Raw genomic sequence first — 57,671 nt, forward strand, 5'->3', positions numbered from 1 at the left:
TAACTTAAAATGCCAGGGGACCAAGCGAAGACATTCGCGCGGTAGCCGAAAAAGCGTACAACTATAGAGTGCCGGAAATACTGGGGTGAAGAGGGTACCGAGAAAAGCTTGACACAAACGCTTTAACCACAGGGGTTGTCAGTTAAATGAGAACGAGATATAGTGTATACTAGATATATATTATAGAAGAAACGGGATGATCAGTTATCATGCTGTTTTTCTTATGTATAAACAAAGAGGATTGGAGGGGTAACTTTCGGCGAGAAAATAAAAAGGGCGATAATGGCGAACGCTTCTGTCCGTTGGATTTAAGCGCTTATATACAATCTTATTGCAAATAGACCGAATGGGTTGATAATTAATTTGAAATGCTTTAAGATTGTAATGAGAATAGATTGAGAATGAATATCAAGTTCATCTCGGAAAACTAGAATAAGCATTTGGAGGTATTGATTATGTCAGGATCAGTTTTAGAAATCAAAAATCTTCATGTTTCCATTGAGGATAAACAAATATTAAAAGGTGTAGACCTTACAATTAAGGGCGGGGAATTCCATGCAATCATGGGACCGAACGGAACAGGTAAATCTACATTAGCATCAGCAATTATGGGGCATCCCCTTTATGAAATAACAGAAGGAAGCATTACGTTTAATGGTGAAGACGTATTAGAAATGGAAGTAGATGAGCGCGCAAGAGCAGGTCTTTTCCTAGCAATGCAATATCCAAGTGAAATCAGCGGTGTAACAACTTCTGACTTTTTACGCAGTGCAATTAATGCAAAACGTGAAGAAGGCGATGAGATTCCATTAATGGAATTCATTAAAGAACTTGATGAAACACTTGATTTCCTTGAAATTGATAAGAGCATGGCTACACGTTACTTGAACGAAGGATTCTCTGGTGGGGAGAAGAAACGTAACGAAATCCTTCAATTAATGCTACTAAAACCGGAAATCGGTATTTTAGATGAAATTGACTCAGGACTTGACATCGACGCGTTAAAAATAGTTTCTAAAGGTATTAACAAACTACGTGATGAGAACTTCGGAACATTAATCATTACTCACTACCAACGTTTATTAAACTACATCACACCGGATTATGTACATGTCATGATGCAAGGCCGTGTCGTAAAATCTGGTGGTCCAGAGTTAGCTAAGCGTCTAGAAGCGGAAGGCTACGAATGGATTAAAGAAGAGTTAGGTATCGAAGACGAAACAATCGAACAAAATGCATAAACGTTAGGAGGAGTATCATGACTGTGGAAACAAAACTGTCATTTGATAAGGCTTATGTTGAACAGTTTTCAAAGAAAAGAAATGAGCCAGAGTGGATGCAGAAATTCCGCCTGGATGCGATAGAGCAGGCTGAAAGCTTGGAAATGCCAAAGCCTGATAAAACAACAATTAGAAATTGGAACTTTACAGAGTTCAATCATGATTTCAAAACTGGTGAATCAGTATCTTCCATTCAAGACCTTCCGGAAGAATTACGTGATTTCTTTGATGAAAAGCAAGCACCGGAAAACTTGATCATTCAGCGTAATCATTCTGTTGCTTACGCTGCATTGAATAATGAATTAAAAGAAAAAGGTGTCATCTTCACTGACATCCATACTGCTATCCGTGAACATGCGGATCTCGTTCAAAAGTATTTCATGACGGAAGATGGTGTTGCTGTTAGCGAGCATAAGCTGACTGCACTTCATGCCGCCCTTGTTAATGGTGGTGTATTCCTTTATATACCTGAAAACTTGCAAATTGAAACACCAATTCAATCCATTTTCTGGCAAGAAGACCCAGAAATCACACTCGTGAACCATGTACTTGTTGTTGTGGATAAAAACAGTTCCATCACATATGTGGAAAACTATCTTTCCCATAATGAAGAATATGAAACGGTTGCCAACATCGTAACGGAAGTATATGCACTCGACGGTGCTAAAGTTGCATACGGCGCAGTTGATAACTTTGCAGCTGCAACTACAACATATGTGAACCGCCGTGGTATCGCAAGCCGTGACGCAACAATTGATTGGGCATTAGGACAAATGAACGACGGAAATACCGTTTCAGAAAACGTCACTCGCCTAGTCGGTGATAACTCCACTTCCCAAGCGAAAGCTGTATCGGTTGGCCGTGGAAAACAGACACAAAACTTTACTTCTGTTATGCACCATGACGGAAAAGCTTCCGATGGTTTCATTTTACAACGTGGTGTAATGACGGAAGGTTCTACAGCAATCCTTAACGCGATTGGTAAGATTGAGCATGGTGGAACGAAAGCAAACTCTGAACAGGAGTCTCGCGTACTTATGTTAAGTGAAAAAGCTCGAGGTGACGCTAACCCTATTTTGCTTATCGATGAGGATGACGTTACAGCAGGACACGCAGCTTCAGTAGGTCGTGTTGATCCATTGCAAGTATACTACTTGAAGAGCCGTGGGTTGACTGAAGAGGAAGCGCAACGTCTGTTAATTCATGGATTCCTTGATCCTGTTGTTTCCCAGCTTCCGATTGAATCTGTGAAAAAACAATTAACACAAGTGATCGAAAGGAAAATCAACTAATGGACGTAAGCGCCATTAAAGAACAGTTTCCGATTCTGGGTCAAGAGGTGAATGGACACCCGCTCGTATACCTGGATTCCTCAGCTACTTCACAGAAGCCCGTTTCTGTGATAGAAGCTGTGGCCAAGTACTACCGGGAGACGAACTCTAACGTTCACCGCGGCGTGCATACTCTAGGAACACGTGCTACCGATCAGTACGAAGGAGCACGTGAAAAGGTAAGAGCTTTCATTAATGCTAAAAGTACTGCCGAAGTTATTTTTACCCGCGGAACTACAACCGCTATTAACACAATAGCTTGGAGCTATGCGCGTGCCAATTTAAAGGAAGGCGATGAAATTGTTATCACGCCGATGGAGCATCATAGTAACATTATTCCTTGGCAACAGGCAGCTAAAGCTACTGGTGCAACTTTGAAATATATTCCGTTACAAGAGGACGGCACCGTGTCACTGGAAGACGCTCGGGAAACAATTACTCCAAACACAAAAGTTGTCGCTATCGCTCATGTTTCGAATGTTCTTGGAACAATCAATCCGATCAAAGAGATTACAAAGATTGCACATGAAAATAATGCAGTTATTGTCGTTGACGGAGCCCAGGGTGCGCCACATATGCAAGTGGATGTACAAGATCTCGATGTAGATTTTTATGCATTTTCTGGGCATAAAATGTGCGCCCCAACTGGAATTGGTGTATTATATGGGAAACGCGAACTTCTAGTGAACATGGAACCGGTAGAATTCGGTGGGGAAATGATTGATTTCGTTAACCTTTATGATTCTACTTGGAAAGAACTGCCATGGAAATTCGAAGCTGGTACTCCAATCATTGCTGGTGCAATTGGTCTCGGAGCCGCAATCGATTTTCTAAATGAAGTTGGTTTAGATAATATTTTAGAACATGAGAAAAAATTGGCGGCATACGCAATAGATAAGTTGCGTGAAGTGAATGGGATTACAATTTATGGTCCAAAAGAGCGTGCTGCCCTTGTAACCTTTAATTTAGGAGAGGTTCATCCGCATGATACGGCAACCGTACTCGATGCGGAAGGAATTGCAGTTCGTGCAGGTCACCACTGCGCACAGCCGCTGATGAAATGGTTAGACGTTACGGCAACAGCTAGAGCAAGTTTCTATCTGTATAATACAGAGGAAGATGTAGACCGTCTCGTCGAAGGACTGTTAAAAGCGAAGGAGTATTTTGGTGATGTCTTATAATTTAGATACGCTTTACAGACAAGTAATCATGGATCACTATAAAAATCCGAAGAACCGCGGATTAATTGAGGGTGATTCTCTTACCGTTGATATGAACAATCCTACTTGTGGAGACCGGATTGAACTGCAACTGCAGCTTGAAGATGGCATTGTAAAAGATGCCCGCTTTGAAGGAGAAGGCTGCTCCATCAGCATGTCATCCGCATCGATGATGACCCAGGCAATTAAAGGGAAAAAGGTTGACGAAGCACTTGCGATGTCTGAACTTTTCTCTGATATGATGCTTGGAAAAGAAATCGATACTGATGGCTTTGAATTAGGGGATATTCAAGCCCTTCAAGGTGTATCCAAATTCCCGGCCCGGATTAAATGTGCAACATTGGCCTGGAAAGCTCTTGAAAAAGGTGTCCATGATCAGGGATAAGGTGTTTTGAAATATCTGAAGGAGGGTTACAACTATGGCTAGGAATATGCCTGAAATAGGAGATTATAGATATGGTTTCCGTGACAAAGACGTATCGGTTTTCCGTACGGAGAGAGGATTAACTCGAAAAGTCGTTGAGGAAATCTCCAAAATGAAAGAAGAACCACAATGGATGCTAGATTACCGCTTGAAAGCGTTGGAGCATTTCTATGCACGTCCAATGCCGCAATGGGGCGGTGACTTATCAGGACTTGATTTTGATGAGATCATCTATTATGTAAAACCATCGGAGAAACAAGGTAGAACTTGGGATGAGGTTCCAACAGAAATTAAACAGACATTTGACAGACTTGGAATTCCTGAAGCAGAGCAGAAGTATCTTGCTGGTGTATCTGCTCAGTATGAGTCTGAAGTAGTTTATCAGAGTCTGAAGGAAGATCTTCAAGAATTAGGAATCATTTTCACAGATACAGATACTGCTTTGCAGGAGAATGAAGAATTATTTAAAGAGTATTTCGGTACAGTAGTGCCATATTCCGATAACAAGTTTGCCGCTCTGAACTCTGCAGTATGGTCCGGCGGTTCCTTCATTTATGTTCCAAAAGGAGTCAAAAGCTCAACGCCGTTGCAAGCATATTTCCGTATTAACACGGAAAATATGGGACAGTTTGAACGTACGCTAATCATTGTTGATGAAGATGCATCTGTTCACTATGTGGAAGGATGTACAGCACCAACTTATTCATCAGCATCCTTGCATAGTGCAGTAGTTGAAATCATCGTTAAGAAAGATGCATACTGTCGTTATACTACAATCCAGAACTGGTCCAGCAACGTTTATAACCTTGTTACGAAACGTGCAACTGTAGATGCGAACGGAACAATGGAATGGATTGATGGTAACTTAGGATCGAAATTAACGATGAAATATCCTTCTATTCTCTTGAAAGGTGAAGGAGCAAGAGGTAATACACTATCGATTGCGCTAGCTGGTAAAGGACAATTACAGCATGCTGGTGCAAAAATGCATCACTTAGCACCGAATACATCTTCAACGATTGTATCGAAGTCCATTTCCCGTAATGGTGGTAAAGTTTCTTATCTTGGACTTGTTCACTTCGGACGTAAAGCGGACGGAGCACGTGCGAATATCGAGTGCGATACATTGATTATGGACAATGAGTCTACATCTGACACAATTCCATACAATGAAATCTTAAATGACAATATCTCACTTGAGCATGAAGCGAAAGTATCCAAAGTTTCCGAAGAACAATTATTCTATTTAATGAGTCGTGGCTTAGATGAATTCGAAGCAACAGAAATGATTGTTATGGGCTTCATCGAACCATTCACAAAAGAACTTCCAATGGAATATGCAGTTGAAATGAATAGACTGATCAAATTCGAAATGGAAGGCTCTATCGGATAATTTTAAATAAAACATCCCCGTCACAGATATGTGGCGGGTTTTTTGTGCGTTTGGCAGCACATCGAACTAATCGCTGATAGCCTCTAACACGTCGTTGTGGCGAAAGTGTCTAGCTGAAAAGCAGCAGTGCGTGGTCGTGGGGCAATGTCGGAGGGTTTGAAGGGACAGGCGACATCAAAACCAAACCCATGCTGGTAGAAGCGGATAACCTTGCACAAGAAGGGAATATCCCATAATGGATACGGATTCCATTAGTTATGAAGGCTGGTTTCGGGGGAAAGTTCGGTGGCATGACCCGAGGAGGTCTTACTGTCTCTACTCCGTGGTAAACCTTAGGTAAGTCTGTGATGGACAAGCCAAGCTTATGGATAGTAAGAAGTAGAGCAGGGAATAGTAATGAAAAGGCCCACTGGAAAAGTTGCAAAAGTGAGTGACTCCGTATGATAAGTAGAAAATGGTGTGCTTACTCTATTGTTGTACGGGAAATTATAAATAAAAAGATGATAATAACTTGAGTTACTTGTAATGGCATGTTCTGAATAAGCTTTTTTTGTACTGTACCCGCTAAAATTGTGGAGTTTTTCAAGTAAATAGTGTATTTTAGTATGATGGAGAATGTCGAAGGAAATTACACTATTAGGATGATGATTAAGTTATGAAGAATATATGGGATATTTTTAAAACAGATTTAAATAATATACGGAAGAAACGTGCTGCAATCATCGTGATTGTAGCTCTAATGATTTTACCTTCCATGTATGCGTGGTTCAACATTTTACCTTCGTGGGATCCATATGCCAACACGGAGAATGTTGCGGTAGCAGTTGTGAACCTGGATGAGGGCGCGGAGGTAGAAGGAGAAACGGTCAATGTCGGGGATGAGGTTGTTACAAACTTAAAGGATAATAAGAAGCTAGGCTGGCAATTTGTTGATGAAAAGGAAGCGAAAGAAGGTCTTGAAAAAGCGGATTATTATGCGTCTATTACGATTCCGTCTAATTTCTCCGAGAAATTAACGAGCGTTCTGGATGATAAACCCGAAAAGCCTGTATTGGATTATTATATTAATGAGAAAGTGAACGCCATTGCTCCGAAAATTACGAATGCAGGGGCAACTGGTATTGTGGAAAGTGTCCATCAAGGATTTATTAAAGTTGCCAATGAAGCGATTTTTACAGCATTCAATGAAGCCGGAATTGAACTGGAAGCGAACAAAGAAAGCATTGAACGCTTAAGGGATGCCATCTATCAGTTAGAAGAAGACATGCCTGAAATTGAGCGACTTTTAGGTGTTGCGGGAGATGATTTAGACAAAGCGGAAGATGCGAGCGAAAAAGCGCATGAAGGTGTTAAGAAAGCAGAAGAAGTGAGTGTACAAGTTCAGGCACTTAGTGAAAGAGCTAAGGAGATTCTTAATGAAACTGATAAGTATGTAGACGAATATGTTCCCATTGTTAAAAATGATTTAACAACAGCACAAAAAGTTATCAAAGAAGTTCCAGGGGTAATTAGTCAAATATCCGAGAAAGAAGATTCTTTTGATGAAGTTGTAACAAAAATAGAAAATAGCACAGGAAAAATCGATCAAGGAATCGAAGTCCTGCAGTTATTGGAAGAAGCGTTGAAAAATGCGGATGAAGAAGCAACCAACGGCAACCAAATCGCCAATCTTGTTGCCCAATTAGAAGAAGACAATGAACGGCTCGAAAAAGCGAAACAAGATCTGCTGGCTACGATTGATGTCATCGAAAATGCACCAGATAACGGGGAAGATGCACCAAGTGAAGATGAGAAGTCTTTAGAGCAGTTAAAAGCGATGGTAGAAATTATCGAAGCTAGACAAGCAGCAATTCAGCATGCAATCGAGGCAAGTAAACAAGTTGAAGAATCTATTGCAGATGGTATTTTCCTTGACGGAGTTGATAAGGTTGCGGGTTATGAAGAAGATCTAAGACAATTCAAAGATGAAGTGCTTGCAAAAATTACTGCAGCTAAGGAAGGGAAAGCAAAACTAGCCGACGTATTAGATTATATAGAGGAACACGCTTTACGAATTAATACAACCATTAATGATTTATTAACATTTATCGATCAAGATTTAATGCCAACCTACAATAAAGAAATGAACACGGCCCGAAATGCAATTCATGAAGCAGATAAAAAAATAGAAAAAGTCACTTCCTACTTTCCGAAAGTAGAGGAAATTTTAAATAAAGTTGATGCAGGAATCGGTACAGGAAAAAAAGAGTTGGACAAAATTCAATCTGTTTTTCCTGAAGCGAAAGAGAAATTATTTAGTTTAGCGAAGAAAACGAGGGAATTAGAAGCTAAAGGAGATCTCGAAGAACTGATTGACTTTCTACGGAATGATCCGAACGCAAAGGAAGAATTCTTCGCAGATCCAATCATTCTTCAGGAACACAAATTATTCCCAATTCCGAACTATGGATCAGGCATGGCTCCGTTCTTTACGACACTCTCCCTCTGGGTTGGGGGGCTGATCCTCGTTTCTACTTTGATTGTTGACGTACCGAATAAGCATAAATACAAGGGCTATGAAGCATATTTCGGCAGATTTATAACATTTTGGTTGATTGGACTGGTACAGGCTTTAGTTGTCACTTGCGGTAATTTGTTCTTGCTTGAAACATTCGTTGTACACAAATTCCTATACGTTCTATTTGCTTTTCTGATCAGTACAGTGTTTATGGTGATTATTTATACATTTGTCTCCGTCTTTGGAAATACGGGCAAAGTGATTGCGATTATCTTGCTCGTTATGCAACTCGGAGCGTCGGGGGGTACCTTCCCAATCCAGACAACACCGCAATTCTTCCAAACAATCCACAAGTTTATGCCGTTTACGCATGGATTGGGCTTGTTAAGGGAAGCGACAGGTGGAATTGTTTGGTCCGTCGTGCTCACCCATATCGCTTGGCTTGTCGGTTTTATGATCATCTTCTTGTTTATCGGTATTAAACTAAAAGAAACAATAAATAAACGAAGCGATAAGTTCTTAGAAGAAGCACGTGAAAGTAAAGTTATTTTATAATGAAAAACCCGCCATTTTTAGTGGCGGGTTTTTCCTCATTGCATAGCGTCCTATAAAATATAAATGTTGTGCATAACTTAGATATCCAGGGCTAGCCACGTCCGCTCTGCGCCCAGCAACTATCAAACTTCACACTCCTCCAATCGATAAAGAAGACTTGCCGAGCGGTCTTTGTGAGGCTTAGTCGCCCTTATACCCTTGTGGTGAAAGCGGGCATCAACTCAAAGAGAAAAGGAAGGCCGACTAAGAACGGGCCAAGGCCCAACTCACGTCTACCCTAAAGGGGCATGTTTCCTTTATCTCATTCCGTAAAGGGGAAGTTCGATTAAGTTCGCTCACGTATGGGGCAACATCGAACTACCTCCCGTCCTGGGAGGCACAGTTTGTACGTTGCTACGACGCACAGGATGTGCTAGTGCAGGTGTTGCGACAGGACGTCGCGTTTTTAACCTGCAAGGGCGCTTACGCCTTTGTTTTTTCGGGCAGAATAGGAGTAACAAATTGATTAGCTATAAGGATGGAGGTGAAAATCATTCTTGAATTACGCAAGGGTATCTGGGTAATGACGCAAACATGGAATGATCTTTTGTTCATGCACCTACCTGTTCCAGCAGACATTCTACGCGAACAAATTCCGCAGGGCTTAGAACTTGATACCTATAATGGAAAGGCTTGGATTTCGATTGTCCCATTTGCAATAACCGATATGCGTCTCCATTTTACTCCGCGACTTCCTTATTTCCATTCCTTATTGGAATTGAACGTACGCACATATGTAAAAAGAAATGGAGAAGCAGGAGTTTATTTTTTCAGCCTTGATGCGAATCAGTGGCTAACTGTTCTGGGAGGGCGGATATTTCATGCGCCATATCATTATGCGGGTATCCATATGAAGAAAGAACGGAACTGGATAAATTTTACAAGTAAGCGCAAGGGAAAATCATCGATCGGTTTTACTGGAAAGTATCGACCGGTTACTGGTGAATATAAACCGAGTGCATCGAGTCTTGCCTACTGGCTTGTGGAAAGGTATATATTCTGGTCGGAGCGAAACAGCTCTCTTTATAAAGGTGATATCTACCATGAACCATGGAAATTACAAGAAGCAGAAGTGATTCTTTCCAAACAGAATATGTTGCCCGATTTTCTAGGAATAGAAGAGGCTGGTAATCCGGTATTCCATTACGCCGCAAAGAAGAAGGTGTATTCCTGGTGCGTGAGGAAAATAGAAGAACTATAAAAAACTGCCCCTTTTTCATCATTGGACCTAAATAAGAATAAGCTATAGTACATGTCCAAATTCAAAGGAGGGGCAGCGTGAAAGAAATCTTTATAAAGAATACGCTTGTACTTGCCGGTGGGGCAATACAGGGCTTTGCTATGGGGCTGTTTCTCTTCCCGCAATATATTCCTTCAGGGGGAGCGGGCGGGATTACCGTTCTTTTTAATTATTTATTTGGAATGAGCATGGGAACTGCACTTTGGGTGATCAATTTTTCGCTCCTGTTACTCGGACTTTATATATTAGGGAAACGTTTTGCAAGCTGGACCGTGCTTGCAATTACAATGACTTCTATAACTGTAACCTTCTTTGAGCATGTTACAATTCCGAACCGATCGCTCTTCTTTGATCTTATTGTTGGTTCAATATTTTTAGGGATCGGGATTGGAATCCTGATGCGCCAAAATGTTTCCAATGGTGGTATTGGTGTCATTGCTCTAATCTTAGCAAGGAAATATGGTTTCCTGCCCGGCCGTTCTTTATTTTGGATCAATAGTTGTATCTTTTTATTCGCTGCTTTGTTGATCGACTGGAAAATAATCATCCTCGCCTTCATCAGTCAGTGGATTGCCACGAGGATTGTTAATATCATTGTTCAATTCCAGTTTACAATGAATGAGTCCTATTCGCTTGATTGGCGAAAGAAGTAGCTTATACATACGTATAGCGGAAAGCTTTCTTCGGATCCTTCTTCCCGTCTTTTCCTTTTACATGAATAAGAAAGAGAACGAGCAAAGCAACGAGGAAAGTGAAAGCAGCGATGGTTGTGAACATGCCAGTTCTGGACCAGTCCATTAACCGTGTGAATATGGGTGGTCCGAGAGCGACACCAAGAAAACGAACGGAACCGTACAAGGACGAAACGAAGCCTCTGCGTTCTTTACCGACTGCTCCAGTAATTAAACTGTTCACACACGGTAAAGTAAGTCCGGCTCCGATACTGCTTAAAGCAAGTCCTATTAAAAAGGGAACGAGACTCTCAAGCCAGATAAGCGAACTATAAGATACCGTCATAAACAGCAGTCCAATGACGGAAAAGCGCTTCATGCGGACCAAGTTATTTCCAATCTTACTCCCCGTCAGATAAGACGTACTCACCATGACGAGAAGTGGAATTGCTAAGATAAGTCCTTTTCGTACACCGTCAATTTGATACGTTGTCTCTAGAACATCCGATAAATAAAAGAGAATCCCAAATAGTGTAAATAAACAAGTGCCTCCCGCAAGATAAGCAGTGAACAGCCATCTACCTTCGTGTTTAAACACGCTGAGAAGCCCTCGTGCATACTTGCGAAATGGAGGAGGAGATTGGCGATTTTTCTTCTCTTTTACAAAAATCCAAACTAAAATTGCCGCTATGATGCTTAGAACCGGAAAAGCGAAGAACACGGCATACCAGACAATTAAAGCGAATAGCGAGCCAATTATCGGCGATAGTACTTTACCTAGCCCATTGGAAGCTTCGAATATTCCGAGAACCCGGCTGCGTTCGCCACCTTTGAATAAATCACCAATCAGCGCCATAGCTATCGGGGCACTGCCAGCTGCTCCAATACCTTGTATCGTCCGGCCGACAAGAATCCATCCATAGGAATCAAATAGTGCAGCTGCAAGTCCAGCAAGCAAAGCACCGCTTGCAAAGAGGATGAGCGATGGTAACATAATGATTTTCCGAGAATAGCGATCGGACAGATAACCGACAATCGGAATCATGATTGCTGCTGCAATTGAAAATACGGTAATTGTCAAACTAACTTGGAGCTGGGATAAGTCGAGCGAAGATTTCATCTCCGGAAGAATAGGAATTAACATGGAATTCCCAAGAGTCATCATGAGTGGAACAGATCCGACGGCTAGTATTGTCATTCCATTGTTCGTTTTTTTCAACGTTGTGCACTCCTTGCGCTTATTTGATATTGATTGGCGGAAGGACGAGCCATCCTTTTTCTCTTGCTATATCTATTATTTTCTGTTCATATTCCTCTTGTTGGCCATGGAAGTCACTGAACATGGAACGGATGTCTTCGTTTAAAGCGATTCCTGTCACATAACTGCTGTCAGCCCTCGTCGACACCAGTTCCCTCTGAATAAGGTTGAAGATTTCCGCATCATTAAATCTTGCACCGGCGGGAATATCTTCCACATCTACATTAGGTCTGTCCGGAGGTGCCGGTGGCAAGCGGATGCCAGCTTCTTTTAAAATCCCTTCGACTTGCTGTTCTTCCTGAATGAGACAGCTTTCAACAAAGTCTTCGCAATATGTTTTTAAATCATGATCTCCTGCATGATTAATAAGCACTTGCATCGTAACGAGCAGATGCTTCGTATGATATAAATAATTCCATAAATGGTACACCTCACCTGAATGGAATGGTTCATCTTGTTTCTTTGTAGTCATACTAACCCTCCTTTTAATCCTGTATAGTTTCTCTCTTCGCTTCGGATATTATCCAAGAAATGAACAAAATAGGCAGCCCCTGTTAGGCGTAGCGACATGTAATGAAGAATTGAAATAGACAGTAACCTAGATATTTTTTGTTCATAGGCTAACATCAGAAATATAATTATAAAGGATGGTAGCTATTGTGAGGAAATTGATGTTACTTGCTTTTTTTATCGTTTTACTTGTCATTGCAGGCTGCAACAGTACAGGGACGATTACCAGTTTGGATCAAGATGAAGAGATCGTTCGGATTGGATATCAGAAAAATGGTCCCCTGCTTTTATTAAAATCCTTAGGTACGTTAGATGAACGTCTGGAAAAACAAGGGTTTAAAGTTGAATGGAAGGAGTTTCAGGCGGGTCCGCTACTTGTTGAGGCGTTAAATGCGGAAGCAATCGATTTTGGCAGAACCGGAAATACACCCGTTATCTTTGCTCAAGCTGCTGACACTTCATTTACCTATGTTGCTGCAGGATTTTCCAAATATAAGGGAAGTGGTATTTTAGTACCTAACGATTCTGATATCACGAAACTTGAAGATTTAAAAGGGAAAAGAATAGGTTTTTCAAAAGGATCAAGTTCCCATTACCTGTTAATTAAAGCATTAGAAACAGCAGGTCTCACGTTGGATGATATAACATCGGCATATCTTACTCCAGGAGATGCCCGGGTTGCTTTTGAACAAGGTACGATTGATGCAATGGTTGTATGGGACCCGTACGTGGCATCGACTGAGCTTGAATCAAATGGCAGACTTCTTATTGATGGGGAAGGTTTAACAACAGATAGAGATTTTTTTGTAGCTACCGAAACCTTTAAGGAGAAGTATCCTGAAGTCATTGAAATAATTATAGAGGAAGTTGCCGCATCATCAAGATGGGCTAACGAAAATCCTGATGAGTTAGTTGATATGTTAGTACCTATATTGGGAATCGATGAAGCGGCTATTCGCATGATGATTGAACGGAGAACGTATGGTGTAGAAGATTTGTCAGAAGAGATCATGGAAGAACAACAGGAAATTGCAGGCATTTTTTACCAACTGGATATTATACCAAAGTCCATAAAGGTTAGGGAAACAACGGAGTAACGGAAGATGGGGGTATTGATATGAAAGGAAATAAGCGAACATCAACAAGAAGCCTATTGCCTTGGCTTATTCCATGCTCGTTAATCATTGTTTGGCAACTTATGTCCATTACAGGCATTCTTTCAGAAAGAATAATACCTGCCCCAACACAAATCATCGAAGCGGCAATTCTTCTACTAGGAAACGGGGAATTGTATGACCATATGTCCATTAGCTTAACAAGAGCAGCAGTTGGCTTTATCATCGGTGGATCAATCGGTTTTATGCTTGGTTTACTAAATGGCGTATTTCGCATTTCCGATTTACTGTTTGATACATCCATTCAAATGTTGCGGAACATCCCGCATTTGGCTTTGATTCCGCTTGTGATTTTTTGGTTTGGGATAGGGGAAACATCAAAAATATTTCTCGTAGCTTTGGGGGTGTTGTTTCCCGTTTATATTAATACGTATCACGGAATTAAATCGGTTGATAAGCGATTAATTGAAATGGGTGAGTCTTATGGATTAAAAGGCTACAAACTATTTTTTCATGTCATTTTACCAGGTGCACTATCTTCCATTTTAGTTGGAATTAGATTTTCCCTTGGAGTGATGTGGTTAACACTAATCGTCGCGGAAACAATCTCTGCTCAATCGGGGATTGGCTATATGGCTATGAATGCTAGAGAGTTTATGCAAATGGATATTATCGTCTTAAGTATTCTCATTTATGCAGTGTTTGGGAAGGTGTCTGATGTTATTGCGAGGTATCTCGAAGGAAGGTTATTAAAATGGAATACATGAAGAATATTAAAGGGGGGGAGTTGATTTGCTATCGTTACAACGAAATGGCGTAAACGTTCAAATCAATAGCCTTGAAAAAAGTTATGGTAAGCGCGAAGTATTAAATGGGGTAAACGTAAATATAAAGGCAGGAGAATTTGTTGCGATTGTAGGGAAAAGTGGTTGCGGGAAAAGTACATTCCTCCGCCTTGTTGCAGGCCTAGAAGATGCCAAGGCTGGTTCGATTCAATTGAATGAGGAGCGATTACAAGGTCTAAATAAAAAGGCCCGAATGATGTTTCAAGATGGCAGGTTGCTTCCGTGGAAGCGGGTAATTGATAATGTCTGTATCGGACTCCCTGGCGATCAGCAAAAGAAAGCTTTAGAATCCCTCACCCAAGTGGGGCTGGAAGATAGAGCAAATGACTTTCCTTCCATGCTTTCCGGTGGTCAAAAACAGCGGGTTGCTTTAGCAAGAGCATTGGTTCATGAGCCAAATTTACTTCTACTAGATGAACCTCTAGGCGCACTTGATGCGCTAACAAGGTTAGAAATGCAAGAACTGATTGAAACATTATGGACAGAAAAGAAATTTACAGCAATTCTTGTTACACATGATGTAGAAGAAGCAGTTGCAATAGCGGACAGGGTGATATTAATAGAGGATGGGAGGATAGCGTTAAACCAAAACATTGCGTTGGCACGGCCAAGAAAACGAACAAACCCGACCTTTGGTATGTATGTAGAAGAAATCCTTACAAGAATTATGAATAAAAGAACAGAAAAAGAATATACACAACCGTTTCATGAAAAATCACTATCCCTTCTTAATTCCGTAAATAATTAGAGCAACGCCAAGAAAAATCCACAGGAATTTACTAAAGGATATTTTTGTGGACATCCCGATTATCCCAATTGCAGTAGTGAGCAGGAGGATAAGGGGGCCGACAAAAGCGAGTGAACTATTAATGATTAAAGTTTTTTCTATCTCATTAAATTTAATCATTAAAAATGCCGCAAATATTTCGATCGAACCGGAAAAAATCCGTAATAAGGCTATAGACAGAACAGCCTTTTCCAATAGACTAAACATCGTACTCCCCCTGCAAAAATATGTTTATTTTTAAATATATGCCCGGCCAGTCCAAAAAAGGACTGTATGAAAAATTACAAGCTTAAAAAGGGAAGTATGTATGCAAAAGATGAAAGAAGGGGTTTATGCCTTTATATATGAAAGAGATCTGTATTCTTCCGATGACCTTACAACTCGCTGCAAAATAATATTAAAACTGCATTAAAAGCAATTTTTATTAATTTAAATACCTATCTTTTAAGGGGATTCTCTTAAAAGATAGGTATTTTCTGCAGATAAAGATAGGACCACTTCAAACAAACCTTCTTACCAGCTTCGACTATGCAGAGACTGCTGCAGAGGGAGAAATCTTAATGAGACACAGCGACCGATGCAGTCTCCAAACGCACTTAGTAAATTTCGGGAGCGTTATTATGATTTGTAGGGTTTATCTCTAGTGTTATATCCCACTTTCATTTATTTAATCCAAAAACAGTAGCTGCCTGGATTTTTTCAAAAACCGTATCAAGATCTAAAATGAGATCATCAATATGCTCAATTCCAACAGAAAAGCGTAAGAGGCGGTCATCGACCCCGCGACTTTCCCGCTCATCCAGCGGAATATCGGCATGGGTCTGTGTGGTCGGATATGTAATAAAGCTTTCGACACCACCTAGGCTTTCTGCAAAGGTGATCAGCTGCAGATTTTGTAAAAATGGATTAATTAAAGCTTCATCCTGTAAACGGAACGAAAGCATCCCGCCAACTCCTGGATATAGAACATTCTCGACTGCATCGTGCACATTTAAATATTCCACTATTTTCTTCGCATTCTCCTCATGACGTTTCATGCGCAGTCCAAGTGTCTTCATCCCTCGAACAATTAAAAAAGAATCGGCAGGGGAAAGCACTGCCCCAGAAGAATTATGATTCGTTGCAAGGAGTTCTGAAATATCTTCATCTTTTGCGACGACTAATCCCGCCAATACATCATTATGGCCGCCAATATATTTCGTTGCACTATGAATGACGATATCGGCACCGAGCTCTAGTGGCTGCTGTAAATAAGGTGTTAAAAAAGTGTTATCGACAATGAGTAATAAATCATGTTCTTTAGCGAGTTCGGCATATGTTGGGATATCAATTGTCTCCATGAGCGGGTTCGTCGGAGTCTCAATGAAGATAGCTTTTGTACTTTCCGTAATCAATGCCTCTACAGCAGCGACCGATGCGAACTCGGAATAGCATGCCTTTATATTGTATTTTTCCTCATATTGCTTTAATAAACGATAGGTTCCACCGTACACATCCGCTGAAAACAATAAGGAAGCCCCAGATTTAAACAAGGATAATACAAGTTGAATGGCAGCCATTCCGGAACTGCAGGCGAATCCTGCATAGCCATTTTCCAAATCGGCAATGCCCTTTTCCAGGATCTCTCGCGTCGGATTTTTCGTTCTGCTATAATCGTATCCGGTTGATTCACCGAGACCCTGATGTTCATAGGCAGTAGTTAAGTAAATCGGTGTACTTACTGCTCCCGTTTTTTTATCCGATCGATTTCCTAATTGGACTAAACGACTTTCAATCTTTTGTTTTGTCATCTTATCACCCTATTCTTCGTAATAAAAAAGAGACCTTCTATAAGAAGAAGGTCCCGGTATCTACACAAGTACGCTCTTCTTATCTTCAAGACGGCAGGCCGTCAATTGGAATTAGCACCGGGCTCACGTATTTAAGCTGGTTGCTGAGACTTCATTGGGCCAAATCCCTCCGTCTCTCTTGATAAGAAAAAATTATGAAGTTTTTAATGATTGAATATATAATAGTACAGCTATTCAGAAAATGCAAGAGAAATAAAGAATACATAATGAATATGCAAAATAGTTTGCATCAGGAAGAATCGCTGATATAGTTTCTTATAGGAATCCATTTGATTATGGACGGTTTAGGCTAAGGAGCAATATTTATGAAGGAAAAACTTTATTTTTATTATACAAATGATTTGCATAGTGATTTCAGCCAGTGGCCGCGGACAGCTGGCTATTTAAAGGATATGAAAAAGAATCGTATCGCTCGGGAGGAAGCCCATTATTTAGTTGATGTTGGTGACCATATGGACCGTGTTCATCCAATATCGGAGGCTTCGATGGGAAAGGCGAATGTGAAGCTTTTAAACGAGGTCGGTTATGATGTCATCACACTTGGGAACAACGAAGGGATTACACTATCCCATGATGATTTATATCATTTATACGACGGGGCGGAATTTGAAGTTGTCTGTGCGAACTTGAAGCATAAAGAACATAATCCACCTGCATGGCTGCACGATACTCGAATTATCCAGACGGAATCGGGACTAAGGATCGGAATGATCGGGCTTACTGCTCCGTTCAATGCTTTTTACGGGCTACTCGGCTGGTACCTAACTTCCCCCTTTGAAGAGTTGGAAAAACAGCTGGCCTCTTTAAAGAAAGAAGCGGATATTATCATTCTTCTATCCCATTTAGGAATTAGTGAAGATGAAGCGATTGCGCGGAAATTCCCGGATATCGACGTTATTATTGGAGGGCATACTCACCATCTGTTGCGGACCGGTGAATATGTGAACAACAGTCTTCTCACTGCTGCTGGCAAGCATTGTATGTATGTTGGCGAAGTTATCTTAACATATGATCATGATAAAAAGGAGCTCATCCATAAAGAGGCTTATACAACAGATGTATCAAGCTATCCCGAAGATGAAGATACGAGAGGGCTGCTTACTGAATTGGAAAAAGAAGCTTCTGGAATATTGGGAACAGAAGTTGTTTATCTAGAAGAAGGGTTTCAAGCGGATTGGTTTAGCGATGTGCCGATGATGCAAGATTTGACGGAAACAGTACGGAAATGGACGGATGCTGATGCATCTTTGTTGAATGCTGGACTTCTGCTTGACGGCTTGCCAAAAGGAATGGTCACTTACGGTGATATCCACCGGATTTGTCCGCATCCGATCAACCCAGTTGTCGTGCATTTGAGGGGAGATGAATTGATTGAAGTGATCCGTGCTTCCTTGAAGAAAGATTTCATGGAGATTCAATTGAAAGGATTCGGTTTCCGCGGGAAAGTCATTGGCAGAATGCTTTTTGCTGGGTTATCCATATCTACGACACTACGGGCGAACGGAACGGAAGCAGTGACAGGGGTAACGTTCCGTGATGGTTCAGCTGTGGAAAAGCAGAAAACATATCGCATTGCTACTGCCGATACATTTACTTTCGGTCGCCTTCTCCCTGAAATTGCCAAATCAGAAATGAAACAATACTTCCTACCTGAATTTTTAAGGGACTTATTACTCGATACGTTAAGAAATAAAACACCGCAGCCTTAAGATGCCGATTGTGACAGAGGAGCCTGCTTTTGCATACTTTATTATGTAACTAAAGGAGGCATCCGGAGATGATTACTGTTAATCCAATTGAAATTGAAGGGATGCAGTTCACAGCAGTAAGTGTCGAACTGCCAAAGACGACATTACTCACGGTTTCAAACGAAGTCGGCTATATTATGTGTGCTGCACTGGATGTGGATATTTTCAATGAGATTCCGAAGTTGCGGGAAAGGGAGGTAATTGCAGGGAGAGCGATAGGCGTGCGGACGATTGACCAATTACTCGCTGCTCCACTCGAGAAAATTACGGATGCATCGAAAGAATACGGCTGGAGAGAAGGAATGACGGGAAGGGAGGCTCTTCTTCTTATTTCATAAGTTTAGCACGTCTAACCCCTTGCATCGTTGCATAAGCATGATGTGAGGGGGTTTTTACATGCGGAAGAGACGTATCCCTAGAAAATTTGGCTCACCTCCAGCGCAAATCATATTGATACTTACAGTCATTATCTTTACGATATCGATTCTTGTGAGCATTATGGTTATCGATAAGGGAATTAAGCCAACGTTAATGGAGATTGCAACGGAAAAGACGAATGAGTTCGCTACCCGGGCAATTAATCGTGCAGTTAGTTTCACGGAGGACTATGATTTTTCCGATATAGCGAATATTACATATGATAAAAATGGGAATGTTGCTGCCTACTCCCCGGATGCAGCGACAATTGCTGAAATAAACCGAAATGCGACCAACCGGGTGGAGGAATATTTTCAGCGCTTAAATCGGGGAGACCCGATATTTTATGAAGACGAAGAACCTTTCGAGTTTGAGGAAGGGGCAACGGATCGTATCATGAATGATCCTACGTTGGTTGAAATTCCTTTAGGGCAAGTTACCGGAAACACCGTTTTAGCTAATCTCGGACCGAAAGTACCGATTAATTTGGAAGTGATTGGAACAGTACGAACGGATATTACAAGGGAGCAAACGGAATTCGGAATAAATGGAGTATGGATTTCCTTTTATTTGGATGTGGAAGCAGATGTACAAGTCATTATTCCATTCACTTCGGAAGTGACGACAGTAACTGCAGAAATCTATATTGATGGGGGTGCAATACTTGGAGATGTACCTGATTTTTATGGAGGCAATTCCGGTCCATCGATTGCCGTTCCAAGGAATGAAATCGGCCGGGACTTGCAGAATGCGGAATAATCTAGTATAGTAGGTTCAGAATTGAATAGTCGCCTTTTTGATCGGTGAGGTAGAGGTGCGAGTAATATGAGTAGCCAACAGGAGAATGACAACGTTGAATGTTAGTGAAAGGATTGTTTGCCGAAGCGTAATAAGCGTCAACTTATTATTTGCTGGTATGTCTTTGAATAAGGGGCATACTGTCATGCTAATACATTGCATGGAGAACTACTGATCGAAATGGAGGATAACGTATATTGTTAAAGAAACAATGATGGGTTATTTTCTATCATTGTTTTTTTATGTGAATATGTACCTTCCATTCGTTCAACTTGTACTCTATGCTATGAAATTTTTAAAATGGAGGAAAGACGAAATGGTAGGTACTTTTTATTCCCTTATTCCTGCACTTGTAATGCTCGTGCTCGTCATTGTCACGAAACGGATTCTGCTTTCTTTAGGGGCAGGAATTGTTTTGGGTGCTTTTTTCATACATGAATTCAACATACTAGATTCCTTGCAGGAGGTATGGCTCGTATTCTATGAAATATTTGTGGTAGATGGTTCCCTTAACGTTGATAATCTATTCTTACTTGCATTCCTGCTCTTATTGGGAATTATGACGGCCTTTCTTCAAGGATCCGGTGGTAGTCGGGCGTTTGGAGAATGGATGTTAAAACATGTAAAGACTCGTACAGGTGCAAAGTTAATGACAGGAGTTCTCGGTGTTATTATTTTTATCGATGATTACTTTGCCAGTTTAGCAGTTGGACAAATTGCCAGGCCGGTAACAGATCGGCACAACATATCCCGTGCGAAATTGGCCTATTTGATTGACTCTACTGCTGCTCCAATGACTGTGCTTTCGCCAATCTCCAGTTGGGGTGCATTTATTATTGGGTTGTTAAGCTCCATTTTTGTAGCAAATGGTATCACGGGTATTCAGCCAATGGAAGCTTTCATTAAAATGATTCCAATGAATTTATACGCCTTGTCAGCAATCTTACTTGTGTTCCTTGTTTCTTATTTGAAAATGGATATCGGAAAGATGCGGGTACATGAGAAGCGCGCAATGAAAACAGGCGAATTGATCGATCCAACTAATAGTAAGGTCCCTGGTGACTTAGGTGATACGGTTGAGGCCCATCCAAAAGGAAAAGTCTATCATCTGATTTTACCCATTGTTGTGCTTGTCGTAGCGACTGTATCAATGATGCTAATTACAGGTGCAATCGCAACAGAAGGTAAGGTAACCATCCTTTCTATGTTTGCTAATACTGACGTGAATCAGTCTCTCTTGATTGGGGGAGCAATTGCGGTCTTGCTTGGACTTATTCTACATGTGATGCATGATCCGCCAAAAGCAAACATTGGGAATATTTTTGTCCAAGGAATGAAATCGATGTTGCCTGCGATTTATATACTAATACTCGCATGGATGATCGGATCGATTATTTCATCCCTTGAAACGGGAACATATTTAGCAGAGTTGCTTCATGGAGCAAATGTTAGTTCGATGTACTTACCTGTGTTGTTCTTTATTATTTCCGGTTTAATGGCACTCGCAACCGGTACTTCTTGGGGAACATTTACCATTATGCTTGCTATTGGTGCTGAAGTTGTGATGGTGATTGACCCTGTTCTATTACTTCCAACACTTGGAGCTGTACTAGCTGGGTCCGTGTTTGGGGACCATTGTTCACCGATATCTGACACGACCATTCTTTCTGCAACAGGAGCGGGTGCAAATCATATTGATCACGTTTTAACGCAGCTGCCATATGCACTGCTTGCTGCTGGTGTGTCGGCGTTAGGATTCCTGTTGATGGGTGTGTTGGATATGATAGTTCTGCCACTAATCATTACATTAGGACTGATTGTAATTATCGGATTTATCATCCACCGCAATAATACAATGAGAGAAGCCTAATAAAGTGAAACTCATTCAGTGGGGGGATTACAGACCGTTAAAAAGCATATCCTTTTTCTATATGAAAAGGGATATGCTTTTTTAATTGAAAATACGTCTAAATAGGAAGGTATCGCAATATCTATAAGAATACATCATGTTGTATAAGAATGGAGGTGGGATATGGATATAAATGTGAGAATATTATAAAAATGATATACTAGCACTCATAATCGTAGTGAAAAAGGAGGGTACAAAAATGAAGGAACGTTCAGAGTGGGGAACAAGGGCTGGTTTTATTTTAGCGGCAGTTGGATCGGCGATTGGTTTGGGGAATATTTGGCGGTTTCCAGCAGTAGCGTATGAAAACGGTGGTGGTGCATTTTTCATCCCGTATTTATTTGCGCTGTTAACAGCTGGGATTCCCATTCTCATTATGGAGTTCACAATGGGGCACCGCTATCGGGGTTCTGCACCGTTAACGTTCAGGAGAATGAATAAGAAAACTGAATTTATCGGTTGGTGGGGCGTGCTTGTTGCATTTATCATTTCGACTTACTACTCTGTCATTATTGCATGGGCAATTTCTTACTCCTATTTCTCATTATCTCTTGCTTGGGGGGATGATACGGGAGGGTTTTTATTCGGTGAGTATTTAAAGCTCGCTGAAAGTCCAGGTCAGATAGGAAGTATGGTTCCAGGTGTACTATTCCCGCTGCTAATTGTTTGGGCGCTTGTCTTGTTCGTGTTGTACCGCGGAGTTAGTAAAGGTATTGAACTGGCTAATCGAATTTTTATTCCAGCACTTGTCATTGTGTTTCTCATCATTGTAGTACGTGCAGTGACATTGCCTGGAGCGTTAAGTGGATTGGATGCTTTTTTTAGACCTGATTTTAGTCAATTTTTTTCTCCTGATGTTTGGATTGCTGCATACGGACAAATTTTCTTCAGTTTATCCATCGCATTTGCTATAATGATCACTTATTCCAGTTATCTATCGAGAAAATCAGACATTACGAACAATGCATTCATTGTAGGATTTGGGAATTCCGGATTTGAATTATTAGCCGGGATTGGTGTATTCGGTATTCTTGGATTTATGGCAACACAGGCCGGGGTGTCCATTGATGAAGTTGTTGATGGTGGAGTTGGACTTGCGTTTGTTGCTTTTCCAGCGATTATTAATGAGTTTCCTGCCATGAATGAACTATTTGGACTCCTGTTTTTTATATCTTTGACATTGGCTGGTTTAACCTCACTCTTATCAATTACAGAAACCTATGTTGCGGGAATGGTGGATAAATTCAATGTATCCCGGAAGAAAGCTGTCCTCTTTGGTGGAGGGGTTGCAGCGATTGTTTCCTTGCTCTATGCTTCTCAAGGCGGTTTATTCTTCCTTGATGTTGTTGATTACTTCATTAACCAATTCGGTGTTGCTTTACTTGGATTAGTGGAAGTTGTCCTGATTGCATGGATTTTACGGAAGTTGAAAACGTTTAAAGACCATGCAAACCCTATTTCAGACATTCAGCTTGGTTCGTGGTGGACGATTAGTTTAGCGGTTATTACACCAATTGTGATGGGGTATATGATGTTTGGTTTATTCAAGCAAAATCTGCTGAAATTATTTGATAATCCTACCGGGAACTATGAAGGGTATACGGATACGTTCATATTCTTTGGAGGCTGGGTTGTTGCTGCAGCAGCACTGATAATTGGGATACTACTCTCCTTGAAGAAATGGAAGGCAAACGTTGAAATTAACAAAGATGAGAACTATTATGACGACGAGGAGGCAAGATAATGAGTGCTTCAGCAATCATAGTGATGATTATTGGAATTATTATTCTTTGGGGAGGATTAGTGGCAAGTATATGGCACGCATTCCGTGATAAAGGAAAAACGAATTAAAACTAAAGAGGTTGGAGAGCAAGCGCTCTTCCAACCTCTTTAGTTTTTCGCCATCTGTTCCCATCTTCTTAAATAAGGATAAGGGTCAAAGGACCATTCTTTATAGCCGTCGTCTTTGTACATGCCGTAATGCAAATGGGGCGGGAATTTACCGGACGTACCTGGTGGGCCATATCCACTTGACCCGACACTGCCAAGAACATCACCCGGCTGTACGACTGTTCCGATTTCAATGGCATCGTTAAAGCCACTCAAATGAGCGTAATAATGATAAATATTATAAATGTCGCGTATCCCTATCCGCCAGCCGCCAAATCGGTTCCAACCCATAATTTCTACAACTCCATATGTTGTGGACTTGATCGGCGTTCCATAGTCTGCGAAAATGTCTGTACCTTCATGAATCCGAAGCCCGCCGTATCCGCGCCTATCTCCCCACGTATTCCGGTAACTGTAATTATAATTTATATCCACGGGAAAATCCCGGTCTGTCAAATTGATTTCATTAAATGTTTGGAAAACTTTGGCGGTGTTCATAATTGATTTAACCGTTAAGTCACGTTCATAAAGCTTCCATAATCCAATTTTAATATCATCCCTTGTAGGACCTTCTTGAAGCAACAACATAGCAAGTGTATAGAGAACATCTTCTTCTTGTTCAGGACTTGCCAAGCCATCGCCGTTTCCATCCAATCCGATACCATTAAATAACTTGATAATATCTGGATTTGAATTTTTCGGATAGTTTCCTATCCCATACCAGCTGTCTTCATCAAATGTAATGGAAATAAGTGGCTCATCTTCAGTAGCCGTTTCCTTATTCCGTTCGTAATTGTCAATGGCAGCGAAATAATACCAAGGTATGTGCGAGATTGCTTCCGTCTTCCGGTATAGGGCCATTCGTTCTGTATGAATTGAAGCTTCCTCCGCCTGAATTACTGACCCACTTAAGCAAAATAGGAAGAAGATAAAGCTATATATCGTGAGTCGTTTGGAGAACAAGCTTATTACCTCCAATCTTGTTCGTCATGATCTGCTTTGATTTCCTCAATAACTCGTTCGATTACTTGGAGATCGTCTTTATTATTCATCTGCTCTCTATGCAGGCTATGGATAACATCCATATGATTAGGTTCATCGGTTGTATATATTTTATAGAAACTTGGAAGTAGTGAACGAGCAGTCTTACCTGCAATCTCTGCGGCTAGATTTGCATCGAGATTATCACTTTTCTCAAAGGCTATGATAACCTCCTTATCTGTAACGAGGGAAGCTGCTTCATTGAAATTGCCGCTTTGGAGGATTGTTCTCGTAATCATATCTGCTAATTGTTCTCGATCAAAGTTGATTTCGTTGTTATCATCTTGTACAGCGAGATCCTCTTTCGTATATCTGACATAGCCCAACTTGGCCCGACGCTCTTCATTCACCGCCTCCCCACGATTATTGGGATTCAGTATTTCCAATTGTTCATTAGTGTTTTCCGTTTGGCCGCAACCACCGAGATAGAGTACGATTCCAAGCAATGCATGGATTAGAATGAATTTCTTCATGGTTTCTCTCCTTAATTCTATTTGTGATTTAGTTTGGTTTAAAGATGGGAAAACATACATGCAAATATTTCACTTCTGATGTGCATATGGTAAACTAATGGAAGGTAAAACAGGGGGTGTAACAAGTGATTGAACTAGGTGGCAAGCATTATGAGTTAGTGAAAAATATAAAAGAGGGTTTTCAGGAAGATGCAATCCGGGATCGGTATGCGGAAATATTAGGGAAATATGACTATATTGTCGGTGACTGGGGCTATGAACAGTTACGGATGAAGGGATTTTACCATGATCGGAATGCAAAAGCGCCAATTGATTCCAAGTTCAGCGCTATAGAGGATTATTTATTGGAGCATTGTAATTTTGGATGTGCTTATTTTGTCCTGAAAAAAGTTACGAAATAAATAAATGGCACGTGAAAAACTCCTTTCTCATTCTAAGAAAGGAGTCGCTGACGTTTTAATCCAATCTTTTGCACCGTCTATACCCATGATATTTCTTTTCAATAATGGAACCGAGTCTAAAAATGGCTGCTTCGTTTCCAATAGAACTGATGATTTGAATACTTACAGGCATATCGTTTTCGTCTTTACCGACGGGCAATGTAAGGGATGGGAGACCCCATACATTTGCATAAGCGATATATGGCATATAGTCCAAAAACGTTTTACGAATGGAGAAAATCTCTTTAAATACTTGCCCATGTATTGGAGCAGCAGTATGATAAACAGGAAAAATAAGTAGTCGATTGTTTAAATAATCATTTAACCATTCATCACCGCGGAGAATAATATCGTTTATTTCCCGAGCTCGTTTTTTCGATGGTTTGAACATTTTCGAACCAAGTATTGCCCAGGATAGATAAGGGTGCATCTTTGTTCTGTTCGTCAATCGTTCTTTTAAATAGGAACGGATGAGAGGTGAACGGTCATTACTGAAAGCCTCCTTCTCGACAGCAGCACTTCCATCGATGGACATAATCTCCTGCCAAAGTTGCGCACTTTCATCAAATAGTGGTGGCGCACCACGTTTCGTCTGAATTAATTGAATGAGGAAATCCTCTATTCCCCGTATTATATTTTTGGTACTTTTCGCTAACGGGTAGGTCGTCTGTTCGACTAATATCTCAACTTTGTATTCATTTAGAAAGACTGGTTTCGGATTCGTGCCAGTTAGAATCCTGTTCATCAGTTCCATATCCCTCACAGATTTCCCCATTGGACCGATCCCGAGCATTCTTTGCTGCAATGGATGGGTTGGTTCTGGATAATGACCTTCGACAGTGACTTGGTGCATTCCAGGTTTAAAACCGACGACACCATTGAAATGGGATGGAAAACGGATCGACCCACCGATGTCAGAGGCGATTCCCACTGCAGCTCCACCTGCTGCAAGCAAAGCACCTTCACCGCCACTTGAACCTCCAGCAGTCCGGTTGATATCCCATGGGTTATTCGTCCGTCCATAAAGCTTATTATCGGTTTCCTGGCAATAGGAAAGGGCTGGGGTATTTGTTTTGCCTAAAATAATGGCACCTTCCTTGCGCAGTTTCGTAATCGCTTTCGCATCATCCCGAGAAATTAAATCTTGACGATGTTCAAGGCATCCCGTCGTTTTCATGTTGGTAACATGGAATGCTTCCTTCACACTGATCGGTACTCCAGCAAGCTTTCCGGTTATTCTTCCCCCCATGCTCTTTGTTTCATCAAATTGTTTTGCCTCAGCAATTGCTTTCTCGAAGCGATCTTCTACTAGTGCGTTAATGGGAGGGTTTACTTTTTTGATATGATTGATGTAAGTTGTTACGACCTCTTCACTTGTCCAAGTTCCATTTCTTAACATTTCGGCAAGTGCGGTCGCATCTAAATCCAATATCGCAGTAGATATTTTCATTTCCCCCTCTGTTAAGTATGTATTCCTCCACTTTCAGCAACCAATACCTTTTATCAAACATCAGAAAACCAGCGCCATTACTTTCATTCAGCGTAAGTATTTTGCGCATTCATTTTATTGGCGTTCTAATTACCGTTCAGTTGCCCGGCGGACGGATGCTTTCCACGGGCACGGCCTCAGCCTCCTCGGAAGAAAATCGCTTCCTGCGGGGTCTTCGGACTCGTGCTTTTCCCGTAGGAGTCACCGTCCGCCGGGCAACTGAACTCGTGCGGAAGATTATTCTTAATGGAAATTATTCCATCTTAGCGAATATTGCTCTATTGAAACGAAATTAGTGTTCCAAATTCGGTCTTCCCTGGGAGCAGTCCAGACACCTCGAGACTCCTGCGGGAGGATAGGCCTAGGTGAGACCCCGCAGCGGGCTTGCCCGCGAGGAGGCTCACCAGCCGCCCGCGGAAAGCGAGAGGTGTCTGGACTGCGGACCCCGGAAAGAGAGTTGAGGACTTACGCTGAATGAAAGTATTTGGTTGTTAAGGTGTGAAAGTTGAGTGTATTACATTAACTATAGCATTTTCCCTCCAAAATCCCAATTTATATGGTATGATTAAAGGGGAAGATAGATAATGGAGGGGCATAGCATGTATTTTGTCAACCGGAAAAAGATAAAAGAAAACTTAACATATATGGATCATTTACTTAATTTATTAGAAAATGAATCATTTGATTCACCAATCGAAAAACTTGGCAAAGAGCGAATTGTTCATATCTTAATTGAATCTACACTTGATGTTGGGAATATGATGATTGACGGATTTATTATGCGAGATCCGGGAAGTTACGAAGATATTATCGATATCCTTGTCGATGAAAAAGTAATTCCTGCCGAACACGAAGTAGCTTATAAAAATCTTATCTCGCTGAGAAAGAATCTCGTCACGGACTATGTGAATGTGAAACAAGTGCAGCTGGATGAAACGATTGCTGAGTGTCTTCCGATTCTTAACGGTTTTAGCTCACATATTCAGGCATATTTGAAGAATGAACTTGGTGTCGCAAATGCTTTCTTAAAAGAATAAGCAAAGGTGATGAAGATGAAAAAAACGACGAAGGAAAGACTCATTGTGATCTTAAAAAAGAATAAGGCAATCACGATGGATGAATTAATGAAGTTTTTCACAATTTCGGAATCCGCAGTGCGTAAACATCTTCATGAACTTGAAAACCAAGAGCTTGTTAAAAAGAAAAAGCAAAAACAAGAGATTGGTCGTCCTTATTATACATATGAGCTCACTGAAAAAGGACATGGTCAGTTTCCGAACCAATATGAACAATTACCGGTTGAATTATTACAGGATTTGGAGGAACTGCAAGGTCCTGAATCGGTGAAGGCATTGTTATATAAACGGATGGAAAGAGAACAGGGGCAATTGCTTGAGAAGCTAGATGGAAAGAGCTTTGATGAAAAGGCTCATGCCCTTGTTGAGATGCAGAACGATGCTGGCTATATGATAGAAATTGAGAAAACATCAGATGGGGATTATATATTGACGAACTATAATTGCCCAATTGTTAACATTGCTAAAGAGTACCGTCACGTCTGTTCCAATGAAAAAATAATGTATAATCATGTATTCGATGAAAGTGAAGTAAGGCCAGAAGGATATATTACAACTGGTGCCCATGTATGTAAGTGGGTTATAAAAGCACCAAAAAAAGATGATTGATCGCGCAATCATCTTTTTTATTGCAAAGAAACTAAAAATGCGGTGGTTCTAGTGATAGCCACATCCGCTCCGCACGTACTTAGCCTGTAACGGCGCTTGCGCCTTTGATTTTTCTAGTCAATTAAATTTTCGGGGTCGACGGTGGAGTGGGCGAGTCTGCTGGAGGCCGCTGCCGCGATTGCACCGACAATGTCATCAAGGAATGTGTTGACGCTGCCAGTTGAATGGTCATTCAGCTTTTTTAAAATACCTGGTTTCTGTTTGTCGATATAGCCGTAATTTGTAAGCCCGATTGATCCATAAACGTTTACAATCGAAAGGGCAATAATTTCATCAATGCCGTATAAGCTTTCGTCTGTAACGATTGTTTCAAGTAAAGGCTCGTCCAAAAGTTTTTTCTCCGCCAGAACGTCTAATTGAATACCAGTAATGACAGCATTTTGCACTTCTCGTTTGGAGAGGACACGGTTGACATTGAAGCGGCATTCATCCATCGTTAACTCGTTATGATAGCTTGACTGCAAATAATAAACGAGTTCCGCAATATCCTCGATTTTTACCCCACGTTTCTCAAGAAGCTCTCTGGCTTTCTTTTCTAAATCGCTTAACTTTACATGTTTATTCATTTTATCACCTTTTTCAAATAGTGGTTAAGTTAAGTTCTTCTTATTCATATAGTTTAAGTATACCCATATCATCATGAGGAGGATCTTAACTTGTCTTTGCGTGAGTTGTTAACTAATTATTATCAAATACATCCGGAAGAAAAATTGGTGATTGATGGAAGAACTGGCTATCTTGCGGACGGTTTCGTTTATTTTAACATGGAATCCCGGAATCTTGAAATGATTCAGATGGAACAAGCGGTACTTGCTTACTACTTAATGGAAAATGGTTTCCGACATATCGCGCTACCTGTTAAAAATATGAAAGAAGAATGGTTTACAGAATATAAAACGTCTACGTACTTAATTTATCAAGTGAGTGATCGAAATACGGTAAAAGAAAGCTTAGGCAGAAATTTAGCGTTATTTCATGAAACGGGTTCCGCGTATTATTATGAGCCCCAGTCCATTTCAAGTTATGGGGAATGGAAGCGCCTATGGACGGATAAGCTGAATTTATTTGAAGAACGGATAGCTCAGCTCACAACAGAGGAAACGGTATCTCCAACTATTTTTGATGTTCTACCCTATATTATAGGTATGAGTGAAAATGCTATTCAATACCTGCGGGAAACAGAAGAAAATGAAGCACGTTATACAGAAGTCGATCAAGGGACAATAGCCTTTCTCCGGTTCAATAATCAAGTGGAACGTGAAGTAATCTGGCCCGATGAGCTAGGCTTCGATCATCCTGCCAGGGATATAGCTGAGTATATCCGCAATTGTCTTTTAAGTGGACAGTCGGACAATGTATTGCATGAATTCTTTAGAGATTATCAGGCAATAAGGCCGCTATCCGTATTTAGCTGGCGACTAATTTATGCACGCTTACTTTTTCCCATTCATTTTTTTGATGCGGTGGAACCATTGATCAATGGGGAAAATAGTCAAACAGGAGAGGCTGCACTTTATAAAATGATTAAATTGCAGGAAGTATATGAGGAGCGCTTACGTAATTTTTACGAGAAAATGGAAATCGATAAGGAAGCATTTGAGCTTGTTGAGGTGGATTGGCTTTCATGAGGGTAATTATGATTTGGCATAAAAAGAAAAAAGGCAGCTGTAGTTCGCTGCCTCATTAGAATACTTGTTCAATTTCCTTAACGCCCGGAACTTCTGCCATTAAAGCACGCTCAATTCCGGCTTTTAATGTAATCGTGGAACTAGGGCAGTTACCACAAGCACCCATCAAACGGAGTAGGACAATACCGTCCTCATCCACATCTATTAATTCAACATCTCCACCATCACGGAGCAAAAATGGACGTAATTTGTTTAAAACTTCTTGTACTTGCTCATGCATGAATCACATCCCCCTTTCGTCATACTAGTAAAAAAATGGATTTGCTAATGAATCTATTGGTAATACTTAAAACTTCTATCAGTTAATTATATTGTACCTTTGCTTCTCTATTTTGTAAAATGAAAGAAACTCCCTTTTTATAAATCAAGGAGAGGTAGGAGGAGTGCCAATGAGTGAAAAAGTTAAAGTTACCATCTACGGGGCGGAACAGCTCTGTGCCAGTTGTGTAGGAGCACCAGGTTCAAAAGATACGTATGAATGGCTGCAAGCTGCAATCGGACGGAAATATGGAACAGATGCCATTTCTTATGAGTATGTCGATATAGATGAGACACAAACAGAAGAGAAGCACCAGGACTTTGTCCGTCGAATCGTTGAGGAAGATTTATTTTGGCCAATTGTATTTGTCGATGAGGACTTGGTCGCGGAGGGGATTCCCCGCTTGAAAACAATTTATCAATCATTGGAAGCAAAGGGACTCGTGCCGGTTGAGGAGATATAAACAGAACGATTGCTTAAATTATTTATCATTTGTATAATTAAAGGAAAATGAGACCGAAGGAGGTAATGCATATGTCAATTATAATAACGGATAAGGCGAGCGTTCAAATCAAAGAGATGATGCAGGATGAAGAGGAAGGGGTACGCCTTCGTTTTGGTGTGCAAGGTGGAGGCTGTAGCGGCCTTTCATACTCCTTAGGATTTGATGAAGAACTCAACGAAGAGTTAGACGTCGTGGAAGAAATAAATGGTATTCCTGTCGTCCTATTCAGCCAGGACATTCCTATTATTGAAGGGACGAAGATTGACTTTAAAGAAAACTTGATGGGTGGGGGATTCAGTATCGATAATCCCAATGCTGTACTGTCCTGTGGTTGCGGCTCATCTTTCCGTCCGAAAGAGTATGATGGACCAGTTGAAAAGTGTTAAAGGACACGAGTAGACTTTGTGTAGCGAAAGTTCCATTCTTCAACCATTTAACGCATGAAGAAATGGTTAAAATTGCTGAAAGAAGTACCCATAAGAACTATCGTAAAGGGGAAATTATTATCCATGATGGCGACCCATTGGATTACTTATACATCGTCCACCAGGGAAGAGTGAAGATTTACCAAGTTTTTGAATCTGGTAAAGAGCAATTATTACGTATCTTGGAACCTGGTGAGTTCATGGGGGAAATGGCGATTTTCACAAAGAAAGAAATGGACAGCTATGCAGAAGCGATCGAAAAGTCGGAGATCTGTGCAATCCATCGGGAAGAGATGCAGTTATTAATGAAGGAACACCCATCGATTGCACTGAAAATCTTAGAGCAATTTAGTAAGCGTTTGGACCAAACAGAGAAGCTTGTTGGAGAATTGAGTTCGAAAGATGTGGAAATGCGGATTGCTACGTATTTAGTAGAACTCGTGGAAAAAAATAAGCAGCTGGACATTGTGCTCCCAATGAGTAAAAAAGATCTTGCGTCCTATTTAGGAACAACGCAAGAAACAGTAAGCAGACGGCTGTCTACATTTCAGACAAACAATTGGATTGTGCAAGATGGTCATCGTAAAATAAAAATAATGGACTTAGAAGCACTGAAACAAGTTGCAGTACTAGAATAGAAAAAGGAGCCTACTTCATATAGGAATAGGCTCCGATTTTTATTTAGAAAATAGCCATGTCGGTGGAGTGTCTTGGTTGAACGCGTGCTTTTGGGTCCATATAGCGCATGGCGTTGTTGACTGCCGTAGGTCCCTCACCAAAGCCGGTCACAATCAATTTAACTTTACCATCGTAGGTTGTCACATCTCCAGCAGCATAAATGCCTGGAATATTTGTTTCCATTTTTGTGTTGACGACAATGCTATTCTTCTCGATTTCCAGTCCCCAGTCTTTAATTGGACCGAGGGAAGAAATGAACCCGTAATTACAAATGAGCTCATCCACATCAAGGGTGATTTTACTTTCTCCGCGCACTTCCTGAAGTGTTAGTGAATTGATCCGGTCAGTCGCTGTTATTTCTTGTGCTGCATATGGAGTAATGACTTCAACCGCTGAATTTTTTAGCTGTTCTACACTCGCTTCGTGGGCGCGGAATTGATCTCTGCGGTGGACGAGCGTTACGCTTTTTGCGGATTTCTCGAGCATCAGGCTCCAATCGAGGGCGGAGTCTCCACCACCAAGGATGACGACGTTTTTATCCTTGAAATGGTTCATATCGGTAACATGATAATGCAAGTTAATTCCTTCGAAGTCCTCACTATTATCAATATTTAAACGTCTCGGAGTAAATGCACCGTTTCCAGCTGTAATAATAATTGTTTTCGTATAGTGAACGTCACCGCCCTTACTGACGAGCTTGAAGCTATCATTTGCCAATCGTTCGACTGTTTCAATTTGCTGGTCAAGAATGATTGCTGGATCAAAGAATTTCGCTTGCTCTTCTAAATTATCGATGAGATCAACTGCCTTAATCTTTGGGAAACCAGCGACATCATATATATATTTCTCCGGATAAAGGGCTGCAAGCTGTCCACCGATTTGTGGTAAACTTTCAATAATCTTTACTTTCGCTTGACGCATTCCACCATAAAAAGCAGTAAACAAACCTGCTGGTCCGGCACCTATTATTGTTATATCATAAAGTTCTTCAGACAACAGAATTCCCTCTCTCTGTACTATAATTATCAACAATCTAATCCTACCATAAAACGAAACCGAATCGTTACTATCTAGCTCATGAACAAAAGGAAAAATGGTTTATTTCGCGGATGAATAATTCTATTGTAACAAACGTGTAACATTTATATTTTATTTTCATTACAATTGTGTTATAATCTTATGATGTAATTCGTATATACGTAGCCAATCTGTTAACAAGTTCTATACAGAAATTTTAAGTAAATCTAAGGCTGATGGAGTGTTTTAAAAAGATGTATAAACCACATATCGTAATTTTAGGAGCGGGATATAGTGGTCTTATGACCGCTACTAAATTACAGAAATTATTACGCCGGAATGAAGCGGATATTACGCTCGTGAATAAACATGATTACCATTATCAAACGACTTGGCTTCATGAAACGGCGGTAGGATCATTAAAGCCGGAGCGAACAATGATTCCAATTCGTGACATCATCAATCAAGATAAGATAAACTTTGTAATCGATGAAGTAACAATGATTGATGAGAAAAATAAGAAGGTGAAGCTTCTAAACCAGGAGCTTTCTTATGATATCCTCGTCGTTGGGCTGGGATTTGAAGCTGAAGCTATCACAAATCCGAATTTAAATGAAAATATTTTTCCGATTGGAAATTTAAATAATGCAAGAGTCTTGAGAGAACATTTGGAATATAACTTTGCCAAGTATGCGAACGAAGAAGAGAAGAATGCTGCACGGATTAATATTGTTATTGCAGGTGGAGGATTTACCGGAATTGAATATGCCGGTGAACTCGCTGACCGGATTCCAGAGCTCGGCAGTGAGTATGATGTGGAACGAACGCAGGTCCGCATCATTATAGTAGAATGTGAATCTACTATTCTACCAGGATGCAAGCAAGAATTTGTGAATTATGCAATGAACTCTCTTGAATCTCGTGGTGTCGAATTTATAATGGACGCTAAAATTGTCGAATCGAAACAAGATTGTGTTGTCTATGAAAAGGAAGGAAAGCGTGTCGAAATCCCAGCAAAGACAATCGTCTGGACTGCTGGTGTCCGTGGTAATTCATTGCTTGAAAAATCAAGTATCCCGACTGTTAATGGAAAAGTAGAGGTCAAAAGCGATTTACGCGTTCCGGGTTATGACGATGTCTATATCCTAGGTGACTGTGCACTGATTACGAATCCAGAAACAGGAAGGCCATACCCAGCGAATGCGGAAACGGCAATTGCTTCTGCTGGAATTGCAGCTCGGAATATTAAAGCGCAGATTAATAAAAAAGCATTATTACACTTTCGATCCAGAAAGAAGGCGATCATTGCTTCACTCGGCTCATCCGACGGTGTTGCCATATCATTAAACGGTCGGCAGCATTTCGGGTGGAGAGCGACAATTATGAAGAAACTTTCTTTAAATCGATATTTGCTCCAATTAGGAGGAATCCATCTATTAATGAAGAGAGGCAGATTTAATTTCTTCCATATGTAAAGCAAAGGCTATATGTCTTTGCTTTTCTTTCTATTTATTATAAAATAAGCGTGGGTGTTATCTAACGAAGCGAAGGGAGTTACATCATTGATACAGCTAGTAGTTTCCATTATGTTATATTTCGTCATTTTCTTTGGTATCGCTTTTATTTTAAATATGCTTTTAAGAAGAACTTGGCTTATGTCCATTCTATATCCAATTGTTGCCATAATGATTATAGATGGCATTTCTACTTTTGATTATTTTACGAACACTGCGGAATCTTTTAAACTATTAGGAGATACACTTGCTGCTTTAAAAATTGCTGACTATGTTATTATGGGAGCCGGTTTTCTCGGTACAATAGTTTCCGGATTTACAATTCGTATTTTAAGAAGAAGTGGATACCAAATGTTTTAATGATTATAACTGGATAAAAACCACAGTCCATGTGCACTGTGGTTTTTAGGATATTGTATAATGCAGTGCCTCATCCTAATTAGGGGCTGCAAAATGGGAAATGTGGAATGAACGGGAAATTCGCATCATGAGTTAGAAGATGTAAACAAAGAGCTACTGCATTTCTCTGAAAAAGAAATTTAGCTTTTTTAATATATCTTTTATTAGCCTTAGTTTGTATAATTTTTGTTATAATAAGATTAAGCTTTTAAAAAATATACCCTTGAATGAAAGTGCTTTCACTCATTAAGAGGTAAATACTTCATAGGGAAAGACAGACAAAGGAGAATGAACAATGGTTAACTTAACTCGAGACTTTTTCATTGCTTTATCGAACAATCAATTTCTGAATGACAATGCCAAAAGGTGGGGATTCCGACTAGGTGCAGAGAAATTTGTAGCTGGTACAGATTTGCCTCAGGCCGCTGAAAAGGTCAAGGAATTGAATGAGCGCGGTATTGCCGTGACGCTCGACAATCTAGGGGAGTTTGTTAATGATAGGACTGAAGCCGAAGCGGCAAAAAATCAAATCCTCGAAGTAATTGAATATATTCATGAGGAGAGACTTAACGGTCATTTATCCGTAAAATTAACCCAGGTCGGCCTTGATATTGATAAAGAATTTTGCATGGACAACATGCGGGAGATTCTTACTAAAGCGAGTGAATATGATATTTTTGTAAATATTGATATGGAGAAATATATTCATTACCAGCCGACATTAGATATTGTAAAGGAACTTCATAAAGACTATGAAAATGTCGGAACGGTCATGCAGACTTATTTATACCGCACAATGGATGATTTAAAGGATCTTGAAGATGTGCGGCTAAGGATTGTAAAGGGAGCTTATAAAGAGTCTGAAGAAGTAGCCTTCCAAGAAAAAGAAGATATTGATGCGAATTTCATGGAAGCGGTAAAAATAAGATTGCAAGGGAATGCGTTTACATCGATCGCGACGCATGATCATAATTTGATAGAAAACATCAAAAAATATGTGGAAGAGCATCAGATTGATAAGAGAAAATTTGAATTTCAAATGCTTTACGGCTTCCGTGTAGAGATGCAATATGCATTGGCCGAAGAAGGTTATAATTTCTGTACGTATATTCCGTTTGGTGATGATTGGTATGGTTATTTTATGCGCCGGCTAGCGGAGCGCCCGCAAAATATAAATCTCGTACTTAAAGATACCTTTTATACAGAAGATAACAGACTGAAGACAGGGGCGGTCGTTGCTGGGGCAGCTGGGATTGCAACACTTGGATTTATTGCCGGCAGAAAGAGTCGCAAAAACAAATAGAAATAACAATTTTTGTCTTTTTTTAGATAACTGGCTATAAAATGGGAGGAATACATTATAGTTTCATAAAAGGGGAGAGATGAATGTCTGATTATACGTATCAGCTATTAGCCATCATTATATATTTTATCGGGATGATTATGATTGGATTGATGGGTTTCCGAAAGACGAAAAACTTAGATGATTACATGCTTGGCGGCCGCCAGCTCGGTCCGTTAGCGTCAGCGCTTAGTGCTGGTGCTTCCGATATGTCCCAGTGGCTCTTGATGGGACTTCCTGGGGCACTTTATGTAGCCGGTCTTGTGGAAATCTGGATGCCAATTGGTTTAGCTGCAGGTACCTGGTTAAACTGGAAGATTGTCGCACCAAGACTACGGACTTACACGCAAGTGGCGAATAATTCGATAACCATTCCGAGTTTTCTGGACAACCGTTTCAAACGAAATGCGAAAGTTTTACGGGTTGTTTCTGGAATCGTGATTCTGCTCTATTTTACTTTTTATGTTTCTTCTGGGATGGTTGCCGGAGGAGTGTTTTTCCAGAGTGCATTCGGCTATGACTATACGACCGGATTATTGATTGTTGGCGGGGTCACCATTCTCTACACATTCATTGGCGGATTTCTAGCGGTAAGTTACACAGATGTTGTACAAGGAACGATGATGTTCTTAGCACTGCTTCTTGTTCCAATCTTTGGTATCTTTGCAACGGGCGGCTTAAGAGAAACAGCATCGAGTGCGATGGCGTTCAACCCGGATGTCTTTAATTTGTTTTCTACAGCTACCTTTGCCGGTGTCGTGTCCCTGCTGGCTTGGGGTCTCGGTTATTTCGGACAGCCACATATTATTATTAGGTTTATGGCAATTAAATCTGCGCAAGAAACAAGAACAGCGCGTCGAATAGGTTTTGGTTGGGTTGTTCTATCACTTGGCGGGGCAATAGCTACAGGTCTCGTCGGTGCTGCATACTTCCAGCAGAATGTAGATGTTACATTATCAAATTCGGAAGCCGTTTTTCTTATTTTAGGTCAAATCCTCTTCCATCCGTTTATTGCTGGAATGATGCTTGCTGCGGTGCTTGCAGCGATTATGAGTACCGTATCCTCGCAATTACTTGTATCTTCATCTGCACTTGTAGAGGATATATATAAGGTCGTATTCAAGAAGGAAGCAAGCCAAAAGTTCTATGTTAATTTAGGAAGAATTGCAGTGCTGTTTATAGCGCTTATCGCAATCTACTTTGCGTGGGAACAAAACGATACGATTCTAAGCTTGGTTGCCTTCGCATGGGCAGGGTTTGGATCATCCTTTGGACCGGTTATTCTTTTATCCTTGTATTGGAAGAAGTTCACTAGTGCTGGTGCGCTTTGGGCAATGGTCGTAGGGGCAATCACGGTCTTTGTCTGGGGTAATTCAAAAGTTTTATCCGGCTTTCTATATGAAATCGTTCCAGGATTCACCCTTGCTATGATTGTTGCGATAGTAGTAAGTCGAATAACATATAAGCATAATCCTGAAATTGAGGCGGAATTTGACGAAGCAGTGGCACTAGCTAAGCAATCAAATGATTAACAATCTAACTTTTACAGCCTAAAACAGCTAGGTAGGTTTGGAGTTCGATAAAATCGCGGATTCGTTCATTCAGCGTAAGTGTTTTGCTCGTTTATTTAATTTAGCGCTCTAATCGCCGTTCAGTTTCCCGGCGGACGGATGCTTTCCGCGGGCTCCGCGCTGAGCCTCCTCGGAAGAAAGGCACTTCCTGCGGGGTCTCATCGTCTCCGCTTTCCCGCAGGAGTCACCGTCCTCCGGGAAACTGAACTGGTAGGGATGATTATTATGAATGGAAACTATCACCCTAAGATCAGCGTTCTATTCCTAAAATGAAAAATAGTGTTCCAAATTTGGCTTTCCCCTCGGAGCAGTCCAGACACCTCGAGACTCCTGCGGGAGGCCGGCTAAGTACGGTCACGTCCTGTGACCAATGCCGGCATTAGAACCTCCTGTTCGTCGATAGGCCTGGCGAGACCCCACAGGGCGTTAGCCCGCGGAGGCTTGCCGGCCGCCCGCGGAAAGCGAGAGGTGTCTGGACTGCGAACCTCCAGATGAAAGTTGCACACACTTACGCTGAATGAAAGGAATTCGAGTCTCTATAAAAAAACATGATTATGTTTAAATATTTATGTTCTGGGATAAGATTAGACTGCTTTGATTTTTTTGATTCGTTAGTTAAGTTAATAATTAGTAAAGAGTGATTGTATGAGGAAGACGAATGTTCATCGTTTGCTTGATAAGGAAAAAATTGCTTATCAGATCCATGAGTATGCTTGGAAGGAAGATAGCCTTGATGCGGAAACTGCAGCAAGTCAAACGAATATTCCGCTTGATAAGGTGTTTAAAACACTCGTAACGGTCGGAGATAAAACTGGACCAGTCGTTGTTGTTATTCGTGCACAAGATGAACTGAACTTGAAAAAACTTGCCAAAGTAAGTGGTAATAAAAAGATTGACATGCTTCCAATGAAAGATTTGGAGAAGACGACAGGGTATATACGGGGCGGTTGTTCACCGATTGGTATGAAGAAAAGCTATCCGACATACATTGATTCCTATGCAGAAGGCTTAGAATATCTCGTCATTTCAGCGGGGAAACGCGGTTCCCAAGTCGAACTCTCTCCAGCAGATCTAAAAGAAATGACCAAAGCGGCGTATGCTGACCTACGAGCAGAATAATTTAGAAAAAACGGTCCCAAGATGAGGACCGTTTAATTATTTTTCCGTTCTTTTTGTAATGCAACTTTTACTGTAGTTAAGAATTCTTCGGCTTTTTCTTCTGGTGCTTTCGTAACGAAGCTGACACCGATGAAAATAATCGTGGATAAAATAATTCCCCATACCCCTGATGCGAGCCCAAGTGGCTTCCACTGAAATGCTTCTAAAAGGATGACAATAACCCCCGTAACCCCAACACTTGCTAATACTCCAGCAGCTGTACCCCGTTTCCAGAAAAACGTTCCGAATATAGCTGGAACCGCAATGATAAGACCAGCTGAAGAGGCAACGGAGAGGAGTACAATGATACTTAACTCCATTTCAGCAAATAGATAAGCAATAACAGCAATGACAGGAATGACGAATTTTCCAATCTGCAGCTGCATGCGGTCAGATGGTCGTTTCCTCATATTTCCGTACACATCTTTCGCAAATACGGACGCGAGGGTCAGTAAAATTGAATCAATCGTTGAAATTGCTGCTGCCATAATTCCTACCATCACAATGACCCCAAGAATTGGTGGAACGAGATCACTGGAAAGAATCAATGGTGTTGCCATATCAACATTGTCAAGGTTCGGGAACATAATTGTCGCCGAAAAGCCCCAAAAAATCGCAACAAGTGTATAAATGAGTCCAAAGATCATAAATCCGAGAATCATAATTTTTAAGTTCTGTAAAGATGACGGCATGAATAACCGTTGACTGACCTGTGGGTTGGAAAGGCTGAAAAACATCCATGGCAAGGTCATTCCAATAAATGTAAAAATATTAAAAAATCCGTTGCCAGGAACAGCTAATGAAGCTGGGTGTTCTGTTTCCAGCGTCTGGAAGAAACTACTGAACCCTCCTAGCCCGCTGATAAGAACAAGAACGACAACGGTTGATGTGATAATCATGAATACCGCTTGCAAGGAATCTGTCCAGGCAACGGAACGAATTCCCGCAATATAAGAAAATAAAATCGCCATGATCGTTGCAATCAACACACCGGTTGAAAAGGTGATTTCATTATTCGTAAGACCAGAAAGTAAGTAACCGACACCAGTTAGTTGTACTGCGCTATAGGGGATGAGGAAAAGACAGCTTGTTATTGCGACGATGACTGCCACCCTTTTATCTTGATAGCGATCACCAAGCATCTCAGATGGTGTAACATAGCCATATTTTTTACCGACAACCCAAAAACGCGGTCCAAAAAAAGCAATCAGTGAAACCCCCATCAGATAAATTAATTCAAATCCAAGCGCACCAACCCCGCCACTGTATGTAAGTCCGGCTAAACCAACAAGCATGAATGCACTATAAGTAGTTGCACTATAACTAAGTGCAGATACGATTCCGCCGAGTTTCCTATCGCCAAGGAAATAACTGACCATATCATTTTGCTTGCCAGATTGCGATAGAAACGCAATGAACAAAGAAATGATAATATAGATGGCAACAGCCCACCAAACGTACGACGTATTCATTGTTTTTTGCCCCACTCCCTAATTAATAAATAATTGACGCCAATTACAATTACAGTAAGTACCGTCCAAAATAAAAAGCTGCCATACCACTTTTCGACATCAGGAAGCAATGTGTACGGTACAACAAAAGCAATCAGAATCAAGCATGTAATAATAATGGCATAAACCCCTTCGTTCTCCTTCATTGTCGATATTTCCTCCTTTTTAATAGTATAAGAAACGATAAAGTGAAACTTCATTCAGTGGGGAATTCCTTACCTCCCCACTGAATGTTAGTTGAACAGAATCAGATATTTACGGACTGTATATCCCCACCTTCACATATTGGGCTTCCCTCATGTTTAGAGATGGGGGTATTACAGACCGTTAATGCGTGAAAAAATAAAAATGCTGTAATAACTTAGGTTTCTAGGGCTAGTTACGTCCGCTCTGCGACTTAGTTCAGGTTAATACGAAGTGAATTAGCGTCATTTTATGTGAAGAAAATCACATAGTTTTACGAAATTTTCATATTTTCGATGTAAAGTTACAAAACCTATCATACCAGATTGTGATAAAGAAGGCTACACAAAAAATCTTTTAATTAAGAAACTTTTGTATGTGACGGACGTCCAATGTAGTAAGCAGGAATAGAAAGGGGCTAAGTTCAAGTGAAGAAATATATAAGTATATTGGTGTTCAGTCTATTGCTTGTAGCTTGTACTGGGGAAGAGGTGGATGACACTGCCGAGGGGACGGCCGATATTGCTCATGATACAGAAAGCTACGGAGTGGAAGATAGTGAACTGCAATTTTCTAATGAGGAAGAGGGTCAAGATGCGGAAACGGAAAAATCAGTGGAAGATGTTGAAGTGGATAGTGCCGAATCAAATCGTAAAGTTATTTATACGGCAGATATAGATGTTGAAACGGATGATTTAAAAACATTTTCTAATCAAGTTCAAAAAGAAGCTGCAAGGATTGGCGGCTATGTGCTTGAGTCGACATTATATAATGAGAAAACAGAAAATTTGAAAAGCGGTCAGATGACCATTCGTATTCCACAAGAAGATTTCCATCCATTCCTAGATTTTATCGAGGAGGGAAGTACAAAGGTGCTGGATCATTATGTTTCTGGCGAGGATGTTACAGAGGAATTCGTTGACCTGGAGTCCCGTCTGAAATCGAAAGAAAAAGTGGAAGAAAGATTACTGGATTTTTTAGCTGGTGCGGAAGAAACAGAGGACTTATTAAAAATCTCAAATGATTTAGCACGGGTGCAAGAAGAGATTGAAATGATTGTCGGCCGGATGAATTATCTTCAGGATAAAACGGATTTTTCAACGATAACGATATCAATTCGTGAGCGTAATGTAACACTTTCAAATGTCAATAATGACTTGAACACATGGCAAGAAACGAAACAACAGTTTATGAAAAGTATTAATTCCATCATTACCATCCTATCTAAACTAAGCATACTCATCATCGGTAACTTGCCAGTATTAGCAATTATTGGAGTGCTTGCCCTGAGCGGTTTTTTCATCTGGAAAAAACAAAAGAAAATCAAATAAGTGGGACGCGGGTTCAGTCTGACCCTCTGTCCCAGTTTGCTTATCTGAGTATGGGTGATAAACTAGTAGTAAATAAGAGTAAGAGGGGGAAAAGGATGGAAAAATTACAGGTTGGCAGGGCGCAATTGACTTGGTTACGTGGTGGTGTGAATCATTTGGATGGCGGTGCCATGTTCGGTGTAGTGCCGAAAGCATTATGGGCAAGAAAGTACCCGGCTGATGAGAAGAACTTGATCGAATTAAGGACCGATCCAATTTTGCTCCAATTGGATGGGAGAAATTATCTCATAGATTCTGGCCTCGGAATAGATAAACTGTCAGAGAAGCAGATTCGTAACTTTGGAGCAAGTGAACTTTCTTTTGTAGAAGAATCATTAAGTGAACTTGGTGTGGAGCCAACTGCCATTGACGGTATATTAATGACTCATTTACATTTCGATCATGCGAGTGGCTTGTCAAAAAAAGGAAAAGAAGGGTATGAAACAATTTTTCCCAATGCGACTATTTATACGACGGCAATTGAATGGGAAGAAATGCGTCACCCCAATATTCGTTCTGTTAATACATACTGGGAGAGGAATTGGCGACCGATTGAACATCAAGTAGAGACTTTCGCAGATGAACTGGAAGTTGCAAAAGGACTGCGGATGATCCATACAGGAGGACACAGTGAAGGACATGCCATTATTGTTTTTGAAGATGGAGAAGACTGTTTCATTCATATGGGAGATTTAATGCCAACGAATGCACATGAAAATAAGCTTTGGGCGCTGGCCTATGACGATTACCCGGTGACATCGGTCCACGAAAAACAGGAGTGGATGGAATACGGATACAACAGACAGGCATGGTATACATTTTATCATGATGCTTACTACCGAGCGATCCGCTTTAATGAAAAAGCTGAACGGATTGACGCGGTTGAGAGGGCACAGGTATTGAAAGGAGAGCGCTTCAATTAAGAAGCGCTCTCCTTTAAGCGGTTTCAGTCGTCGCGATGATACCGCCTGTTTCTACATCAACATAGAATTCGTACTGTTTACTCTCCCCATCGATATTTCGCGTAATTCCCCCGCGATAGGCTTGATACACCAGGCCATTTTTCTCGACTTCTTCAGGTTTCATATAAATCCATGATCCGCTGATTGGCCCGTTTTGTTTAAAAGCTTCCTTCGCATTACTTAAAGCTTTCTCTGGCGTCACTTTCTGCTTCGTATCCAATTGGCTCTTCAATAGATAACCTACCGCGAACCCGATACTTGCAGCAAGTAAAAGATTTCTTTTTTTCAACTTGTTCCACCTCTCATTAAATGAAATAGACATTCATCTTCTTTTAATTATACCTTAGTTACTTGGAAATTTAAAATTCCATGGATGCAGTTACGAGGAGTGAAAATTCTTCGAGATAATCCTCCTCAAAATACGCTAAAAATGGCATAATATTTTTATATCGAAAGTCAGAGCATAGCATATTTAAGGAGGTTTTTATTCTTGTCCGATTATTTCCGGTTCTCTTAGCCTCATTGCTTTTTTGGCTTGGAATGCTCCGCTGCTTGAATACCTGTTTTTCATCAACACAAAAGACATGGGTGCCGTGTTCTTTCGCTGTAGTGCCGTTTGATAAACATCATAAACAGCTTGGGCTTGCTTTTGGTTTGTCCCATGGTTCTCAATCTTTGGATTCAGTCAAACTCGGTAATGATGTCGTTTAAATCAGCTTCCTTTAAATAGCGTGCAACACTGCGTGGAGAGATTTGTTCAACAATGTGCTCTTTTTTAGCCTGATCCGCCAATGTGCTTGACAAAATTCTCTCGAAATTTTGTAAGCGCTATGTTACGATAATTCCGATAAGGTATTGCGAATATAAAGAAAATGAACTTAAAGAAAGTACAAGAAATACTTTTTGATATATCTATATTAGAGGAAGATTTCTGGATAAGAGTAGATGTTTTATTTCCAAGCGCAGATATGGAACATAACAGGGAGGTTTATAATGGACTTTAGCTTTAAATACTTATTAATTGCATTTATTTTTTTCCCGATTTGCACGATGGTTCATGAATTAGGACATGCTTTTTTTATCAAACTGTGGGGATGGAAGGTTAAAAAGATTCAAATCGGTTGGGGAGATACACTAATAAGCATTGGCAGACTTTCTATAAATAAGATATTTTTTATCAGTGGTGCAACTTCATATGAACGACCAGACAAGGTAAGTAAGACCAAATGGGCTATTGTGCTACTAGGGGGAGTTATATTTAATGGATTTTTTATTGGAGTCTTATATTTGGTCTCATTGTTTTTTAAAACGGAATATATAGGAATTATGAACTTTTTAAGTTGCTTATACATCTTATGGTGTCTCATTCCATATACTGACTTGCAGGGACGTTCAAGTGATGGGAAACAATTGCTTAGTTTACTAAGAAGTGCAAAAACTAGTTAGGTTATCCTGTTTAAGTTTAATAAATACATAGAACGTACGATGCTTGTGAATAAAGACATGAGATAGAACCACCCTTTCCATCTTTTGGAGTCATCTATGACGAAACTTCGGGCTACTTCTCGTATGAATTGAACTTAATTGCAGCCCCAAAGTGCTCCAGAGTTTGTACGTTGCCACGACGCACAAGATGTGCTAGTACAAACACTCTGCGGTGGGACGAGTAATTGCAGTCCCAGGCGTTGCGAAACGAATCGCGTACTTAGTCTGTAAGGGCGCTTGTGCCTTTTCCTTTGCACTTCATTTAACAAACTCACATAAATTAATAATAGTGCAAAGGCGAACCATGAAGGGGGAGGAGCTATGGCGATAAAACCACCTATTTTACAACAAGGGGATACAATTGGAATTGTTACCTTGGGCAGTCCACTAGATGCAAGTATTATTAACGCTGGAATAGAAACGTTACAAAATATGGGATTTAATGTGATCCTAGGAAAATATGTCTATTCTCAAAATGGGTTTCTTGCAGGAACAGATCAACAACGTGCCTCGGACTTGATGAGCATGTTTGAGAATGACCAGGTAAAAATGATCCTTCCTACTAGAGGTGGCGTGGGAGTAGCAGGCATTCTTCCTTACCTTGACTATTCCGTGATCACAAGCCATCCGAAAATTATATCGGGTTATAGCGACATAACGATATTATTAAATGTCCTATACCAATATGCCGATTTGATCACATTCCAAAGTTTAATGCTCATTGATTTCGTATCGGGAGGTCCAGCCTACAACGTCAATCAATTTTTTACTGCTACGTCTACATTAACTTCACCAAGACAAATACAAAATTCGCCGGGCATTCCAACTGTCAGTACGGTCCAGGGTAATGTAACCGGTCCAATTGTCGGGGGCAACCTGACCTCTTTTGTTGGTAACCTTGGAACCCCTTACGAAATCGATACAAAAGAAAGCATACTCCTTATTGAAGAAACCCATGAACCAATTAATACGGTTTATAGATATTTGAATCATTTAAAGTTAGCCGGAAAATTTGATGATTGCATTGGCATCATCATGGGAGAATGTACAAATTGTCCCGCCTCATATAACACGACTTACAATGATTTGATTAATACCTTTATGACTTCCTTTGGCAAGCCACTTATGACCAACCTTACCACCGCACACGGAACGTATAAAGCAGCAATTCCAATTGGAGCTATAGCAAATTTAAATACAACGAATAATACATTAACGGTACTTGAACCGACCGTAAGTTGATTGGGACGTAGGAACGGTTCTTGTACCGACTCCTGTCGTCCCGTTCTTTCGTTCGGGTTTGTGTCTTTTCTCCCATCGGAATACTAAATGGAAAGGTTTCCGGATGGCGATTAATGCAAGGTGGCTGATAACTCTTCCAATATATGTTGCGGCGACAAGCAGTACAGTTATATGTCTATTGTTTCAGTTTTAAACCCGCCAATTAAATGTATAATGTCTTGGGACGGAAAAAGACAAGCTTTTGTTAGCACGCATTAACGGTCTGTATTCCCCACATTCCAAAACATGAAGGGAAGCCCAAGATGTGAAGGGTGGGGATATACAGTCCATAAATCCCTGATTCTGTTCAACTAACACTGAATGAAGTTTCACTTTATAAGATTTTTCATTCAATCCAACAATCCTTGCAAAAATCGCTGAAACAAATTCGAAAGGCTGTTCTGACCGGGATAGTGGAAAGTCATTTCCATTATCCGGTATACTGAAAAGACATAGAGAAATAGAATATATATAAAAGGAGTTTAAACATGAATCAGGAAACCTTAGAACTTTTTAAAAATTTAACAGAACTACAGGGGGCTCCGGGGAATGAACATGCTGTCCGGGCTTTCATGAAGAAGGAATTAGAGAAATATGTAGATGAGATTGTGCAAGATAATCTCGGAAGCATCTTCGGTGTAAAAAAAGGAGAAGGCCCCCGCATCATGATTGCCGGACATATGGATGAGGTTGGTTTTATGGTTACTCAAATAACGGATAACGGAATGATTCGCTTTCAGCCATTGGGCGGCTGGTGGAACCAAGTCATGTTAGCCCAGCGCGTTCAAGTAATGACAGAAAACGGTCCTGTTATTGGTGTTATTTCATCGATTCCGCCCCATTTGCTTACGGAAGCCCAGCGGAAGAAACCGATGGAAATTAAAAATATGCTGATTGATATTGGGGCAGATGACCGGGATGATGCAAAAAGAATTGGCGTGAAGCCAGGAGATTCAATCGTTCCTGTTACCCCATTCCAACCGATGGCAAATGAGAAGAAAATCCTTGCTAAAGCTTGGGACAACCGCTATGGCTGCGGGTTATCCATCGAGTTATTAAAAGAATTAAAGGATGAATCGTTACCGAACACGTTATATTCCGGAGCAACTGTTCAAGAGGAGGTTGGACTTCGCGGGGCTCAGACTGCATCTAATATGATTCAGCCGGATATCGCTTATGTTCTCGATGCCTCACCTGCGAATGATGCCTCAGGGGATAAAAAAGCATTTGGTCAGCTTGGGAAAGGGGCCTTGGTGCGAATATTCGACCGGACGATGATCACACATCGGGGCATGCGTGAATTTGTACTTGATACAGCAGAAACAAATGATATCCCGTATCAATATTTTATATCACAAGGTGGAACAGATGCAGGACGAATCCATCTATCGAATAACGGTGTACCAAGTGCGGTAATTGGTATATGCTCACGATACATTCATACGTCAGCTTCCATTATTCATGTTGATGATTATGCAGCGGCGAAAGAATTGCTCGTGAAATTGGTAAAAGCTACCGATCAAACGACAGTTGATACGATTAAAAATAATAGCTGAGGAGTAAGGAATGAAATTAATAATCGGTTCTAAAAACCCAACGAAAATCCGTGCATGTGAAGCGGTTTTCACAGATTACACTGTCCGGGGAGTGGAAGTTTCGTCTGGTGTTTCCCCGCAGCCGCGTACTGATGAAGAGACGAAACAAGGTGCAATCAATCGTGCACTTCAATCACTTAACATGAAAGAAGCGGATGTAGGTGTCGGTCTCGAGGGTGGAGTCATGCTCGTTGATGATTGTCTCTATGTAACGAATTGGGGCGCACTTGCTGTTTCAACAGATCTAATTTATACTGCAGCTGGAGCGCGAATCGCTTTGCCGAATGAATTTTTACCAGAGTTAGAAGAAGGGAAAGAGCTAGGAGACATCATGGAAGGGTATGCTAAAAGGGAAAATGTCCGCTCGAAAGAAGGGGCAATTGGCATCTTCACCAACAATCTAATCGACCGCGGTACGATGTTCACCCACATTACCCAAGCACTAAGAGGTCAATTGGAATATTGGTCAAAAAGTTAGAGAAGAACAACGGCGCAAGAAGATCACAGAAGCTAAGTCAAGAAGTAATTCATTTGGCATTCTTAGGTGCAGAGCGGACGTGGCTACCCGCTCGAAATTTCTCAAGAGTATTTTTATTTTATAGTTTCCTGGAGAAATGAAAAGAGGAGTGCCGCTTTGGGCGCTCCTCTTTTCATTCATAAATATAGGCTAAAACATCTAATGCTTGATCAATCGTTTCAACTGTAATATTCGCTTTGTTGGATAGCTCTTTCAATGGGTGAATAAACTCTTCCGGTCGAACAAGAATCGTCGGTTTATTCAATGTAATTGCCGCGGAGGCATCCATCGCCGTATTCCACTGTCTGTATTTCTCACCAAACAGCGCAATAACGACATCAGCTTTCTGCATAAGCACCTGTGTTCTTAAATTATTCACAGCAGAAGCTGCATCATCCCGGTAATAATTGCCAGGCTGCTTCCCTAGAATCTTTTCTCCGATATCATCTGAAAGGTCATGATTCGTCTGTGGTCCGACAAAGGTTAACGTTAAATTCTTTTCCTTTGCTTTTGCTTTTAATTGATCCCGCCAGTCTGAGTGAATTTCACCAGCTAGATAAACAGTTAGTTCCATTTCAGCACCTCCAAATAATATGACTCCACTTTCATACTAGCGAATTGTATAATAATTGCAAATCATTTACATGAGCATTTCAAAATTCGTTAAATCAGGGCGTGTGAATTGAAACAGACGGGAAGGAAAGCTATGATAGAAAGAAGGAGATGATTGAAAATGAGGCCATTGCAATCTGTAAAAGAATTTAACGAACTCAAAAATAATGAAAAAGCAATTTTTCTTTTCACAGCTGGCTGGTGTCCAGACTGTCGCTTCATTGAACCAATCTTACCAGAAATAGAAGATAAATACCCTGAGTACACTTTTGTTGAAGTGAATCGAGACGAATTTATGGAACTGGCACAAGAAAATGAAATTTACGGTATCCCTAGCTTTGTTGCTTATGAAAAAGGGTTAGAAGTAGGCCGATTTATCAGTAAAGACCGGAAGACAAAGGAAGAAATCATTTCGTTTATCGATGGCTTTGCGAAAGTGTAGATTAAGTTTGTAAGGAGGTACCATCGATGAAAATGACAAGTACCCGCATGCGGGACATATTGAAAGAGCGTCTGTCAAATGATAAATATCATTTTAGATTTAATCGTAAAGAGGACACACTCCGTATCGAGTGGAAGGAAACGAAGCAAGGCTTAACCTTGACGCTTCCAAATATCATTGTAAAATATAATACGCGCGGTGAAACGGTAATTGATGAAGTTGTTGAACATATTGAGGAAGCGCTAAGAATGATGAATGAACATGTTGAATTGACAGGAATGGAGAAGTATATCTATCCTGTGATTCGCTCGACATCATTCCCGACTAAAACAAAAGCTGAAAAAAAACTGATCCACAAAGATCATACCGCGGAAACGAGAATATTCTATGCACTTGATGAAGGGAAATCATACCGATTAATTGATGAAGATTTGCTTCAAGAGGCAGAGTGGACTGGGAAGCATCTAGAAGAAATCGCAATGTTTAATGCCCGCTCTCTTTCAACCGATTATAAAACGGATAAAGTAGCTGGGAATGATTTTTACTTTATTGCAACTCAAGATGGATATGATGCAACCAGAATATTGAATGAAGCATTTCTGGAAGAGATGAAAGCAAATATGAAAGGTGATATGACCGTTGCCACCCCGCATCAGGATGTATTGATTATTGCAGATATTCAGAATGAGACTGGTTATGATATTTTAGCTCAGCTTACAATGAAATATTTCTCGGAGGGGCGCATCCCTATTACTTCGTTACCGTTTATTTACGAAGATAAAAGATTAGAGCCAATCTTTATCCTCGCGAAAAACCGCCCAGAGAAATAGGGAAAGGACGAAATAGATGAACGTATTTTATAATCGAAATGGAATTGGGGATGTACTCCTCATCCCGCTAAAAGATGGCAATCGTTACGAATGGACATATGAAACAAACGGAGATATTGTCCGAGTACTTGGAAAAGATCAGGAAGTGCTCGGCTACAACATTTACCGTGCTTCGGAAAAATTTGCACTATCTGAAACAGGTGCAATTAAATTAACGGAAGCATTACTTGGAGAAATTAAAGACCTGTTTAAAGCTAATAATCTCGATGATGAGCTTGACTTTGATCTAAGCCCGAAATTTGTCGTCGGCTATGTCGAGGAAAAATTACCTCATGAGAATGCAGACAAGTTAAGTGTTTGTAAGGTTGATGTTGGTGGGGAGGTATTGCAAATCGTTTGTGGTGCACCAAATGTCGATGTTGGCCAAAAAGTTGTTGTTGCGAAAGTAGGAGCAACGATGCCAAGCGGTCTACGCATTAAACCATCTGAACTTCGTGGAGTTCCATCAAACGGAATGATATGTTCCCAGAAAGAATTGGCTATCCCCAATGCACCGGAAGAAAAAGGAATATACGTACTAGACGACAGCTATCAAATTGGTGAAGAATTTACCGTTTAAAAAAGAGGCACACGCTATTTTCTAATAGGGTGTGTTTTTAATTCCCTCAAAATATGAACTGCTAATTACTTTCATTCAGCGTGAGTAATGTGCACGTTCTCCAGACTTGCTCTCTAGTCGCCGTTCAGCTGCCCGGTGGACGGATGCTTTCCGCGGGCACAGCCGAAGCCTCCTCGGGCTACCGCCCTGCGGGGTCTCCGGACTCGTGCTATTCCCGCAGGAGTCACCGTCCACCGGGCAGCTGAACTGGTAAAGATGATTATTATGAAAAGAGATTATTCTATCACGATACAGGGTGTGCCTTTGGAATATTAAATAGCATTCCAAACGGGGCCTTTCCTCGGAGCAGTCCAGACACCTCGAGACTCCTGCGGGAGGCCGGCTAAGTACGGTCACGTCCTGTGACCAATGCCGGCATTAGAACCTCCTGTTCGTCGATAGGCCTAGGTGAGACCCCTTAGTGCTCAGCCCGAGGAGGCTCACCAGCCGCTCAGCAGGTGCGAGAGGTGTCTGGACTGCGGACCTCCAGAAGTAAGTTGCGCAGTTACGCTGAATGAAAGCAATCCGCGCTTCTCATGATAGAGGTACACTTAGCTGTTTCAGACGCTGAAAAGTGGAGTTATTTATAATATAATTTCAATAAAACTACATCCAACTCTAAAAAACTGGTAAAATGGAAAAGTAACATGGATTGAAAAGGAAATGAGTGAATGAAATGTTAAAGCATTGGTTAGATAAAATGAAAAACTTTTTCCTGACTGAAGTAGAGGAAGAAATTGAAATTGAGGATTCGGAACAACCTCAACAGAATCATCAGGAAATAAAAGCGAGAATGACTTATAAGTATCCAGAGAATAGACCTTTCCGGTTTCCAGTAATTCCAGATCCAATGGAAAATCGGGAGAAAAATGAATATAAACCAGCATATGTACGAAGAAATCAAGAATCGGTGCAACCGGCCCAGCCGAAAAAAGAAAAGAAAGCATCCAGTCCAACCCCAGTCAGAAAAGTATATAAAGATGAAAACGCACCGCCATTTCAAGCTTCAGATGTCCCTTCTCCAATATATGGTTTTCAAAAAAGGGATAACGAAGTCGAAAATGTGCCCGCTTATGCTCGAAAGAAAGCAAAAAAAGAAGAGCGATCGGAAGTCCAAATAGAAGAAATAGAAGAACAAATAAAAGAACAAAAACAAGAAGAACCACTGATTAGTGAAACGATTAAGCCGGAACAGGAAACGGCAGCAATATTCGAGCTAGCGACTGAAGAGACGGAGCAACCAATAGAGACAGAAGAAAAACTAGAAACAGAAGAAAGACCGGAAAAAGAAGAAATTAAAACAATCCAACAATTGGCGCAGGAAGAAACAGCAGAAAACCAGGTACATAAAAAAGCGCCTCAGCTTGAGAAGAACAGAAAGAGAAGCGAGAGAAAACAGGGGAATGAACGAGAAGTACCGTTTAACGTTGTAATGACACCACTCGATAAAGCGAAAATGGAGCGGAACGAGAGGGTGAGGATGCGGGGATTAGAGCGGCACAAAGAGCGCCCAGAAAGAAAACCGGAGAACGAGTCTGTAAAACCAGTGGCAATACAGTCGGAAGCGAATCAATCAGAGGTGGAACAACCAGCAAAAGATATTCATATTCCGCTACATCTTTTAAATGACCCGCAAGAAGAAGATTATGCAAATGACTCGTGGACTCGTGAACAGCAGAACTTGCTTGAACAGACACTAAAACATTTTAACGTTGGTGCACGGGTTGTTCACGCAACACAAGGCCCATCTGTTACAAGATTTGAAGTGCAACCAGAATTAGGTGTGAAGGTAAGTAAAATTAGAAACCTAAGCGATGATTTAAAATTAAATATGTCTGCTAAAGATATCCGGATTGAAGCACCGATTCCGGGGAAAAATACAGTTGGAATCGAAGTACCGAACCCAACAGCACAAATGGTTGGACTGCAAGAAATTGTGGAGACGGAAGAGTTTAAACAGAGCAAATCTCCACTTACAACTGCATTGGGTCTAACGATTGAAGGTAAACCTAAAATTACAAATATCCAAAAGATGCCGCATGGCCTAATAGCTGGTGCAACCGGATCAGGGAAGAGCGTGTGCATTAACACAATCCTTATCAGTGTTTTATATAAAGCGAGTCATGAAGATGTGAAATTGCTCTTGATCGACCCGAAAATGGTAGAGCTAGCGCCATATAACGGTGTGCCGCACCTTGTCTCACCAGTTATTACCGATGTAAAAGCAGCGACACAGAGCTTGAAGTGGGCAGTTAATGAAATGGAAGAACGTTATGAACGTTTCGTGGAAGAAGGCGTTAGAGACATTGAGCGGTTCAACCGGAAAGTAATGAGCGAACATAGAAAGAATGAAAAAATGCCATATATCCTCATCGTCATTGATGAATTGGCTGACTTAATGATGATGTCACCACAGGATGTGGAGAATGCCATCAGTAGAATTGCACAAAAAGCACGGGCTTGCGGAATTCATCTTTTACTTGCTACCCAGAGACCATCTGTTGATGTTATAACGGGACTCATTAAAGCAAATATACCAACTCGGATTGCCTTTAGTGTATCTTCGCAAGTGGACTCCCGTACAATCCTTGACGCGAGTGGGGCAGAGAAGCTCCTAGGTAAAGGTGATATGTTGTTCATGGAGAACGGAACAGGAAAAAGTGTCCGATTACAGGGACCATTTGTATCTGACGAAGAAATTGAAAGAGTTACAGCCTTTGCAAGAGATCTTGCCGAACCGGACTATTTGTTTGAGCAAGAAGAGCTACTGGAACAAATTCATATGGAAGAAGATGAGGACGAGCTGCTTGAAGATGCAATTCAGTTTGTCGTCCATCAACAATCAGCAAGCACCTCCATGTTCCAGCGCCATTTCAAAATCGGCTATAACCGGGCGGCAAGGTTAATTGATACGTTGGAAGCACGTGGTATTATATCTGGGCAAAATGGGAGTAAGCCGAGAGAGGTCCTCGTGTCGGAAGCCGCTGCCCGAATAAGCGATTAAATTTGTTTCAATTGCAATATTTTTATATCATATTGTTAATAGGATAAATAATAAGGAGAAAAATGATGAAAGAAATCGATCGAAAGCTTGCAGGTGAGATTGACCGTTTAACAAATAAAACATTTAAATTTGATGAACGTATTGGGGAAGGCTGGTTTTCTGCAGTATATTTTTTAAAAACGAAAAAGATTGCCGAAGAGAAAATCCCTAATAATCATGTAACGATGCAATTTTTTCAAAAAGATGATGCAGTTCTTTGCGGTACGGATGAAGTGATTGCTTTACTTCATTCGTTCGCGGATAATCCAGAAACATTGGAAATCAAATCATTGAAAGACGGAGACCGAATCAGTCCGTATGAGACGGTTCTTACGATATCAGGCGCTTATCAGCAATTCGGCTATTTAGAAGGAATTATTGATGGAATTCTTGCGAGAAGAACATCTGTCGCAACGAATGTATACAATGTGGTAAAAGCAGCGAGCATAACTGAAAAGCCAAAGCCTGTCATTTTCATGGGGGACAGGGATGACCATTATACGACTCAAGCAGGAGATGGATATGCAGCATTTATTGGCGGTTCCACTGCACAGGCAACCCATGCAATGAACGAATGGTGGGGAAAAGAAGGTATGGGGACAATGCCGCACGCACTCATTCAGATGTTCCGTGGTGATGTCGTGGCAGCGGCTGAAGCGTATCATGAAGTATTCCCTGGTGATGAATTATCTGCACTTGTCGACTATAATAATGATGTCATTACCGATTCATTAAAAGTAGCAAAGCGTTTCGGCGATAAATTGAGCTCTGTCCGCCTCGATACTTCCCGTACGTTAGTGGATAAATATTTCCTGAGAAATCATCATTTACTTGGAACATTCGACCCACGTGGGGTTAATCCAGAGCTATTATTTGCTTTACGGAAAGCGCTTGATGATGAAGGATTCCAGCATGTGAAAATTATGGTATCCGGCGGCTTTACGGAAGAACGTATTAAAGATTTTGAAGAAGCTGGTGTACCGGTTGATATGTATGGTGTAGGAAGAAGCTTATTACGGCTTAATATCGGGTTCACAGGGGATCTCGTCCTATTGAATGGTTCACCGGAAGCGAAGGAAGGACGTAGATTTCGTCCGAATCCACGGCTCGAGGTAGTGGAATATAAAAACGTATAGAAACAAGGTGGGCTGAAAGGATTATTTTCATGTCCTTGATTGTTTGCTATAATAAGCTATTGTGTGATAATCTATCACAAACAGTAAGACAAATCCTTTTTTGTACATGTGGAGGTTCTTTTTATGACAACTTACCATCTTATTGGTATAAAGGGAACTGGAATGAGTGCACTCGCACAAATTCTCTACGACTCCGGTGAGACCGTTCAAGGCTCGGATGTGGGAAAACATTTTTTCACGGAAGAAGCTTTACTTGAAAAAAACATTCCAATTCTCCCGTTTTCTAAAGATAATATTAAAGCGGAATATACAATTATCGCAGGGAACGCATTCCCAGATGACCATGAAGAAATTGAAGAAGCAAAACGTTTAGGCTGTGAATTTTATCGATATCATGATTTTCTCGGCGATTGGCTGAAGAAATTCCGGAGTATTGCAATTACAGGTTCCCATGGTAAAACTTCAACGACCGGTTTACTTGCCCACGTATTAAATGAGGCTTTTCCAATCTCTCATTTGATTGGAGATGGAACAGGAAAAGGCCATGTGGATAGTGAATATTTTGTCTTTGAAGCCTGTGAATATCGCCGGCATTTCCTGAGCTATGAACCAGATTATGCGATTATGACAAATATTGATTTCGATCACCCGGATTATTTTACAAGTGTCGATGATGTCTTTTCTGCCTTCCAAGAGATGGCAGACAGAGTGAAAAAAGGTATTATCGCTTGTGGTGATGATAAGTATTTGCAGCGAATTACCGCCAATGTTCCTGTTCTTTATTATGGACTTGAACCGGGCAATGATTTTCAAGCTAGAAATATTAAAACATCAGAGGAAGGTACTGTTTTTGATGTTTTTATCAGAAGTAATTATTATGATACATTCACGATCCCTATGTACGGAGATCACCATATTTTAAACGCGCTCTCGGTTATTACATTATGCCATTATGAAGGCATCCCAGCTAAAGAGGTAAAGAGCTTGAGTTCGTTCGGTGGAGTGAAACGGCGCTTTACAGAGAAGCGTGTGAACGATCAAATAATTATTGATGATTACGCTCATCACCCAAGAGAGATCAGAGCAACAATTGAATCAGCGCAGAAAAAATATCCGGATAAAGAGATTGTAGCTATCTTCCAACCGCATACATTTACACGGACAAAGACATTTCTGCAGGAATTTGCTGATAGTCTTGAAGGTGCTGACTTTATCTATTTATGTGAAATCTTTGGGTCCGCCCGGGAAGAAGCCGGTCAATTAACAATCGGCGATCTTCAGGCATTAATCGAAGACTGTGAACTTCTAGATATTAATCATACAGAGGTTTTAACAAAGCATAAGGACAGTGTGCTGATCTTTATGGGAGCAGGCGACATACAGAAGTTTATTGAAGCCTATAAGCCTGAAATTCACACACAAGTATTGAATAAATGAACAAAGCTCCGGCGCCCGCTTAGGGTGCTGGAAGTAGATAAAGTCTGCCTAGGGTAACCTTAGAAAGGAAGCCGTTTGGGCAGGCTTTTTTACATATTTCTTCATGAGGGGTTCAAATTATTGAACTTTTGCAGGAAGGACTCACTTTACCCCTGTGTCTCGCCGTATCATTCGAAATTTCATTCATTAAGTTATATACTATTTCTATAAGTTCATGTTTAGTTAGGGATAGTTGGGGTATAAAGTAATCAAGTACCGCTATTCTATCAAACAAAAGCAATTATTTGTTAAAGGAGCTGAAAAAATGGAAGTTATGCTTTATATTGCTATAATCATCGCAGTTATAGCTCTTGTGGTACTGACGTTTTACATTATTCATACCATAAAGGTAACGAAAGAATTTTTGAACGATACGAAGACAACACTGCAGGGACTAGAAACGCAGTTAAAGGGGATAACGAATGAAACAACCGAACTTCTAAATAAAACGAACCGGCTTGCGGATGATGTTGAACTGAAATCCAGCAAATTAGACGGTTTAGTTGATGGGGCCCAAGGAATCGGTGAGACGATGAAGGAGTTTGATCATTCGTTAAAACAACTAACGAATAGTATCTCCCGTGCATCGCAGGAAGAACAAGCGAAGACAAATGAAGCGGTGAAATGGGGAGCATCTATTTTAGAATATGTCCTAAAGAGAAAAGAAAGTAAGTACTAATCAATATTATTCAAATATATGGAGGGAATAACAATGGCAGAAAACAATAATACGAAAGACTTTGCAATTGGTGTCGTACTAGGAGCAGTAATCGGTGCATCTACAGCATTATTATTCGCACCTAAATCGGGGAAAGAAACTCGTAATGATCTAAATAGGGGTGTTCAGCAAGTAAAAAACCGTGCCGGTGAATTTAAAGATATCGCAGTTGAAAAAGGATCAGATTGGAAAGATAAAGCATATACAACCGGTGCAGAATTCAAACAAAAAGCAATGGATACAAGTGCGGAATTAACGAAGAAGTCTAAAGAACTAACGAAAACAGTTGCAAATAAAGCGCAGGATATCACAAATGAAGTCGCTGAGAAGA

At 40.8% G+C, this 57,671-nt stretch carries 59 protein-coding genes and 2 riboswitches (1 of these 61 running past the window's edge); of the genes, 44 read left to right on the plus strand and 15 right to left on the minus strand.

The window, feature by feature from the left end:
• Positions 1-455 precede the first annotated feature (455 nt).
• The 8 genes from sufC to GN217_RS10770 all read left to right on the plus strand — a co-directional run bounded on the left by sufC (position 456) and on the right by GN217_RS10770 (position 10,632).
• On the plus strand, positions 456-1,241 hold the full coding sequence (gene sufC / locus GN217_RS10735; RefSeq protein ID WP_156856685.1) for a Fe-S cluster assembly ATPase SufC: 786 nt from the start codon (positions 456-458) through the stop codon (positions 1,239-1,241).
• Between the two features lie 17 nt (positions 1,242-1,258).
• Entirely contained in the window at positions 1,259-2,572 is a 1,314-nt protein-coding gene (gene sufD / locus GN217_RS10740; RefSeq protein ID WP_156856686.1) for a Fe-S cluster assembly protein SufD, read from the plus strand.
• Positions 2,572-3,792: a cysteine desulfurase gene (locus GN217_RS10745; protein WP_156856687.1), complete on the plus strand. Its 1,221-nt coding sequence runs from the start codon at positions 2,572-2,574 to the stop codon at positions 3,790-3,792. Before sufD ends, GN217_RS10745 begins: the two co-directional genes overlap by 1 nt.
• The gene (gene sufU, locus GN217_RS10750) at positions 3,782-4,216 is read left to right on the plus strand and encodes a Fe-S cluster assembly sulfur transfer protein SufU (RefSeq protein ID WP_156856688.1); all 435 of its coding nucleotides are present in this window, start codon (positions 3,782-3,784) and stop codon (positions 4,214-4,216) included. The genes GN217_RS10745 and sufU overlap by 11 nt, the downstream gene beginning before the upstream one ends.
• 34 nt (positions 4,217-4,250) lie before the next feature.
• Positions 4,251-5,648, plus strand: coding sequence for a Fe-S cluster assembly protein SufB (gene sufB, locus GN217_RS10755; RefSeq protein WP_156856689.1), 1,398 nt, complete (start codon positions 4,251-4,253; stop codon positions 5,646-5,648).
• Positions 5,649-6,303: 655 nt separating this feature from the next.
• Positions 6,304-8,700, plus strand: a complete 2,397-nt coding sequence (locus GN217_RS10760; protein WP_156856690.1) for a YhgE/Pip domain-containing protein — start codon at positions 6,304-6,306, stop codon at positions 8,698-8,700.
• Between the two features lie 562 nt (positions 8,701-9,262).
• The gene (locus GN217_RS10765; RefSeq protein ID WP_188858244.1) at positions 9,263-9,940 is read left to right on the plus strand and encodes a YqjF family protein; all 678 of its coding nucleotides are present in this window, start codon (positions 9,263-9,265) and stop codon (positions 9,938-9,940) included.
• Positions 9,941-10,017: 77 nt separating this feature from the next.
• Positions 10,018-10,632, plus strand: a complete 615-nt coding sequence (locus GN217_RS10770) for a YitT family protein (RefSeq protein ID WP_229782725.1) — start codon at positions 10,018-10,020, stop codon at positions 10,630-10,632.
• A 1-nt stretch (position 10,633) separates the two neighbouring features.
• Here the strand turns inward: GN217_RS10770 and GN217_RS10775 are convergent, their stop codons facing one another.
• Together GN217_RS10775 and GN217_RS10780 are read right to left on the minus strand one after the other, a co-directional pair.
• Positions 10,634-11,848, minus strand: a complete 1,215-nt coding sequence (locus GN217_RS10775) for an MFS transporter (RefSeq protein ID WP_156856755.1) — start codon at positions 11,846-11,848, stop codon at positions 10,634-10,636.
• 40 nt (positions 11,849-11,888) lie between these two features.
• Positions 11,889-12,380 (minus strand): DUF3231 family protein, encoded by a 492-nt coding sequence (locus GN217_RS10780; RefSeq protein ID WP_156856692.1) that lies wholly within the window; start codon positions 12,378-12,380, stop codon positions 11,889-11,891.
• Positions 12,381-12,567: 187 nt separating this feature from the next.
• Here GN217_RS10780 and GN217_RS10785 point away from each other — a divergent pair, with 187 nt between their 5' ends.
• The 3 genes from GN217_RS10785 to GN217_RS10795 are packed head-to-tail and all read left to right on the plus strand — an operon-like array spanning position 12,568 to position 15,126.
• Positions 12,568-13,515 (plus strand): aliphatic sulfonate ABC transporter substrate-binding protein, encoded by a 948-nt coding sequence (locus tag GN217_RS10785; RefSeq protein ID WP_232334407.1) that lies wholly within the window; start codon positions 12,568-12,570, stop codon positions 13,513-13,515.
• A 20-nt stretch (positions 13,516-13,535) separates the two neighbouring features.
• Positions 13,536-14,300 carry an aliphatic sulfonate ABC transporter permease SsuC gene (gene ssuC / locus GN217_RS10790; RefSeq protein ID WP_156856693.1) on the plus strand — a complete coding sequence of 255 codons (765 nt, stop codon included), beginning with the start codon at positions 13,536-13,538 and terminating at the stop codon, positions 14,298-14,300.
• 25 nt (positions 14,301-14,325) lie between these two features.
• Positions 14,326-15,126, plus strand: coding sequence for an ATP-binding cassette domain-containing protein (locus GN217_RS10795; RefSeq protein WP_156856694.1), 801 nt, complete (start codon positions 14,326-14,328; stop codon positions 15,124-15,126).
• On the opposite strand, the gene GN217_RS10800 is transcribed toward GN217_RS10795, so the two are convergent.
• Positions 15,097-15,372 (minus strand): YqhV family protein, encoded by a 276-nt coding sequence (locus tag GN217_RS10800; RefSeq protein ID WP_156856695.1) that lies wholly within the window; start codon positions 15,370-15,372, stop codon positions 15,097-15,099. The two genes, GN217_RS10795 and GN217_RS10800, sit on opposite strands and share 30 nt — an antisense overlap.
• A gap of 452 nt (positions 15,373-15,824) precedes the next feature.
• Positions 15,825-16,955, minus strand: coding sequence for a methionine biosynthesis PLP-dependent protein (locus tag GN217_RS10805; protein WP_156856696.1), 1,131 nt, complete (start codon positions 16,953-16,955; stop codon positions 15,825-15,827).
• Positions 16,956-17,031: 76 nt separating this feature from the next.
• Positions 17,032-17,143, minus strand: a riboswitch (SAM riboswitch).
• A gap of 177 nt (positions 17,144-17,320) precedes the next feature.
• Here GN217_RS10805 and GN217_RS10810 point away from each other — a divergent pair.
• From GN217_RS10810 to GN217_RS10835, 6 genes are all read left to right on the plus strand, one after another.
• Entirely contained in the window at positions 17,321-18,724 is a 1,404-nt protein-coding gene (locus GN217_RS10810) for a bifunctional metallophosphatase/5'-nucleotidase (protein WP_156856697.1), read from the plus strand.
• A gap of 68 nt (positions 18,725-18,792) precedes the next feature.
• Positions 18,793-19,101: a YunC family protein gene (locus GN217_RS10815; RefSeq protein WP_156856698.1), complete on the plus strand. Its 309-nt coding sequence runs from the start codon at positions 18,793-18,795 to the stop codon at positions 19,099-19,101.
• Positions 19,102-19,159: 58 nt separating this feature from the next.
• Positions 19,160-19,939 carry a sporulation protein YunB gene (yunB, locus tag GN217_RS10820; RefSeq protein WP_156856699.1) on the plus strand — a complete coding sequence of 260 codons (780 nt, stop codon included), beginning with the start codon at positions 19,160-19,162 and terminating at the stop codon, positions 19,937-19,939.
• A gap of 42 nt (positions 19,940-19,981) precedes the next feature.
• Positions 19,982-20,157, plus strand: a riboswitch (Lysine riboswitch).
• A gap of 137 nt (positions 20,158-20,294) precedes the next feature.
• Positions 20,295-21,848 carry a Na+/H+ antiporter NhaC family protein gene (locus tag GN217_RS10825; RefSeq protein ID WP_156856700.1) on the plus strand — a complete coding sequence of 518 codons (1,554 nt, stop codon included), beginning with the start codon at positions 20,295-20,297 and terminating at the stop codon, positions 21,846-21,848.
• A 238-nt stretch (positions 21,849-22,086) separates the two neighbouring features.
• Complete coding sequence (locus GN217_RS10830; protein ID WP_156856701.1) at positions 22,087-23,631, plus strand: sodium-dependent transporter; 1,545 nt, start codon at positions 22,087-22,089, stop codon at positions 23,629-23,631.
• Positions 23,631-23,738: a methionine/alanine import family NSS transporter small subunit gene (locus tag GN217_RS10835; protein ID WP_156856702.1), complete on the plus strand. Its 108-nt coding sequence runs from the start codon at positions 23,631-23,633 to the stop codon at positions 23,736-23,738. The genes GN217_RS10830 and GN217_RS10835 overlap by 1 nt, the downstream gene beginning before the upstream one ends.
• 39 nt (positions 23,739-23,777) lie before the next feature.
• On the opposite strand, the gene GN217_RS10840 is transcribed toward GN217_RS10835, so the two are convergent.
• Together GN217_RS10840 and GN217_RS10845 are read right to left on the minus strand one after the other, a co-directional pair.
• Positions 23,778-24,740 carry a M23 family metallopeptidase gene (locus GN217_RS10840; protein WP_232334408.1) on the minus strand — a complete coding sequence of 321 codons (963 nt, stop codon included), beginning with the start codon at positions 24,738-24,740 and terminating at the stop codon, positions 23,778-23,780.
• Between the two features lie 5 nt (positions 24,741-24,745).
• A complete protein-coding gene (locus GN217_RS10845; protein ID WP_198042638.1) occupies positions 24,746-25,291 on the minus strand; it encodes a YhcN/YlaJ family sporulation lipoprotein in 546 nt (181 codons plus the stop codon).
• A 125-nt stretch (positions 25,292-25,416) separates the two neighbouring features.
• Between GN217_RS10845 and GN217_RS10850 the strand changes: the two genes are divergently transcribed.
• Complete coding sequence (locus GN217_RS10850) at positions 25,417-25,692, plus strand: YutD family protein (protein ID WP_156856704.1); 276 nt, start codon at positions 25,417-25,419, stop codon at positions 25,690-25,692.
• A gap of 55 nt (positions 25,693-25,747) precedes the next feature.
• Here GN217_RS10850 and GN217_RS10855 read toward each other — a convergent pair whose 3' ends face one another.
• Positions 25,748-27,181 carry an amidase gene (locus GN217_RS10855; protein WP_156856705.1) on the minus strand — a complete coding sequence of 478 codons (1,434 nt, stop codon included), beginning with the start codon at positions 27,179-27,181 and terminating at the stop codon, positions 25,748-25,750.
• Positions 27,182-27,282: 101 nt separating this feature from the next.
• Here GN217_RS10855 and GN217_RS10860 point away from each other — a divergent pair, with 101 nt between their 5' ends.
• The 3 genes from GN217_RS10860 to GN217_RS10870 all read left to right on the plus strand — a co-directional run bounded on the left by GN217_RS10860 (position 27,283) and on the right by GN217_RS10870 (position 28,905).
• Positions 27,283-27,516 (plus strand): hypothetical protein, encoded by a 234-nt coding sequence (locus GN217_RS10860; RefSeq protein ID WP_156856706.1) that lies wholly within the window; start codon positions 27,283-27,285, stop codon positions 27,514-27,516.
• A gap of 303 nt (positions 27,517-27,819) precedes the next feature.
• Positions 27,820-28,257 carry a DUF86 domain-containing protein gene (locus GN217_RS10865; RefSeq protein WP_156856707.1) on the plus strand — a complete coding sequence of 146 codons (438 nt, stop codon included), beginning with the start codon at positions 27,820-27,822 and terminating at the stop codon, positions 28,255-28,257.
• A 9-nt stretch (positions 28,258-28,266) separates the two neighbouring features.
• Positions 28,267-28,905 (plus strand): helix-turn-helix transcriptional regulator, encoded by a 639-nt coding sequence (locus GN217_RS10870; protein WP_156856708.1) that lies wholly within the window; start codon positions 28,267-28,269, stop codon positions 28,903-28,905.
• 113 nt (positions 28,906-29,018) lie between these two features.
• On the opposite strand, the gene GN217_RS10875 is transcribed toward GN217_RS10870, so the two are convergent.
• On the minus strand, positions 29,019-29,531 hold the full coding sequence (locus GN217_RS10875; protein ID WP_156856709.1) for a phosphatidylglycerophosphatase A family protein: 513 nt from the start codon (positions 29,529-29,531) through the stop codon (positions 29,019-29,021).
• 90 nt (positions 29,532-29,621) lie between these two features.
• Between GN217_RS10875 and GN217_RS10880 the strand changes: the two genes are divergently transcribed.
• Complete coding sequence (locus GN217_RS10880) at positions 29,622-30,593, plus strand: protein kinase family protein (protein WP_156856710.1); 972 nt, start codon at positions 29,622-29,624, stop codon at positions 30,591-30,593.
• 55 nt (positions 30,594-30,648) lie between these two features.
• On the opposite strand, the gene GN217_RS10885 is transcribed toward GN217_RS10880, so the two are convergent.
• On the minus strand, positions 30,649-30,873 hold the full coding sequence (locus GN217_RS10885) for a NifU family protein (protein ID WP_156856711.1): 225 nt from the start codon (positions 30,871-30,873) through the stop codon (positions 30,649-30,651).
• Positions 30,874-31,042: 169 nt separating this feature from the next.
• On the opposite strand from GN217_RS10885, the gene GN217_RS10890 reads away from it, so the two are divergent.
• The 3 genes from GN217_RS10890 to GN217_RS10900 all read left to right on the plus strand — a co-directional run bounded on the left by GN217_RS10890 (position 31,043) and on the right by GN217_RS10900 (position 32,480).
• On the plus strand, positions 31,043-31,375 hold the full coding sequence (locus GN217_RS10890) for a YuzD family protein (protein WP_156856712.1): 333 nt from the start codon (positions 31,043-31,045) through the stop codon (positions 31,373-31,375).
• A gap of 71 nt (positions 31,376-31,446) precedes the next feature.
• Positions 31,447-31,803 carry a HesB/IscA family protein gene (locus tag GN217_RS10895; RefSeq protein WP_156856713.1) on the plus strand — a complete coding sequence of 119 codons (357 nt, stop codon included), beginning with the start codon at positions 31,447-31,449 and terminating at the stop codon, positions 31,801-31,803.
• Positions 31,797-32,480 carry a Crp/Fnr family transcriptional regulator gene (locus GN217_RS10900; RefSeq protein WP_232334409.1) on the plus strand — a complete coding sequence of 228 codons (684 nt, stop codon included), beginning with the start codon at positions 31,797-31,799 and terminating at the stop codon, positions 32,478-32,480. Before GN217_RS10895 ends, GN217_RS10900 begins: the two co-directional genes overlap by 7 nt.
• 43 nt (positions 32,481-32,523) lie before the next feature.
• Here GN217_RS10900 and GN217_RS10905 read toward each other — a convergent pair whose 3' ends face one another.
• Positions 32,524-33,516 (minus strand): NAD(P)/FAD-dependent oxidoreductase, encoded by a 993-nt coding sequence (locus GN217_RS10905; RefSeq protein WP_156856714.1) that lies wholly within the window; start codon positions 33,514-33,516, stop codon positions 32,524-32,526.
• A 275-nt stretch (positions 33,517-33,791) separates the two neighbouring features.
• On the opposite strand from GN217_RS10905, the gene GN217_RS10910 reads away from it, so the two are divergent.
• The 5 genes from GN217_RS10910 (at position 33,792) to ybaK (ending at position 39,482) form a co-directional block, all read left to right on the plus strand.
• Positions 33,792-35,012 carry an NAD(P)/FAD-dependent oxidoreductase gene (locus tag GN217_RS10910; RefSeq protein WP_156856715.1) on the plus strand — a complete coding sequence of 407 codons (1,221 nt, stop codon included), beginning with the start codon at positions 33,792-33,794 and terminating at the stop codon, positions 35,010-35,012.
• An 87-nt stretch (positions 35,013-35,099) separates the two neighbouring features.
• Entirely contained in the window at positions 35,100-35,411 is a 312-nt protein-coding gene (locus GN217_RS10915; RefSeq protein ID WP_156856716.1) for a YuiB family protein, read from the plus strand.
• Between the two features lie 334 nt (positions 35,412-35,745).
• Entirely contained in the window at positions 35,746-36,753 is a 1,008-nt protein-coding gene (locus tag GN217_RS10920) for a proline dehydrogenase family protein (RefSeq protein WP_156856717.1), read from the plus strand.
• A gap of 83 nt (positions 36,754-36,836) precedes the next feature.
• Positions 36,837-38,324: a sodium/proline symporter PutP gene (gene putP / locus GN217_RS10925; protein ID WP_156856718.1), complete on the plus strand. Its 1,488-nt coding sequence runs from the start codon at positions 36,837-36,839 to the stop codon at positions 38,322-38,324.
• Positions 38,325-39,008: 684 nt separating this feature from the next.
• Positions 39,009-39,482, plus strand: coding sequence for a Cys-tRNA(Pro) deacylase (ybaK, locus tag GN217_RS10930; RefSeq protein WP_156856719.1), 474 nt, complete (start codon positions 39,009-39,011; stop codon positions 39,480-39,482).
• 32 nt (positions 39,483-39,514) lie between these two features.
• Here ybaK and GN217_RS10935 read toward each other — a convergent pair whose 3' ends face one another.
• A complete protein-coding gene (locus tag GN217_RS10935; RefSeq protein ID WP_156856720.1) occupies positions 39,515-40,993 on the minus strand; it encodes a sodium:solute symporter family protein in 1,479 nt (492 codons plus the stop codon).
• Positions 40,990-41,232, minus strand: coding sequence for a hypothetical protein (locus GN217_RS10940; protein WP_232334410.1), 243 nt, complete (start codon positions 41,230-41,232; stop codon positions 40,990-40,992). Before GN217_RS10940 ends, GN217_RS10935 begins: the two co-directional genes overlap by 4 nt.
• Positions 41,233-41,643: 411 nt before the next feature.
• Between GN217_RS10940 and GN217_RS10945 the strand changes: the two genes are divergently transcribed.
• Positions 41,644-42,546, plus strand: a complete 903-nt coding sequence (locus GN217_RS10945) for a DUF4349 domain-containing protein (RefSeq protein ID WP_156856721.1) — start codon at positions 41,644-41,646, stop codon at positions 42,544-42,546.
• 95 nt (positions 42,547-42,641) lie between these two features.
• On the plus strand, positions 42,642-43,508 hold the full coding sequence (locus GN217_RS10950; protein ID WP_156856722.1) for a YtnP family quorum-quenching lactonase: 867 nt from the start codon (positions 42,642-42,644) through the stop codon (positions 43,506-43,508).
• Between the two features lie 13 nt (positions 43,509-43,521).
• Here GN217_RS10950 and GN217_RS10955 read toward each other — a convergent pair whose 3' ends face one another.
• Both GN217_RS10955 and GN217_RS19205 read right to left on the minus strand, forming a co-directional pair.
• The gene (locus tag GN217_RS10955) at positions 43,522-43,836 is read right to left on the minus strand and encodes a PepSY domain-containing protein (protein ID WP_156856723.1); all 315 of its coding nucleotides are present in this window, start codon (positions 43,834-43,836) and stop codon (positions 43,522-43,524) included.
• 392 nt (positions 43,837-44,228) lie between these two features.
• On the minus strand, positions 44,229-44,351 hold the full coding sequence (locus GN217_RS19205) for a hypothetical protein (RefSeq protein WP_255454384.1): 123 nt from the start codon (positions 44,349-44,351) through the stop codon (positions 44,229-44,231).
• A 189-nt stretch (positions 44,352-44,540) separates the two neighbouring features.
• Between GN217_RS19205 and GN217_RS10960 the strand changes: the two genes are divergently transcribed.
• The 4 genes from GN217_RS10960 to GN217_RS10975 all read left to right on the plus strand — a co-directional run bounded on the left by GN217_RS10960 (position 44,541) and on the right by GN217_RS10975 (position 48,386).
• Complete coding sequence (locus GN217_RS10960) at positions 44,541-44,993, plus strand: site-2 protease family protein (protein WP_198042639.1); 453 nt, start codon at positions 44,541-44,543, stop codon at positions 44,991-44,993.
• A gap of 360 nt (positions 44,994-45,353) precedes the next feature.
• Positions 45,354-46,274, plus strand: coding sequence for a S66 peptidase family protein (locus GN217_RS10965; RefSeq protein WP_156856725.1), 921 nt, complete (start codon positions 45,354-45,356; stop codon positions 46,272-46,274).
• Positions 46,275-46,801: 527 nt separating this feature from the next.
• Complete coding sequence (locus GN217_RS10970; protein WP_156856726.1) at positions 46,802-47,869, plus strand: M42 family metallopeptidase; 1,068 nt, start codon at positions 46,802-46,804, stop codon at positions 47,867-47,869.
• Positions 47,870-47,879: 10 nt separating this feature from the next.
• Positions 47,880-48,386 (plus strand): DUF84 family protein, encoded by a 507-nt coding sequence (locus tag GN217_RS10975; RefSeq protein WP_156856727.1) that lies wholly within the window; start codon positions 47,880-47,882, stop codon positions 48,384-48,386.
• Positions 48,387-48,558: 172 nt separating this feature from the next.
• Here GN217_RS10975 and GN217_RS10980 read toward each other — a convergent pair whose 3' ends face one another.
• The gene (locus GN217_RS10980) at positions 48,559-48,999 is read right to left on the minus strand and encodes a YtoQ family protein (RefSeq protein ID WP_156856728.1); all 441 of its coding nucleotides are present in this window, start codon (positions 48,997-48,999) and stop codon (positions 48,559-48,561) included.
• A gap of 159 nt (positions 49,000-49,158) precedes the next feature.
• Here GN217_RS10980 and GN217_RS10985 point away from each other — a divergent pair, with 159 nt between their 5' ends.
• The 8 genes from GN217_RS10985 to GN217_RS11020 form a co-directional block, all read left to right on the plus strand.
• Positions 49,159-49,479 carry a thioredoxin family protein gene (locus tag GN217_RS10985; protein WP_156856729.1) on the plus strand — a complete coding sequence of 107 codons (321 nt, stop codon included), beginning with the start codon at positions 49,159-49,161 and terminating at the stop codon, positions 49,477-49,479.
• Between the two features lie 26 nt (positions 49,480-49,505).
• Entirely contained in the window at positions 49,506-50,309 is an 804-nt protein-coding gene (locus GN217_RS10990) for a DUF1444 domain-containing protein (protein ID WP_156856730.1), read from the plus strand.
• A gap of 16 nt (positions 50,310-50,325) precedes the next feature.
• Positions 50,326-50,928, plus strand: a complete 603-nt coding sequence (gene ytpR, locus GN217_RS10995) for a YtpR family tRNA-binding protein (protein ID WP_156856731.1) — start codon at positions 50,326-50,328, stop codon at positions 50,926-50,928.
• A 715-nt stretch (positions 50,929-51,643) separates the two neighbouring features.
• Positions 51,644-53,971, plus strand: coding sequence for a DNA translocase FtsK (locus GN217_RS11000; protein ID WP_156856760.1), 2,328 nt, complete (start codon positions 51,644-51,646; stop codon positions 53,969-53,971).
• 65 nt (positions 53,972-54,036) lie between these two features.
• Positions 54,037-55,146 carry a nicotinate phosphoribosyltransferase gene (locus GN217_RS11005; protein ID WP_156856761.1) on the plus strand — a complete coding sequence of 370 codons (1,110 nt, stop codon included), beginning with the start codon at positions 54,037-54,039 and terminating at the stop codon, positions 55,144-55,146.
• A 123-nt stretch (positions 55,147-55,269) separates the two neighbouring features.
• Positions 55,270-56,583: a UDP-N-acetylmuramate--L-alanine ligase gene (murC, locus tag GN217_RS11010; RefSeq protein WP_156856732.1), complete on the plus strand. Its 1,314-nt coding sequence runs from the start codon at positions 55,270-55,272 to the stop codon at positions 56,581-56,583.
• 304 nt (positions 56,584-56,887) lie between these two features.
• A complete protein-coding gene (locus GN217_RS11015) occupies positions 56,888-57,301 on the plus strand; it encodes a DUF948 domain-containing protein (RefSeq protein WP_156856733.1) in 414 nt (137 codons plus the stop codon).
• Positions 57,302-57,334: 33 nt separating this feature from the next.
• Positions 57,335-57,671, plus strand: the 5' portion of a protein-coding gene (locus tag GN217_RS11020) for a YtxH domain-containing protein (protein ID WP_156856734.1). 278 nt of this gene lie beyond the right edge of the window; only the first 337 of its 615 coding nucleotides appear in the window; the start codon lies at positions 57,335-57,337; its stop codon lies beyond the right edge, outside the window.

The organism is Oceanobacillus sp. AG (assembly GCF_009746545.1).
Classification (GTDB): Bacteria; Bacillota; Bacilli; order Bacillales; family Amphibacillaceae; genus Oceanobacillus; species Oceanobacillus indicireducens.

Coding starts and splice junctions, on each gene's coding strand:
- sufC (WP_156856685.1), top strand. CDS start 456: ATGTCAGGATCAGTTTTAGAAATCAAAAATCTTCATGTTTCCATTGAG.
- sufD (WP_156856686.1), top strand. CDS start 1,259: ATGACTGTGGAAACAAAACTGTCATTTGATAAGGCTTATGTTGAACAG.
- GN217_RS10745 (WP_156856687.1), top strand. CDS start 2,572: ATGGACGTAAGCGCCATTAAAGAACAGTTTCCGATTCTGGGTCAAGAG.
- sufU (WP_156856688.1), top strand. CDS start 3,782: ATGTCTTATAATTTAGATACGCTTTACAGACAAGTAATCATGGATCAC.
- sufB (WP_156856689.1), top strand. CDS start 4,251: ATGGCTAGGAATATGCCTGAAATAGGAGATTATAGATATGGTTTCCGT.
- GN217_RS10760 (WP_156856690.1), top strand. CDS start 6,304: ATGAAGAATATATGGGATATTTTTAAAACAGATTTAAATAATATACGG.
- GN217_RS10765 (WP_188858244.1), top strand. CDS start 9,263: ATGACGCAAACATGGAATGATCTTTTGTTCATGCACCTACCTGTTCCA.
- GN217_RS10775 (WP_156856755.1), bottom strand. CDS start 11,848: ATGACAATACTAGCCGTCGGATCTGTTCCACTCATGATGACTCTTGGG.
- GN217_RS10780 (WP_156856692.1), bottom strand. CDS start 12,380: ATGACTACAAAGAAACAAGATGAACCATTCCATTCAGGTGAGGTGTAC.
- ssuC (WP_156856693.1), top strand. CDS start 13,536: ATGAAAGGAAATAAGCGAACATCAACAAGAAGCCTATTGCCTTGGCTT.
- GN217_RS10800 (WP_156856695.1), bottom strand. CDS start 15,372: ATGTTTAGTCTATTGGAAAAGGCTGTTCTGTCTATAGCCTTATTACGG.
- GN217_RS10805 (WP_156856696.1), bottom strand. CDS start 16,955: ATGACAAAACAAAAGATTGAAAGTCGTTTAGTCCAATTAGGAAATCGA.
- GN217_RS10810 (WP_156856697.1), top strand. CDS start 17,321: ATGAAGGAAAAACTTTATTTTTATTATACAAATGATTTGCATAGTGAT.
- GN217_RS10815 (WP_156856698.1), top strand. CDS start 18,793: ATGATTACTGTTAATCCAATTGAAATTGAAGGGATGCAGTTCACAGCA.
- yunB (WP_156856699.1), top strand. CDS start 19,160: ATGCGGAAGAGACGTATCCCTAGAAAATTTGGCTCACCTCCAGCGCAA.
- GN217_RS10825 (WP_156856700.1), top strand. CDS start 20,295: ATGGTAGGTACTTTTTATTCCCTTATTCCTGCACTTGTAATGCTCGTG.
- GN217_RS10830 (WP_156856701.1), top strand. CDS start 22,087: ATGAAGGAACGTTCAGAGTGGGGAACAAGGGCTGGTTTTATTTTAGCG.
- GN217_RS10835 (WP_156856702.1), top strand. CDS start 23,631: ATGAGTGCTTCAGCAATCATAGTGATGATTATTGGAATTATTATTCTT.
- GN217_RS10845 (WP_198042638.1), bottom strand. CDS start 25,291: ATGAAGAAATTCATTCTAATCCATGCATTGCTTGGAATCGTACTCTAT.
- GN217_RS10855 (WP_156856705.1), bottom strand. CDS start 27,181: ATGAAAATATCTACTGCGATATTGGATTTAGATGCGACCGCACTTGCC.
- GN217_RS10865 (WP_156856707.1), top strand. CDS start 27,820: ATGTATTTTGTCAACCGGAAAAAGATAAAAGAAAACTTAACATATATG.
- GN217_RS10870 (WP_156856708.1), top strand. CDS start 28,267: ATGAAGATGAAAAAAACGACGAAGGAAAGACTCATTGTGATCTTAAAA.
- GN217_RS10875 (WP_156856709.1), bottom strand. CDS start 29,531: ATGAATAAACATGTAAAGTTAAGCGATTTAGAAAAGAAAGCCAGAGAG.
- GN217_RS10885 (WP_156856711.1), bottom strand. CDS start 30,873: ATGCATGAGCAAGTACAAGAAGTTTTAAACAAATTACGTCCATTTTTG.
- GN217_RS10890 (WP_156856712.1), top strand. CDS start 31,043: ATGAGTGAAAAAGTTAAAGTTACCATCTACGGGGCGGAACAGCTCTGT.
- GN217_RS10895 (WP_156856713.1), top strand. CDS start 31,447: ATGTCAATTATAATAACGGATAAGGCGAGCGTTCAAATCAAAGAGATG.
- GN217_RS10910 (WP_156856715.1), top strand. CDS start 33,792: ATGTATAAACCACATATCGTAATTTTAGGAGCGGGATATAGTGGTCTT.
- GN217_RS10920 (WP_156856717.1), top strand. CDS start 35,746: ATGGTTAACTTAACTCGAGACTTTTTCATTGCTTTATCGAACAATCAA.
- putP (WP_156856718.1), top strand. CDS start 36,837: ATGTCTGATTATACGTATCAGCTATTAGCCATCATTATATATTTTATC.
- ybaK (WP_156856719.1), top strand. CDS start 39,009: ATGAGGAAGACGAATGTTCATCGTTTGCTTGATAAGGAAAAAATTGCT.
- GN217_RS10935 (WP_156856720.1), bottom strand. CDS start 40,993: ATGAATACGTCGTACGTTTGGTGGGCTGTTGCCATCTATATTATCATT.
- GN217_RS10940 (WP_232334410.1), bottom strand. CDS start 41,232: ATGAAGTTTCACTTTATCGTTTCTTATACTATTAAAAAGGAGGAAATA.
- GN217_RS10950 (WP_156856722.1), top strand. CDS start 42,642: ATGGAAAAATTACAGGTTGGCAGGGCGCAATTGACTTGGTTACGTGGT.
- GN217_RS10960 (WP_198042639.1), top strand. CDS start 44,541: ATGGACTTTAGCTTTAAATACTTATTAATTGCATTTATTTTTTTCCCG.
- GN217_RS10965 (WP_156856725.1), top strand. CDS start 45,354: ATGGCGATAAAACCACCTATTTTACAACAAGGGGATACAATTGGAATT.
- GN217_RS10970 (WP_156856726.1), top strand. CDS start 46,802: ATGAATCAGGAAACCTTAGAACTTTTTAAAAATTTAACAGAACTACAG.
- GN217_RS10975 (WP_156856727.1), top strand. CDS start 47,880: ATGAAATTAATAATCGGTTCTAAAAACCCAACGAAAATCCGTGCATGT.
- GN217_RS10980 (WP_156856728.1), bottom strand. CDS start 48,999: ATGGAACTAACTGTTTATCTAGCTGGTGAAATTCACTCAGACTGGCGG.
- GN217_RS10985 (WP_156856729.1), top strand. CDS start 49,159: ATGAGGCCATTGCAATCTGTAAAAGAATTTAACGAACTCAAAAATAAT.
- GN217_RS10990 (WP_156856730.1), top strand. CDS start 49,506: ATGAAAATGACAAGTACCCGCATGCGGGACATATTGAAAGAGCGTCTG.
- ytpR (WP_156856731.1), top strand. CDS start 50,326: ATGAACGTATTTTATAATCGAAATGGAATTGGGGATGTACTCCTCATC.
- GN217_RS11000 (WP_156856760.1), top strand. CDS start 51,644: ATGTTAAAGCATTGGTTAGATAAAATGAAAAACTTTTTCCTGACTGAA.
- GN217_RS11005 (WP_156856761.1), top strand. CDS start 54,037: ATGAAAGAAATCGATCGAAAGCTTGCAGGTGAGATTGACCGTTTAACA.
- murC (WP_156856732.1), top strand. CDS start 55,270: ATGACAACTTACCATCTTATTGGTATAAAGGGAACTGGAATGAGTGCA.
- GN217_RS11015 (WP_156856733.1), top strand. CDS start 56,888: ATGGAAGTTATGCTTTATATTGCTATAATCATCGCAGTTATAGCTCTT.